The organism is Thermogemmatispora aurantia (genome assembly GCF_008974285.1).
Classification (GTDB): Bacteria; Chloroflexota; Ktedonobacteria; order Ktedonobacterales; family Ktedonobacteraceae; genus Thermogemmatispora; species Thermogemmatispora aurantia.
In genome coordinates, this window is the sequence record NZ_BKZV01000003.1 from 670,546 (window position 1) to 724,177 (window position 53,632).

Sequence of the window (53,632 nt, forward strand, 5' to 3'; positions counted from 1 at the left end):
GCCTGCGGCGCCGGGTTCGTCACCCCCGACGTATCAATCGCATTGCTCGTGCTGGCCGTCGTCCCTCCACTATAGTAGCTGTCCGCGATAAACGGCGCCACCGCCGGCCCGCCTGCGTTGATCTGCACAGGTGCCTCCGCATGGGCATGGGGGACCGAGTTGAGCGTCGGCAGCACGAGAAAGAGCGAGCAAATAGAGAGGAGGATTAGCAGACTCAAAAGACCTTGTTGCGCAATCCTGCGCCGTCGGTTCGCCCTGGGAGCATATGCGTCCATGACATCTCCTTTCTGAATGGTCGCAGCTGGCAGGAAGGATGAGAGACCCAGCCCAGTCCGGCCTTGCCCCGTTCCACCAGTCATGTGCCGGGCAAGCCAGCAGGTCAGTCAAGCCAGCCGTCCTACAAAGGAAGCAGGCGGAGCAGAGGATCGGCTGGTACTCAGGCTAGCTACGTCCAGCGAAGACAATTGGACAAGAGGGGTCTCGCCTCCTTTCTGTGCTGTCCTGGCCGGCTAGCCTGCCGGTTGCGGCGAGGTGGGCCAGCAGAGCAGGCCGGGGACTCTGGCACGCCATTCTTTCGAAAGAAATCGAAATCGTTTTCTACAAGAAACTATACGGATTTGTTCTCTGCTTGTCAAGAGAGCGAGCTGAGGGGTTAGCAGCAATAGCGACAACAGAAGGGAAGGAGACAAGGAGAATACAGATGATTGCGCAGTGGCTGTGCTATAATAGGTCGGAAACTTTCAGAGGGGAGCAAGCACAGCACAAGTCAATGGCAAGACGACACAACATCGACGGGCGACCCACGATCGCCCAAATTGCCAGAATAGCGGGAGTTTCGGTCCCCACGGTCTCCAAAGTCCTGAACGGGCGCGCAGACGTCTCGCTACCGACGCGCGAGAAAGTCGAGCGTATTATCGAAGAGTACGGCTTTGTGCGCAACCGCGCGGCGCGGGCGCTGCGCAAAGGGAAGACTGGTCTGGTCGACCTGCTGCTGCCCCGGCTGGACGACGAATACTATCTGCCCATCCTGGAGGGAGTAGCCCAGGTATTGCGCGAGGCTGGCCTGCGCCTGGTTTTGACGGCCACCGACTATAAGCCGGAGGAAGAGGTGCGCTGGATCACCACGGTCACCGACCACTCGACCGATGGCATCCTGGTGGTCCTTCCATCGGAGCGAGCCATCGAGCAGCTTGAGCGCTCGGGCCTGCCATTTGTTCTGATTCACAACCAGGGAGGTCTGCAGGCAACAGCGCCCTCGGTGCGCATCACGAGCTGGGAGGGAGGATTTGTCGCCACAACCTACCTGCTCCGGCTTGGCCACCAGCGCATTGCCTACATCGGCAAGACCTCCCCGGCCAGGGACGCCATCGAGCGCATCGCCGGCTACCGGGCCGCCTTAGATGCCGCTGGGCTGCCACTCATGCCTGAGCTAGAGTGCGATGGCGACTTTACCGAAGCCAGTGGCTATCAGGCCACCCTGCGCTTGCTAGAGCTGCCCGAGCCGCCCACAGCGATCTTCGCCGGCAACGATCGCCAGGCGGCTGGCGTCTACCGGGCCCTGCATGAGCGCGGGCTGGCCGTCCCCGAGCAAATGAGCGTGGTAGGCTTCGACAACCTGCCCTATACCGAGATCATGAACCCACCGCTGACGACCATTCATGCGCCCCGCCTGGAGCTGGGCCGAACGGCGGCGACAATGCTACTACGCCTCATCAATGGTGAGCAGCTGGAGATGCCACGCGTGGTGCTGCCAACGCATCTGGTGGAACGTCAGTCGTGCTCTCCACCGCGCCAGCAGCAGGAATAAAGCGATCCCGGAGAGTCGAGCCGGGCAATGAGGCCCGCGCTCCCTCTCATCCCCACGGAGAGATGGACGCAGGAGCCGCAACAGTGCCCAACAAGGGCGGGCAATCCCGCCTGTTCCTCAGCAGAGTTGCTGACTGACGGCAGCTCCTAGAGGAGCGGTTTCTCGTAGAGAATAATCTCCAGAGGCTGGATCTCTCCAGAAGGTTGACGCTGCTGATAGAAGGTGCGCCCTACCTCGCAAAAGCCGTTTTTGAGATAAAGGCGCTGGGCTGCAACCTGGAGTACGGAGGTATCGAGGTGCAACAGACGGTAACCAAGGGCGCGGGCCCGCGTTTCGAGCGCTTGCAGAAGACGCTGACCGTAGCCACGACCCTGGTATTGGGGGAGGACGCGCATGCGCTTGATCTCGGCTCGTCCCTCGCCGGTGCGCTTCAAGGCTCCCATCGCGACGATCTTGCCGTCGCATTCCCCTATCAGAAATTCGCCGCCGTTGTTGAGATAGTGCTCTTCAATGGCATAGACATCGTCATCCCAGGGGCCCCGCCCCAGATAGGCCCCCGTCTCTTTGAGAACAGCTACATGTAACTGTTCAACTGCCGCTTGATCAGCAGGGGTATAGCGGCGTAGCTTGAACTCCAAGGGCTTTGCTCCCTTCCTGATCGATCGATTGGTCCCTTCATAGGCGATACGCAGCCAGTTCCTCGGAGCACCCTTGCTCTCACAGGCCAGCCATCAGCCAGCAGACGTGAGGTTGAGGAGTAGGGAGATGATCATGATAGCACCCCACCCGCGCTTATGACAAGACAAAGGCGGCCCTGGCGGCCTCCATGCTCGGACGATCTCTGCCAGGTAAGCAAGAGAATGGAGAGATCGAGGTCGCGGCACCTGCGCTCGCTTTCTTTCGAAAAAAAGCATTGACAGTTTCATCCCCCCTTGACAGAGAGCCGCGAATTCTCTATATTCAAGACAAAGTCTCCGATATTGATTTCGCAAATTATCGAAAACAAGGAGGGAGAACTACACGCTGCCTCCTCCCTCCCTGGAGACAGGCGGGGAGAGAGACCAAGCGCGAGATGAGCTGAGCGGAGCCGGCTTCTCGGCTCTGCCGACCTACCGCGATCTCATGCGATCGACCGACTTGTGCAGCAAAGAAGCAAAGGAGTTGTCATGGACGCACCTACTCCCAACGCAGCCAGGCAGCCTGAGTTACAGAGGTCGCCATCATCGTCGTCTCCACCCTCGCCGCTGCCGCACCTGACTCGCTGGCTGCTGATTCTAACGCTGCTGTGCTCATGGAGTGCTCTAGCAGCGTTGCTGGTCCGGGCGCCTGTAGCGCTGGCCGCTGCCCCCATACAGATCAACGCGGGTGGGCCGGCAGTCTCGCCTTTCATCGCCGATACCGACTTCTCCGGCGGCGGCACCTCTTCCTCCTCTAACCCCATTGACACTTCCGGCACCCCCAATCCCGCCCCGCAGGCCGTCTACCAGACCGCCCGCCTCGGCAACTTCTCCTACGCTATCCCCAATTTGACCCCGGGCGCCAGCTATACCGTCCGCCTCCACTTCGCCGAAACCTACTGGACCGCCGCCGGCAAGCGCGTCTTTAACGTCAGTCTCAACGGGCAAACGGTCCTCGCCAACTTCGACATCTTCGCCGCTGCCGGAGGCGCCAACAAGGCCGTCGTCAAGGAGTTCAGCACCACCGCCTCCTCTAGTGGCACCATCACCCTCCAGTTCAGCTCTGTCGTCGATCAGGCTCAGCTCAACGGTCTGGAGGTTCTGCCGGCTTCCAGCAGCGGCTGGACGCTGGTCTGGAGCGATAATTTCAGCGGGCCTGCGGGCAGCTCGCCCTCGGCAGATAACTGGATCATTGATACCGGCACCAGCTACCCAGGCGGAGCAGCAAATTGGGGGACTGGCGAGGTCGAGACCATGAGTAACTCGACCAGCAATGTCTCTCTCGACGGCAATAACCACCTGAATATTACTGCGCTCAACACTAACGGGAGCTGGACCTCTGGACGCATCGAAACGAAGCGCAGTGACTTCGCCGCGCCGCCGGGCGGCATGTTGCAGATCAGCGCCTCCATCAAGCAGCCCAACCCGGCTAACGGCCTCGGCTACTGGCCAGCTTTCAGCGCCATGGGCGCCCAGTACCGCGGCAACTACCAGAACTGGCCCGCTGTCGGCCAGATCGACATTTTAGAAGATGTCAATGGACGCAACGCAGAGATCGCAACGCTGCACTGCGGTAGCGCCCCCGGCGGCCCTTGCAACGAGTACAACGGCCTGACCAGCGGCCTGGCCACCTGTCCAGGCTGCCAGAGCGGCTATCACACCTATTCAGTGATCATCGACCGCAGTCTCGCGGATGAGCAGATCCGCTGGTACCTGGATAACCAGCAGATCTGGATTGTGCGCGAGAGCCAGGTCGGCGTGAGCGCCTGGCAGGCAGCCGTCGATCACAGCTTCTTTCTGATCTTCGATCTGGCCATCGGCGGCTCCTTCCCAAACACCGTCTGCAGCTGCACGACGCCCACAAGCGCCACTTCCTCGGGCAGCACCTTGAGCATCGCCTCGGTAGCAGTCTACCAGAAAACGGGCACAGCGCCGCCGGCCCTGACAACACCGCCGACGCCGAGCGGAGCCAGCGTCGTCAAGATCACCGGGACGCAGGGGAACTGGCAATTGCTGGTCAACGGCTCGCCCTATCTGATCAAGGGCGTGACCTTCGGCCCTCCGAACGCTGCCGCTCTGGCCTATATGCCCGACCTGCAGGCCCTCGGCGTCAACACGATCCGCACCTGGGGAACCGATAGCAGCACGCAGTCGCTGCTCGACGCCGCTGCAGCCTATGGCATCAAGGTTATTAACGGCTTCTGGCTCTCACAGAGTGCTGACTATGTGAATGACAGCGCTTACAAGGCGAGTCAGCTCAGCGCTATTCAGAACCTGGTTAACACCTACAAAAACAGCCCGGCGGTGCTGATGTGGGACGTTGGCAACGAGGTACTGCTCAATCTGCAAAATAGCTTTTCGGGCACCCAACTGGAGCAGGAGCGCAACGCCTATGCACAGTTCGTCGATCAGGTAGCCCAGGCGATTCACGCCATCGACCCGAACCATCCAGTAACCTCGACCGACGCCTGGACCGGCGCCTGGCAGTACTACAAAGCCAATGCGCCTCACCTCGACCTCTACGCGGTCAACTCCTACGGAGCAGTCTGCAACGTCAAGCAGGACTGGATCAACGGCGGCTATACGGTCCCCTACATCGTGACCGAGTCGGGGCCACCGGGCGAATGGGAGGTGCCCAACGATGCCAATGGCGTTCCCCAGGAAAGCACAGACGTGCAGTCGGCCCAGGGCTACGCCAACGCCTGGAACTGTATCACCAGCCATAGCGGGGTGGCGCTTGGGGCGACGCTCTTCAACTATGGCATCGAGAACGATTTCGGCGGCGTCTGGTTCAATCTGAAAACCGGCGGCTGGAAACGGCTGGCGTACTATACAGTCCAGCAGCTCTATACCGGACAGACGCCGCCCGCCAGCAGTACCCCACCGGTGATCTCCAACCTGACAGTGAGCACAAACACGGTACCAGCCGGCGGCCAGTTCACTTTGAGCGCCAGCGTCAGTAATCCCGGCGGCAATCTGTTGCGCTACAGTATCATGTTCTGCAGCAAGTACATCGATGGCAGCACAGGCTTGAGCTATGCCACCTTTAGCCAGACAGGCACAAGCACCTTCACGGTGACGGCGCCCAAGGTGCTGGGCACCTGGAAGGTCTATCTGTACGCCTACGATGGCCAGGGCAACGTTGGCATCGAGACGCTCTCGTTCAAGGTGGTGCCTCCGCCTGTCAACGGGACCAATGTGGCTATTGGCAAACCAACGACGGCCTCATCCTACCAGACAACCGGCAACGGCGCCCCATACCCACCGTCGAATGCCACCGACGGCAACCTGTCGACACGCTGGGCCAGCGACTGGAGCGATCCGCAATGGATCATGGTTGACCTGGGCCAGGTGACTCAGATCAGCCATATACAGCTGGTCTGGGAGGCGGCCTACGGCTCAGCTTATCAGATCCAGGTGTCGAACGATGGCAGCACCTGGACAACGATTTATTCGACGACCAGCGGGACCGGTGGGGTCGACGATTTCGACGTGAGCGGCTCAGGGCGCTATGTGCGCCTCTATGGAACAGCGCGCGGTACCTCTTACGGCTACTCGCTCTGGGAATTTGGCATCTATACCCCTGCATAATGGCGCTCGTGGGACGGGCGGCGCGCTCGCTCGTCCGTTCGCTCGCTCGCCCGCGAGCGTCAGCGGGCCAGGGTCACTGTTGCTCGCTCGTGTGCTCGCTCCTCCTGGCCCGCCGCGCCCGTTGGGAAGAGACAGCGACCGTTTTGGCCGCCCTCTTCCTGCGGGCGCTCTCTTTTCTCCTTAAGGCTGCAGGAGCCAGTCCGCCCGCCAGCCGGCCAGAGTGTCTCCGGCCCACTCTCAGGCATGTTCCGGCTGCGGCTCGCGCTCGGGCGAGACCTGCCCGACAACGGCGGCCCTGCCTGAGCGCCCGGCAGCCGCTTCTGCCTCGCTCTCCCCGTATGGTAGCACCAGGCAGGCTTCGGGCGGAAAAGCGAGAAGGACGCGCTGCCCGGGAACCAGGGTTCGGGCCTGCAGCCCAGGGAGGTCAACCGTGAAGAGCTGGCCTCCGTCGGCCCGCACGCGGAAGCGTGTCACTGCCCCCAGAAAAGTGCGTAGCTCCACGATGCCTGTGAGCAGATTCTCTTGCTCCTGGCTCTGACTCCTGTCCACAGCCACGCCATCAGCCTCTTCGAGCTGCTGCAGTGTGACCAGCTCGGGGCGCACCACCAGCAGCACAGCAGCGCCATCGCTCAGCTCCGGCTGAGGTGGCACACGGAGGAGGATCTCGCCAAGACGACAGTGACCATCAGCCGCGCGCTCCAGGCGAGCCGGCAGGCGGGTACTGGCCCCGACAAAGCCGGCCACAAAGACCGTGCGCGGTCGGCGATAGATCTCCTCGGGCGCCCCAAGCTGCTCAAGGCGACCGCGGGCCATGACGGCGATGCGGTCGGAGATGGCCAGGGCCTCTTCCTGATCATGGGTCACGTAGATGACGGTCATCCCCAGCTGCTGCTGAATGCGCCGGATCTCCTCACGCAAGGTCACGCGCACCGCCGCATCGAGGGCCGAGAGCGGCTCATCGAGCAACAGTACTTTCGGTTCAACGGCCAGCGCGCGCGCCAGGGCCACGCGCTGCTGCTGTCCGCCCGAGAGCTGATGCGGATAATTGTGCGCCCGATCGGCCAGCCCTACCAGGGCCAGCAGCTCCTCACAGCGCCGGTGGATCAAGGTAGGAGACAAGCGCCTGAGACGCAGGCCAAAGGCAACGTTCTGCTCAGCCGTCATATGCGGGAAGAGGGCGTAGGACTGAAAGACCATGCCCATCGGGCGCCGGTTGGCCGGGCGGGTTGTGATCTCCTCCCCATCAAGGAGAATGCGCCCAGCATCCGCCTGTTCAAAGCCAGCAACCAGGCGCAGAATAGTAGTCTTGCCGCAGCCGCTTGGTCCCAGAAGTGTCAAGAACTCGCCTTGCTCAACCTCCAAAGAGAGGCGCTCAACGGCCCGCGTTCTTCCAAAGGATTTGCTCAGCTCCTGCAATTCTAGAAAAGCCATAGGCATTCATCCTTGTGTCATCCATGCTTGACAGCCAGCAGGGCCAGTCGGTCTAGCGTGGGCCTGCCCCCTCGATCTGTCCCGGGAGCGCGGCCCGTCCCCCGCCCGTGCGCGGGCGCGTGGCCGGTACCATGCCCAGCACACAGAGGAGCGTCAGTAGAAAGCTGAGGACTGCCAGCAGAGCCGCCCGGTGTGGATCATTCTGCCCCGTCATGTTCAGGTAGATCGGGAAGGTATAGGTATTGAAGAGGCTGGCCAGCGTCAGCTCGCCCATCACCGTCGAAAAGGTCAACAGGGCCGCGGTCAAGATTCCCGGCCAGATATTGGGCAGAATCACCAGCAGCAGCGTCCGCCACCAGCCCGCTCCCAGGCTGGCCGCCGCCTCCGTGAGCACCCTGACATCGACCGCGCGCAGGCTGTTGTCAATGGCCCGATAGGCAAACGGCAGCGCCACGATGACATAGGCGCAGATGAGCAAGAGCGGAAGATCCAGCAAGGGGAAGACATTGCTCAGCAACGGCACCAGACCCAGGGAGAGCAGGTCCACCAGGGGGCTGTTGGTGGCCGCCCCGTTGTACTCCTGCAACAAACCGGTTCCGAGCACAATGGGTGGGACGGCAAAGGGCAGCAAGGCCAGTGCTTCAAGCAGAGGCTGCACCTGTGGCAGGCGCAGATGCACCTGGTAAACGGTGGGGGTCAGCAGCAGAATGACCAGCACCGTTGTTCCCGCCGCCAGCCCGAGCGAGGTCAGCAGCGTCTGCCAGAAATCGGGATCGCCAAAGACGGCGCCGAGACTTGAGAGATCTCCCCAGCCGTGGCTGCCACTGAGACCAAAGACCAGGGTGGCCGCCAGCGGGATCAACAGATAGAGCAGGGCCAGAGCGAGTGCCAGCCTGGCCGGCAGGAGTCCGCCCTCGTTCGCCAAGTGCTGGCTGGGCTGCCCCACGTCCTGGCCCGGTTTGCGGTGACGAGGCCGAAATAGCGATCGCATGCTTCTTTCTCCTTGTCCTGGCACATGTCCTGGTTCGCTAGCGACCCTGCCAGCGGCTCGCCCGCCTGAGCATCGTCGTGTAGAGCGCGACCACCGCTAGCAGCAGCCCCATCATGCCGACAGCAAGAGCATCACCCAGGCCAAAATCAACGGTCACGTTACCATTGACCAGAAAATCGATGAGGATGGGGACCAGGTTGATGTTCCCCTGAGCCAGCGCATAGGCCGTAGCGAAGGCTCCGAAGGAGTTGGCAAAGAGCAGCATGGTGCCAGCAACCAGCGACGGGAAGAGGATGGGCAGAGCTACGCGCCACCAGTAACCAGCCGGCGAGGCCCCCAGATTGATGGCCGCCTCGCGCCACTCCGGACGCAGTCCCGTAAAGGCGGGCAGCGTTACCAGGATCATCAGCGGAAGCTGGAAATAGACATAGACCAGCACCAGGCCCCAAAACTGGTAAATGCTGAAGCCGAGCGCGTAGAGATCGAGATGCAGCCAGCTGCGCAGGGCGACCGTCACAAAGCCCGTGACGCCAAGTGTCGCGACGAAGGCGAAGGCCAGCGGGACACCCGCAAAGTTGGCGGCGATACTGCAGAAGCTGATTAGCAAATTGCGCAGCCAGCTCTGGCGCAGGCTGGCCAGCCCATAGGCAGCCACCGCCCCGAGCAAACCTCCAATGAGGGCCGTGACCAGCGAGAGGGCAACGCTATTCTGAAAAGCGCGCAGATTGCTGGCCTGGGCCAGGAGCCGCTGATAGCCAGCCAGACTCAGCCCACCAGTGCCACCGTTGGTCAGGCTCCCCTGAATCGTGATGACCACGGGCAGCAACTCGAAGAGCAGACAAAAGAGCAAGAAAGGCACGAGAATCGACCAGGCCAGCAACCCAGCCAGGCGCCAGGCACTACGCCGCGCCAGCGGCTGCTCGCGTCTCTTCTCTCCGGCCATGCCAGACTGGGCCCGCCCCCCTTCCTCATCGAGCGCCTGCGAAAGCATAGGCCTCCCTCCCTCCTGATCAGATAGCCGCAGCGGGCGCACTCGTTCCGATCCAGCGGCCAGCCAGTGTGGACCACTCAGAGGAGCGAAGAGCGCCGCTGCGCCGAGCGAGAATGTGCTCCTCTTCCTCTCATCTCAGGCTCGCTACGAGCCAAGCACCTGCGGCCCCCAGTTGTTATTGACCAGCGTCGAAGCCGCATTCAGCTGAGCCAGCGACGGAAAACGCACATTGGCATACTGCTCAGCAGGCGGTAATTTGGCAGCAAGATCAGGGGGAACCTTGCCAGCCGCCACCAGCTTTTGATAGCGGGCTGGATGAGCGTAGCCCTTTAGATAGAAGAGCTGTCCCTCGTCGGAGAAAATATATTCAATCCAGAGGCGAGCCGCGAAAGGATGGGGAGCCGTCTTATTGATCACTGAGACATAGGGACCAGCGATCGAGCCATCGGAGGGAATGATCACTTCCAGATGTGGCTTGCCGGCCAGCTGGTCGCGGAAGCCCAGCCCGAGATAGTCCCACATCACGGCAATGGCCACTTCGCCGGTCGAAATATTGGCAATGCTGGAGCGGGCAACCGTGAAATTGCCGCTCTTCTTGAGTTGTGCAAAATAGTCGATGCCGGGCTGAATATTGTCGAGGCTGCCGCCGTGAGCCAGCGCAGCGGCAAAGACCGCCAGAAAGGCATCGTTGGCCTGGCGCGGGTCGCCGTCGATGCCGACCATATTTTTATAGTTGCCGCTCAGCAACTCAGCGAAGGAGGTCGGCGGCTTCTTCACAAGATCGGTATTGATCACAAAAGCCTGCGCGCCATAGTATTCGGTGCACCAGTAGCCGTCGGGGTCCTTGAGACTGGCATCGATGTCATCCCAGTAGGCATGCTTGTAGGGAGCAACCAGCCCCTGCTGAACAGCCAGCGGCCCAAACTTGAAGCCAACGTCACCGATGTCACCGTGAGGGCGCGTCTTCGAGTTCTTGAAGACCTCTAGCTCCTGAGCTGAGGAGTATTCGGCTTCGGCCTTGTAGGAGATAGGCAGGCCATAATGGCTGGTGTAACCGGCCAGGATATCTTTGTAGTCAGCCCATTCTGGTGGGATGCCCACGGCCTGCAGCTGGCCCTCTTTTTTGGCATTGGCAATCAGCGTATCCAGCTTGATGGGACCAGCCATGTTGACGTCGGCAGTGGTGGCACTGCTGCCAGTGCTACTGCTCCCACAGGCTTCGAGCATGGCCGCCAGGGCGCTGGCCGAGAGGCCAGCCACGCCCGCCCGCCGCAGAAAGTGGCGGCGGCTCTGCTGGCCGAAGAGATCATTGAATAGCAGCTGTTCCTGGCTGCGTCCAGGGCGCATCAAAAGGCTACCTCCTGATCGTTGACATGCACGGAGAACACGGTCAAAGGTCACACGGGAAGGACTGCTGGCCCAGCATACTGAGCCGGCGCTTGAGGCAACGATCGCCATTGCTCGGTAGAATGAGCAACCGCAAGCGCATCCAGCAGATGGCCAAACGGCGAGACAGCAGGTCAACGGCAGGCAGGCCCGAGGCGGACCACAGAGCACAGGCCCTGCCTCTCCGTACGCTTGCTCTCTCCACGCTTCTTCATGGTAGGGCGGCCATGCTAAGAGGAAGTTAATAGATAAAGTAGGGGTTGTTAAGGCTCAGTTATATTTCGCCCGACGCCGCAGGAGCAAGCCATCGGGAAGGCGCATCACGTGACCTCGTCAGGGCAGTATCGCACCCAGGAGTAGAGCAATTGATTTATCGCGCATTTTCTGCTACCATAGAAGCAGGCTGGCAGCTCTAGTCAGGAGAGACTCAGGAGCAAAACAGGGAAGACTGCCCAGCGTCTGAGACAACCATGTGGCTGCTCAGCAGCCAGGCGGACCGGCAGAGTGTTACGGGCGCGACCCGCCAGGGCCGCGGGCCGCACTGCTTAGCTCGGCGCCCAAGGAGGACCAGCGATGTTCACGTCAGCGACCTGGCAGTCTCAGTCAGTGCTGCACAGCAATGGGCTGCTGCTCTCCACCTATCCAAACCTTCTTCACGCTCTTTCGTGCTCCTCCCGACTCCCTTCCTTGCGAGCGGCCACCAGGGAAGGCCGTCCGAGGCCGCCCAGCTACGGAAGCCAGGTCTCTCTCAGAGTTGATCAGCCTGTTTGTCCCCCCCCTTAAGGGCGTGTCCCGATCTGACTGTTAGCAAAGGAGGAGCCTTACACATGGAACAGCGCATCTACCACGGCAGCCTTTCCCCGGACGGCCTGGCCGACTTACCGCGTCCAGACCTTTGGCCAGAACTACAGCTATCTCGGCTGGGGAGGTAGCACACTCAGCGCTATCGCCCAGAAGATCGGGCAGGGGGATCACGTTCTGGTCCAGATCGCGCAGGCGCGTCCCGGGAGCGGACGCCTGCGCACCGCCCTCGGCGTCAGCATCTCGCGCCTATCCGATGGTATCAGCGCCAGTGTCGGTCAGAGTCACCGGTTAGAAGGCCCGCTCACAGGGATACTCTGGAGCGCCTTGTTCTTCCCGCCACTCCTGATTTTCCCGCTGATCCGCGGCATTGGGAACTTTAGCTTCTACCAGGACGTCTGGCAAGCCATCGAAACCTATTGCACCCAGGCTCAGGTTACGCGCGCCAGCACCAGCACCCTGCACGGCCTCTGCTGCGCGCGCTGCGGGGTCCTCAACGACGAAGCGGCCCAGCACTGCCATCTCTGCGGCGCCACCTTGACGGCCAGCCCAGCCAGCAGCGCCGGAGCGCCCGAGCAGGTGACCTGCGCCAGTTGCCACGAGCGCGTCGTCGCGGCCCGCTTCTGTGGCAATTGCGGCGCCTCGCTGACGCCAACGCCTAGGGACGTCCAGCACAGCCGGGCGCCCAGCAAAGAGCGATCTCTGTCATTAACAAAAGAGAGACGAGAGCCTGGCGGAGCGATCGCAGGTGACCATCCCATCCGGCAGGCTCTCATCCCTCATCCCTGATCTCAGACAGGAGCGGCCCCCCTCAGTCCCAGGGACGAGAGCGGCGAGGGCAGCCTCCCACCCTCACCGGCTTCTGCCTCCCACATCACGAGTGCACCGTCAGCACAATGTTGCCACTGTAGCTCTGACCGGCGACAATGGGCCTCGCGACCCCATCGACTGTCAGGGTGAGTGTATGGCCCGGCGGCGCCGTCAGGGTCGCGCCCGGAGCAAGCACCAGCTTGCTCAGATAGCTGGTCCCGGTGACCGTCCAGCACGATCCCGCGTTGAGCGTCACGCTCACCCCATTGTTCACAACCGGTGAGGGCGTATTGCTCACCTCGCCCAACTGCTGATAGCTGGCTGAAGCGATGGTACTCACGGCATGGCGCGCCAGCGAAGTCGAAATCACTCCAGTCAGGCGGGCCTGATTGAACGTCAGCACCATATTCATGTTGCCCCGCATGCCATTGAAGAAATTGCCCGTGAGGGCGATCTGTGAGAAGGTCGCCACGGCATCGCTGCTGTGGACCGCTGTCACATCAAAGCTGCTGTCCTTGACCGGCAGGCCACTCGGCTCCGTATAGACGCTGGCATTGACCAGCTTGCCATTGACGAAGACCGGCCCCGGATCATCGTTCTCCATAAGCTGCAGCAGCGTGCCATTGGCCGGCAAGAGACGGGCCCCCTGCGAACCATCGACCGTGATCGCCACCGCCTGCCCCTTGTCCAAAAAGGCATGGTCAACGACCAGCTTCGTGTCCTCGCCCGTGCCCACAATGGCTGCGCCATAGCCCACAAAGGCCGTCAGGCCAGGCTAGCGGTTCTGCCAGCGATATGTGCTATGCTAGCAGTGGCAGGGCGCTGCCAGTCCAACACCAGCCTGTTCTTTCAGGGAGGGACCTCGTCGATGCCAGTACGTCTGCAATCTGTGAAAAAGGTGCTTGGTCTCCTTGGGCCTGGCCTCATCACGGGTGCCGCGGATGATGATCCCTCGGGGATCGCTACCTATTCGCAGGCCGGAGCGCAGTCCGGCTATGCGCTCCTCTGGACGGCCCTGTTCATGCTGCCGCTCCAGATTGTAGTACAAGAGAGCTGCGCGCGCATTGGGGCCGTCACGGGCAAGGGTCTCGCCCGTCTCATGCGCGAGCACTACAGCAAACCCGTGCTTTACATCGCTGTCTTCCTGCTCCTGGTGGCCAACACCATCAACATCGGAGCCGACATCGGAGCATTGGCCGCCGCGGCGCAGCTGCTGCTCCCGCTCCCCCTGGTCCTCTTCTCCGTACTCTTCACCGTACTGATCATCCTGCTGGAGGTATTGCTCCCTTACCGGGTTTACAGCCGCGTTCTCAAATGGCTGGCAGTCTCGCTGCTCGCCTACCCGCTCACCGCCCTGATCATTAGCGAACCCTGGCCGACGATTCTGCGCGCCACCTTTCTGCCCCACATCGAGCTGAGCTTCTCCTTCTTCTTCGTCATCACCGGTGTGCTGGGCACCACCATCTCGCCCTACATGTTTTTCTGGCAGGCAGCGGAGGAAACCGAGGAGGTACGCGCTCAGCATCTCCAACGAGCCAACAGGAAGCCGGCGATCACGAGACGCTTTATACGCAATCTGCGCATCGACAACGTGACCGGCATGGTCTTCTCCGAGATTGGCACCTGGGCCATCATTGTCGTGGCGGCCACGGTGCTTCACAGCCACGGCCTTACCACGATTCGCACCTCTGCCGATGCTGCCCGCGCCCTGGAGCCACTGGTACACAGCTTTCCCCAGGCAGGCTATCTGGCGAAGCTCATCTTTGCCACGGGCATCATTGGTCTGGGACTACTGGCCATCCCCGTACTGGCAGGCTCATCTTCATATGCCCTAACCGAGGCCTTTGGCTGGCCCGAGGGGCTGGACCGCAAGCTGACCAAAGCCTGGGCCTTCTACGGGATCATCGTCGGCGGCACCCTCATCGGCCTGCTCCTGAATTTCATCGGTATCGATCCGGTGAAGGCCCTGGTCTACTCCGCCGTCATCAATGGGATGGTGGCAGCTCCTCTGCTGGCCCTGATCGCCCTCATGGCCAGTAACCGCGCAATCATGGGGCGCTACCGCAGCGGCTGGCTCTCGCGCCTGCTGCTCTGGCTGACATGCCTTGGCATGGGCGCTGCCGCTCTGGGCACGATCGCCACCCTCTGGCATCCCTGAAAAGAGGGCTGGCCACGTTGAGAGGGCTTTCTCAGTCCAGCCAGCTGGAGTGGAAGGCCGGCAGGCAGGAAAGCCTGGCGTGAGAACAGCGCAAAGCTGTTCAGGCTGCTAGAGTCGCTGTTGCCACAGTTGCCGGCGTCCACCAGGGGTCAGGATGGCGTCACTTGTCCAATGATAGGTATAGATGACTTGACAAATGAACCAGTGGTAGCGTAGAACATAGTCATGTAATGCACGTCCACTGGTAGTTTAAGTTTCTCTCGTCAGGAGCATTGAAATGAGTGCCGCCAATAGTTCAGCTTCTCCTGGTGTCGTTTCCCCTGGGCGAGTCAGTGGCTTTGACCGCATCCTGGGAGCCTTACAGAGCATCGGGCGCTCGCTGATGCTGCCGATTGCCGTGCTGCCGGCGGCGGGCCTGCTGCTGCGTTTTGGGCAAGCCGACCTGCTCAACCTGCCCTGGATGGCAGCGGCGGGCAACGCCGTCTTTGCGAATCTCTCGCTGATCTTTGCCGTTGGCATTGCCATCGGACTCACTGGCGGCGAAGGGGCGGCGGCGCTAGCCGGGCTGGTAGGCTATCTGGTCTTTAACGGCGTCTTCAACGTTATCATTCCCCAGGTCAACGGTGCCCCAGATCCCTCGATCTCAATGGGCGTCTTCTCCGGCATCATCATGGGGCTGGTTAGCGCCGGCCTCTATCGGCGCTTCCACGACATCCGCCTGCCGGACTACCTGGCCTTCTTCGGAGGCAAGCGCTTCGTCCCCATCATTACAGCCCTGGTCGCCCTCGTGCTGGGAGCTATCTTCGGCCTGATCTGGCCGCCCATCCAGGGGGTCATCAATGCCGTCGGTCAAGGAATCGTCGCCCTGGGGCCGATCGGCACCGGGATCTATGGCTTCCTCAACCGGCTGCTGATTCCCTTCGGCCTGCACCACGTGCTCAATACCTACGTCTGGTTCCAGCTGGGCACCTATCACACGGCGCACGGCCTGGTCAACGGTGATCTCAACCGCTATTTTGCCGGTGATCCCACGGCGGGCAACTTCATGGCCGGTTTCTTCCCCGTGATGATGTTTGGGCTGCCAGCCGCCTGTCTGGCCATGATCCGCCGCGCTCATTATCCACGTGTGGCCGCCGGCATCCTGCTCTCCGCCGCCCTGACTTCTTTTCTGACAGGCGTGACTGAGCCAATCGAGTTCGCTTTTCTCTTCGCAGCTCCTGTACTCTTCCTGATCCATGCTGTGCTGACTGGCACCGCCCTGGCCATCTGTACTGCCCTGGGCATCCGCATCGGTTTTACCTTCTCCGCCGGCTTGATCGACTACCTGATCAACTTCAGCAAGGCCAATACGAGCCAGCCGCTGCTCTTGCTGCTCATCGGGCTGATCTACGCCGTTATCTACTACTTCATTTTCAGCTTCTGCATTGAGCGCTTCAATCTGGCGACGCCGGGACGTGGCAGCTCGGCTACCGATAGCCGCAGCGACTGGATTCTGCCCGAGAGCCAGCGCGGCCCACGTCCAGCGCGGGCGACCGAGCGAGGGACCACCTCAGAGGCAGGGGGCACAGCAGTTGGGACGAGCGATGCCGATGAGCGCCTGGCGGCGGAGCTGCTGGCAGCACTTGGCGGCAAAGCCAATGTTGAGAGCGTCGAGGGCTGCATCACGCGCCTGCGCCTCTTCATCAATGATCCGACCCACATCGACGAGGCCCGTCTCAAGCAGTTGGGCGCTGCCGGTGTCATTCGGCACGGCAAGATAGTCCAGGTCGTCATGGGGACGCAGTCCGACCGTCTGGCCAGTCGTATGAAGCAGCTCATAAAGAGGGAAGGAGGAGGAGGAGGAGCAGCAGCAGCAGCAGAACAGGCCCCCGTCCCCCAAGTGTCGGAGGGAACAGAGCAGGAATGAGAGAGGCTACCACTGTGCTCGCCGGCACCAGCGAGGTGCTGTCTATGAGCCGCTGGTCCAGGGAAGCGCTGAGGCATTAGCCTTGCTGTTGACCAGCACGGCCCGAACCTGGATAATCGGCTACGAGCACAAATGCAGGCCTCCTTGGCAGAACGGGCAGCTTTTTTCCTGGCTGCCCGTTTTCGGCGCGCTGGCTGTCAGGTGATTGTCGGTCAACAGCCCGAGGTCTGAGCCAGTGGTCTGCAAGCTATGATACGCATAAGACAACAAGTCAACGGCTAAACATTACCCTAGTAGGAAGTGCAGGATTTAAAGAGCATGAGAGGTTCCCAGAATCAGAGCAATCTGGTTGTTCTAGCACCGATCGATGGCCAGATTGTGCCGTTGGAGCAGGTGCCCGACGAGGTCTTTGCGCAGAAGCTGGTCGGCGATGGCCTGGCGATTGATCCGCGGGGCAGCGTGGCGGTTGCTCCCATCAGCGGCAGGCTGGTGCGTCTCTTTCCGGGCGGTCATGCCTTCGTCATCGCTGCCGGCCCCGAGGGTAGCGATGAGGAGACCGCCGTGATCGTTCATTTGGGCCTCGATACAGTAGAGCTGGCTGGCGACGGCTTTACTCTTCTGGCCCAGGAAGGCGAGCGCGTCGAGGCTGGCGCGCCGGTGGTTGGCTTCGATCGCGCACGCATCGAAGCACGGGGCAAGAGAATGCTTAGTCCTGTGGTCTTCAGCGGTAACGGAACCCTAACCCGGCGTGCTAGCGGCACGGTACAGGCGGGACGGGACGTGCTTTTTGTCGTACAGCGCTCGCTTTAGCTCAGACTTGATACATCATTCTCTTGACAAGAGCATGTTGTAGAGCCTATCCTCAAAACAGGAGAAAAACCCTAAGATTCGCAATGAACGCTGATTGACTTGCATCGAGCAGCAGCTTTGGCTCCTGGTCGGCCTTATGCAGCCATGCGGATCACCGGCCAGGGACCAAAGTCCTCGGTCCTTGGATGCTTGGATGCTTGGATGCAGACAGAGACAGAGACAGAGACAGATTGGCACACAAGCAGGCAACGATCTCAAGCGTGGAAGGCGCTTCCACGCCAGCAGAGGGGAGTCTCAGTCATGCGCGAAGCGGTTTCGCGCAAGCGCTGCTCGAACAGCTATCGTCTTTTCCGGGATGGCACCCTGTTAGCTGAGATCGGTCCTGCTCTGTCTTGTCAGGTGGACGGCCTGACGATTGGAGGACGCTCGTACACCGTGCGTCGCGGACGCTTTGGCCTGATCCAGACCTACCTGCTGGAGGTCAATGGCTCCTTGTTCTTCTTGGTCATGATCCAGTGGCAGTGAGAGCAGGCCGCAGCGTCAGGCGGGTAGCATCGTCGTATCATCGTCTCCTTCTTCTCTCCCTGCTGCGCTTTTTCAGGAGAGAAAGGCAGAGGAGGCCACTCGCTTGAGCCGCTCACGCCAGGGAAAGGTTGCGCCAGAGGCTGTAGGTGCTGCTGCTGCTGAGGATGGCCCCGGCCTGCTGAACGCGAGCCACGTCTTCGGCGGTGCGGATGAAGCCGCCAGCGATGAAGGGGCCGGGCAGCAGTCGGCGCAGAGTGGCAGCTACCTCGGGGAACATGATGCCGGGCAGGACCTCGACAAGATCAGGGCCGGCGTGAGCGATTGTGCGCACCCCCTTCTCCAGGCCGGAGTCATCCAGCAGGAGCAGGCGCTGGATGGTGATCAGACCCTCGGCGCGGGCCGCCGTCACCAGCTGCGACTTACTGGTGATGATGGCATCAATGCCAATCTGATGCAAATATTGGATGCCAGCGCGGTCTTTGCCGATGCCACTGACGAGGTCGACGTGTACCACAACGCGCTTGCCCCGGCGTCGCGCTTCCTCGACAAAAGGAGCCAGCTGGAAGGCATCCCCCTTGAGGAGGAAGAGCAGAGGAGCATCAGCCTCCAGGGCCAGACGCATGTCCTCCTCCGATTTGAGCGCCGCCGCTACGGGATAGAGACGCGCCAGGCGCACAATCTCAAGTGCCGCTTGCGTATACCCACCTCGATGAAGCAAAGGAGCCGTCCCTCAAACTGCTCGACCTGTGATCCAGGAACGATCTGCTATAGTTTTATCTTTATTAATTATAGTCAGGGGACCACCTCTTTGTCCAGGCTGAGCCAACAGGCTTCCAGGGCCGGGGGGCCAGGCCAGCCCGGCCCGGTTTTGTGGTCAGCAATTCGGCACTTGACAAAGCAAGGTGGGTTAACTATATTATAAGCAAGGCACAGGCTATTAGCCGGCCTGTACTGCTACCATTGCAGCAAAGCAGAGACAACTAAATATAGAATTTGACAGGACAGTGAACTGAAAAGTCCTGAGCCAGTGTGAATAACACGGCTTGGGACTTTTTTCTTTTGCTCCTGGCCGTCAGGGCTTGTTCAACAGCATTGGAGGCGATTCCACGATTAAAACTCGATTCGCTGGGATGGCGCCCCGGACAACAGGCCAACTCCCCCAGAGGGAGCAAAGGGGTGACTTCCTCTCGCGCACCCGAGCGGAGCGGCGGCGTAGCACGGGGGCCGCTGCAGGTCGAGAGAAGGGAGTATCCAGCTGAGGGGCCTGGCGCGTTATAGAAGGAGCAGACTAGCTAGCAGGTAGGCAGGTAGCAGTACTGGCCAGGCGAGGCCTGGGTCAATGGCAGTGTTGCCAGCGGCCCGACAGCCCAGCAGCCTGCGCGTCCGCCACCTGCGCTTCATGCTTCACAGGCAAGCCGAAGCCGGCGGCAGGTCAAGCAGGCGGGTAGCGTGCCCGGACGCAGCGGTCCGTTCTGCGCCGGGAGCGGCGCGGCGTCCAGGCTGGCCGATCTTTGGACAATGGAAGACGTCACAGCAACAAGAAAGGGCTTGTCTACCTATGGCGAAGTACGTCCTCGCCCTTGACCAGGGCACCACCAGTTCACGCGCCATCCTCTTCAACCATGACGGCGCCGTCGTCAGTCTCGCCCAGAAAGAATTCCCGCAGATCTACCCGGCTCCGGGGCTGGTCGAGCACAATCCCGAGGACATCTGGTCCAGTCAGCTCAGCGTCGCCCAGGAGGCTCTGCACAAGGCCGGAGCCAGTGCCGCCGACATTGCCGCTATCGGCATCACTAACCAGCGCGAGACTACCCTCGTCTGGGAGAAGGCCACTGGCAAGCCGGTCTTCAACGCTATCGTCTGGCAGAGCCGCTTAACGGCCCCCATCTGCGACGAGCTGAAGGCCAAGGGCTTCGATAGCGAGATCCGCCAGCGGACCGGGCTGGTGACCGATGCCTATTTCTCGGGCACGAAGGTCAAGTGGATCTTGGATAACGTGCCCGGCGTACGCGAGAAGGCCGAGCGGGGCGAGGTGCTCTTCGGTAACGTTGACACCTTCCTGATCTGGCGTCTCACCAAAGGCCGCGTCCATGTGACCGATGCCACCAACGCCTCGCGTACTATGCTCTACAACATCTACACGGGCGACTGGGACGATGTGATCCTCAAGGAGCTGGGTGTACCACGCGCCATGCTCCCCCAGGTGATGCCGTCGAGCACGGTCTATGGCGAGACCGACCCGGAGTTTTTCGGCGGACCGATCAAGATCGCCGGAGTGGCCGGCGACCAGCAGGCGGCGACCTTCGGCCAGGCCTGCTTCGAGGTCGGGATGGCCAAGAATACTTACGGCACCGGCAGCTTCATGCTGATGAATACCGGTGACCGTGGGGTGGCTTCGAAGAACGGCCTCCTGACGACCATCGCCTGGCGCATCAATGGTCAGACGATCTACGCCCTCGAAGGGAGCATCTTCATTACGGGCGCGGCGGTTCAGTGGCTGCGCGATGGGCTGCGCGCCATCGCGTCGAGCAGCGATGTGGAGCAGCTGGCGATGTCGGTACCCGACAACGGCGGCGTCTATCTGGTGCCGGCCTTCGTCGGTCTGGGTGCTCCCTATTGGGACCCCTACGCGCGCGGCACCATCGTCGGCTTGACGCGCGGGTCGAGCATCGCCCACATTGCCCGCGCAACGCTGGAGTCGATGTGCTATCAGACGCGCGACGTGTTGGAGGCTATGACGGCGGATAGCGGCGTGCGCGTGAAGGCCCTGCGCGTCGACGGCGGCGCCGTGGTCAATAACCTGCTGATGCAGTTCCAGGCCGACATCCTGGGTGTGCCTGTGCAGCGCCCCAAGGTGGCCGAGACGACAGCCCTGGGCGCGGCCTATCTGGCTGGCCTGGCAACCGGCTTCTGGAACAGCCAGCAGGAGGTGGCCGAGCAGTGGGCGGTCGATCGCACCTTTGAGCCGCAGATGAGCGCCGATCAGCGCGATGCGCTCTACGCCGGCTGGAAGCGAGCGGTGGAGCGCTCGCTACAGTGGGAGCGGCCCGCTTCTGCTTAGCAGCCCTTCTCCGCACGGATGGCAGGCGGTCGCCTGGCCGGCTGATCAGGCCGCCGCTTGCTCACAGTCCGGCCATCCGCTGGATGCGTCGATTGCTTGCGCCCACGCGCTTCCGGCTCCGCAGTGGGTGGCCGGGTCCTGGCTTTGCCCTGGTCTGTCATTCTTTCTATCTATCTCTCTGAGTGACAAAGGAGTTTGGATCAATGGCCCGTCAATTTACGAGCAGGCCCTCAGCGCTTGCGGGCCTGTGGGGAGAATGCATCGCCGAGTTCTTCGGCACCTTGATCCTGCTGCTCTTCGGCGATGGCTGCGTGGCCACGTTCGCCCTCTTTACGAATATCGGGGCGAACAATGCAGCGACGCCTTTCGCGAACGAGTGGATCGTTATCATTCTGGGGTGGGGCCTGGCGGTGATGCTGGGCATCTATGTGGCTGGAGCGATCAGTGGCGCCCATCTGAATCCGGCGGTGACGCTGGCACTGGCTGCACGTGGAAAGCTCCCCTGGAGCAAAGTCGTTCCTTACTGGGTCGCTCAAGTGCTCGGTGGATTTGTCGCTGCTGCTATCCTCTACTTCGTCTATCAGGGGGCACTGGTGCATGCCCTGTCACTCAATCACTTGACCATCGGGCAGATCGCCGATCCCAACGGCTACGGCGGTGTCTTCTATACCGCCCCCAAGCCCTTCGTGGGGACGTTCGGGGCTTTCTGCGATGAGTTCGTGGGCACAGCCCTGCTGGTGGGCCTGATCTTCGCTATCGTCGACGGGCGCAATCAGCCCGTGCAGGCCAATCTGAATCCGCTGATTATCGGCCTGCTGGTGGTGGCCATCGGCGCCTCCTTCGGCCTGAATACCGGCTACGCTATCAACCCCGCCCGCGACTTCGGTCCGCGCCTGTGGATCGCCCTCGTGAGCGGTGGGGCCAGCCTGTCGGCCAATAATTACTACTTCTGGATTCCGATCGTGGCTCCGTTGCTGGGCGGCGTGGTCGGCGCCTTCATCTACGACTTTACGGTCGGTAAGGTGCTGGAGGCTCGTGGCCTGGCCAAGTCGGGGACGGCGGAGACGAAGGGCGAGGCGGTGCGCGTGCCAAGCGAGGCGGAGTAAGTAACCAGTCGCCAGGCCGTTATCCTGGTGCAGCTCTTGCTTGCTCGCTCGCTCGCTCGGACGGTGCTCTCCACTTACGCTTCGACTTCTGCTTCACACGGGCGGCAGGGAGGAAGGCGCTCCGTAGCCTTCTTCTCTGCCGCCGCTCTGCGTCTTGGAAGAAGAGGCCCGAGAAAGCTGCTCCTCCTTCGCAGACAGGGGGATCGCTCGCTGATCGTTAACCGCGTTTGCCCCGACGCCGTTGTTTCCGCTCTGCTTGCCTGGTATTAGCCTCTACCTGCTTTGCCTCTCCTCCAAAGACTCCTTCTTCCAGGAGCAGCGGACGGCGATGCGACCAGATAAAGTACTCCAACCGCGGATTCCTTAAATAGGTGCAATTATAGTGCGGGGATTATATCACTGTGAGTGTTTTTGCGGAGCTTTTCGGTAGAACATTGAAACAGGGCACGCTCTGGTTTCAGTGTAGCACAGCACTTTCCTGTGTAACACACTGCAGCGCTAAAAGCGAAGAATGACTGTTGAGAGGCGCAATCATATGGCAGAGCACAGTTTTCGGCATGCTTTATGCAATAGAGAAGAGTGAGGGCAGAACCCAGGTGCTTGCCTCCGCTGTGACTCATCTTTCCGGTTGGGTTCTGCCGCTGCTCGGGCAACGGGGGATTGCTCGACAGCCACACGGTTCGGTACAACGTCGGCAGGCTGCAGGTATGTGAGCAGCGGGGCCAGCCAGTCTCTTCTGATCTCGCCCCGGAGCGCAGGCTGGCCCCGCCTCTGACGGCCTGTCGCCTGCCACGATCCGGCCTGCCCAGGCGGGCCTGATCGAGGGTGCCAGAGCACGCAATGCTGAGTGTCTCTCTCTGGCTCAGTTCGCCAACGAAGGAGCGTGCTAGATGCGACGCCTTGTACTGTTGCCTGGCGCCAGGATGGCGCTGAGACTGCTGCTAACGCTGCTCTTGCTCTGTCTGTGGAGCCTCTCCCTCTCTATCATAGGAGCGCAGGCCGTGGCCGCCTCCACCTCGGCCCGCCCCTGGATGAACCGCAGCCTATCACCCGACCAGCGCGCTGATCTGCTGCTGGCCCAGATGACGCTCGACGAGAAGATCGCTATGCTGCACGGCTGGTCCGGTGGTAGCTACGTCGGCTACATTCCGGCCAATACGCGCCTGGGCATTCCAGCCCTCGGCCTGGAGGACGGCCCCGCTGGAGTGGCCGACGGCATGACGGGCGTGACGGCTTTCCCGGCCCCAGAGGCACTGGCCGCGAGCTGGGATACGAGCTTGATGCGTCAGTACGGCCAGGATCTCGGCAATGAGGAATGGGGCAAAGGCGCTAATGTGGCCCTGGCACCGACTGTCAATATTTTGCGCAATCCCCAGTGGGGCCGCAGCTTCGAGACGCTGGGCGAGGACCCCTATCTGACGGCCATGCTGGCCAGTGCCGATATCCAGGGCATCCAGAGCCAGCATGTCATCGCCACTGTGAAGCACTATGCGGCCAATAATCAGGAGTATCACCGTACGACGGTGAGCGCCAACGTCGACGAGCGCACCCTGCACGAGATCTACTTGCCGGCCTTCGAGTACGCCGTCAGGCAGGGCGGCGTCGGGGCGGTCATGTGCTCCTATAACAAGGTCAATAACGTCTACGCCTGCGAGAATCCTTATCTGCTCGATACAACGCTTAAGGGGACCTTTGGCTTCGCGGGCTTCGTGATGTCGGACTGGGGCGCGACCCATAGCACGGTGCCGGCTATTACGGCGGGCCTCGATATGGAGATGCCCGACAGCACCTACTTCGGCAACGCCCTCAAGCAGGCGGTGCTCAGCGGGCAGGTCAGCATGGCGACAATCGATGAGGCGGTGCATCGCATTCTGCGCACGATGTTCGCGATTGGCCTCTTCGATTATCCGACGACCGGCAGCCCGAGCGCGACGGTGACCAACGCCCAACATGCTCAGTTCGCCCGCCAGGCCGCCGAGGCCGGCACGGTTCTGCTCAAGAACGATGGTCAGTTGCTGCCGCTCGATTCGAGCAAGATCCATTCGATTGCGGTGATTGGTCCCGATGCCTCAGTCGCTCCCCAGGCGACGGGCGGCGGGAGCGCGCATGTGATTCCGCCCTACGTGGTGACGCCGCTGCAGGGGATTACGCAGCGCGCCGGGAGTGGCGTGACGGTGCGCTACGCGCAGGGGATCACGACGACGGGGACGCTGCCGCCGATCGAGGCCCAGTATCTGACGCCGCCTTCGGGTAGCGGTCAGGGTCTGCTGGGCGAATACTTTACCAATATGACGCTCTCCGGTAGCCCGGTGCTGACGCGCGTCGACAGCCAGATCAATTTCGATTGGAACGGGCAGTCGCCGGGGCCGGGTGTGCCGGCGACTCAGTGGTCGGCACGCTGGACGGGGACCCTGACGCCGCCGGTGAGCGGGACGTATACGTTCTCGCTGACAAGCGACGATGGGAGCCGGCTCTACATTAATAATCAGCTGCTGATCGATAACTGGCGCGATCAGGCGACGACGACTGAGACGGCCTCGATTCAGTTGACGGCAGGCCAGCCTTACGCCATTCGCGTGGAGTACTATCAGAATGGCGGCGCGAGCAATGTGGCCCTGGGCTGGAGCATTCCGGGCCAGGAGAATACGCTGCTCTCGCAGGCCGTGGAGCTGGCGAGAAGCTCCGATGTGGCCATTGTCTTTGTCAACGATGTGGAGTCGGAAGGCTCCGATCGTAGCAGCCTGGAGCTGCCGGGGGCCCAGGATCAACTGATTGAGGCGGTGGCTCAGGCCAATCCGCGGACAATTGTGGTGCTCAATACGGGCGGGCCGGTGCTGATGCCGTGGGTCGATCAGGTGCCAGCTCTCCTGGAGGCCTGGTATCCTGGCCAGGAGGATGGGAACGCCATTGCGGCGGTGCTCTTTGGCGATGTTAATCCGTCAGGGAAGCTGCCGATGACTTTCCCACGCTCGGCCAGCGATCTGCCGGCCAGTACGCCTGCCCAATATCCGGGCATTAACGATCAGGCGGACTATTCGGAGGGGGTCTTTGTTGGCTACCGCTATTACGATGAGCGCGGGATTACGCCACTCTTCCCCTTCGGCTACGGCCTCTCCTATACGACCTTCCGCTATAGCCATCTGCGGGTGACTCCAACGCAGGCGGATTATCGCAGCCGCATTGCCGTTGATCTGGATGTGACGAACACAGGTCGGCGCGCCGGGGCCGAGGTGGTGCAGCTCTATGTTGGTATGCCGTCAACGAATGTGCCGGAGCCGCCGCGCCAGTTGAAGGGCTTCCAGAAAGTCTTTTTGCAGCCCGGCCAGACGAAGCACGTGCATTTTGAGCTGAATCCGCGCGATCTCTCCTACTGGGACGTGCATGCCCATAGCTGGGTCGTACAGGATGGGAGCTACTCGGTACAGGTGGGGTCGTCGTCGCGCGATATTCGTCTGCGGGGCAGCTTCACGGTGCGCGTGACCAACGGTCCGCGCTACGTGAGTGTGCAGGCACCTGCGCTGCTGGCTGGCGGTGGGAGCGCGACGGTGACGACGAGTTTCACCAATGGCGGGGACCTGACGGCGCACGCGCTGCGGCTGGAGCTGCAGGCGCCCCAGGGCTGGCAGGCGCGTCCAGAGGGCACAAGCACTTTTGCAACGGTGGAAGCCGGTCAGACAGTGCAGGTGCGCTGGCAGGTGACGGCCCCACCGGGTGCCTCCCCGGGCAGCTATGCGCTGCAGGCCAGCGCGCGCTTTGTGAGCGCGGACGGGCCAGGACACGTGCAGGCTTCGACCAGCCTGACGGTTCCTTATCCCTCTCTGGCGGCGGCTTACAATAATGTGGGTATCAGCGATGATAGCAATCCGTCGGCGGGCAACTTCGACGGCGGCGGTTACAGCTATTCAGCTCAGGCGCTGGCAGCGGTCGGGCTGACGCCGGGGGCGACGGTGGTGCATGATGGAGTGACCTTTACCTGGCCCAGTGTGCCGCCCGGGCAACCCGATAATGTGAGCGCTCAGGGACAGGTGATCGCCTTCTCAGCCCAGGGCACAAAGCTGGCCTTCCTCGGGGCGGCGGCCTTTGGAACTCAGAGCGGAACATTGACGATCGTCTATAGCGATGGGTCGCAGCAGCAGGCTACGCTGACGCTGGCTGACTGGTACGCCAATCAGCCAGCTCCGGGCGATGAGTTGCTGGCGACGGCGGATCACTGGAACCGTCCCCCAGGTGATACGCTTGGCCCTCATGCGGTGAGCATCTACTATACAGCGCTGCCGCTGCAGGCCGGTAAGCCGGTGGCCTACCTGATCTTGCCGACGAATAGTAACCTGCATCTCTTCGCCGCAGCGGCCAGCTAAGGAGGGGCCGACTCCACGCGGGAGCGCTGGGCTGGGCGCGCGACGGCTCCGCAGCCCGCGTCTGAGATAGGCTGGCGCGGTTCTGCTCCCTTTCCCCCGGGGAGCAGGCCGCGCCAGTTTCTTTGCTTGCTCTCTGCGCTGCAGCCACGGCTCCGGTTCAGCCGCCCGCTGGCGATGGTGACCGGTCCCAGGCGATAGCCTCGCGTCAGCGCTCCCCCCCATCTCATGGCTACGGCGGTCCGCCTTCTACGCTCTCAGCCGCTGTGTGGGCAGCGCGTTCCGCGCAACGACGGCAAGGAGGGGCTACCTAGCCCGCTTCTCTGCTACGGTTCTCTCTTTCAGGGAGGGGGACGAAGGAGGAGCGTCGGGCGGGGAAAAGGGGAGCGGGACGACCCGGGATGATGGAGTTGCGTCGCAGTCGCTTCCCGTTGATGGTGATGGGAACGGCTTGCCATTGGCCGTTGATGGCGCGCTCGGCGTGCAAGTGAATGTGGGGCTCGCTGGTGTTGCCGGAGTTGCCGATACGTCCCAGGTAGTCACCGACACGGACCTCTTGCCCGGGCCGGACAGCGACGCTGCCTTGCTGCAGGTGGGCCACGAGCAGGTGCACCTCGGGCCTGGCAGCGCTGCGAATGAGGACGTAGTTACCGAGGGGACGCTGAGGGTCTGTGCTGCCGATGGGCTGATCGGGTAGACGGTTTTCGCAGTTGAGGACGATGCCGTCGATGGGTGATAGCACCGGCTGCCCAAAGCTGTGGTAGGCCGTCAGCGGGCGGGGAAAGAGGCTGAAGCCGGACGTTCTGCGGCCCAGGGCATCGATCACGGAGAGATCGAGGGCATAGGCCTGGGTGGGAGCTTTTAATCCGTGGTAGTTGACCAGGCGGGAGTGGCCGCCCTGCCCAACGGAGAGCCGTTGTGGACAGGGCGAGGCCAGGTCAAGGCCCGGCTGCCCAACGTTGCGGCGAACCCTCCACTCGAGCAGCAGCCAGGCCCCCACGACGAGCGCGATGGCCAGCCAGTCCTGTTTGAAGAGCAGGAGAGCGAGCAAGGCCAGCAGCCAGGCGTACTGAAGGTAGAGACTGAGCGTATCCCACATCATGATGAAGAGGATCCAGGTGAGGGCCAGGGCCGCGAGAGCTGGCCCCAGAGCCAGAGGGCCGCTGGATAGATAGCCAGTCAGTATCAGCATCCCGAGAGGATAGACTACCCCCATCAGGAGCAGCCAAAGCCTCATCGATATGAGATTGAATTTCACGGGTTCCATTCTACACTTCCTCCTTGCCAGCGAATCCAGTTTTCTGAGCTTCTCGACAGGTGAGATCACACTGACCGACGGGAACGAAGTGACGATTCCTGGCAATGACATCGTAGAGAGGCTGACCCGCCCCAAGCCTGGAGAGAAGCCAGCCAAAGGCTGCCGCTGGCCAGAGAAGTGGCACCCTGCTCATGATCTGCACCAGACTATCACAGCCGTTTACGTAAGCTCCACCGGACAGTCTTCTACTATGTGAATGCGGCGCTGCAGCTCCTCTCTTGCCACGGCTTCATCGTCGAGCGGAAAAGTCCACAGTGACAGAAAATCCAGCAGGGGGAGTATATCAAGGCGGCGCCAGAACAAGACTGATTTATTACATACATTACATGTATCATCGTATAACACAAGAACTTTCTGCTTTTGCACCCAGGGAGCTAACCCGAGACTATCGACATAACTTGCGACCCTCCTCTCACATGCAAGCCACCTCCTTACAGGTATGAGCAGCCAAGAATCTCCTTTCTGGCTAGTCTAGCAATATGATGCCGTAGTCTTTTTGAAGAATACAATATTACAATGGTACTATTTGCAAGTATCAATATAGTCTGAGGGGAAAGCTCTTTCAGAGAGAAACAGGGCAGTGAAGTAGCTAGTGAGGTTTTCCCTGAAAGGGCCGTCTCACTTGATTGGAGGAGCAGCGCCCCATTCGTCATCGGCGCAGGCTATCTCAGCGACATCAGCAAGCATCACCTCTGCCTGCTACGAAGAGGGCGCTGTCGCTCCTCCTTGGTCGGCATAGCCTCATTTCGGGGGAGAAGGTTGCAGCGATGCGCAACGAGGCACGTGAGGTATCCTCGGCCAACGATACCAGGTAAGCTGCCAATCAAGGGCGGCCCCACCTCAGAGGGAGGCAGGGCTTAGCTACTCAGCCACCGCCGACCATCGTGACCAGCTCCAGGCGACAGCCTTCGCGCAGGCGGGTTTCCGCGAAGCGCTCGCGCGGCACAATGACGCCGTCGAGCATGGCCACAACGCGGCCCGGCGTCAGGGCGAGTTGCCCCAGAAAGTCGGCGATGGTGCTCTCGCGCGGGACATGCCAGGGCTGGCCGTTCGCGACGATGGTCATCAGTTCCACCTGGGACGCTGCATCTTCTGCCATTGGTCTATATGTCCCCTCCTTTCTTTCTTGCTTGTTTGTTTGCTTGCTCTTTTCTGTGGCTGGCTTTCAGGTCGCTGGACTGTTATGGGATGCCGCCGGCGGGCCTGGCTGCCAGCGGGCCCGGCTGCCAGCGGCCAGAGCCTGGCGTAGCGCATCCACGGCCTGGGCCACAGAGGCGGCGCCGTAGATGGCCGAGATGACGGCGATGCCGTCGGCTCCAGCGGCAATGGCCTGGGCGGCATTGGCGGCGCTGAGACCGCCGATGGCCAGCAGCGGCAGCCGAGGCCAGCGGTCGCGCAGTTGTCGCAGCAGCGTGGGGCCAGCGCCGGCCTGGCCGGGATGAGAGGGTGAGGGGAAGATGGTGCCAGCCAGCAGATAATCGGCGCCGGAGGCAACCGCCTCTTCCGCTTCGGCCAGCGAGTGGACGGAGGCCCCGAGCAGCAAGGATTGCCCCCAGCGCTGGCACAGGGAGCGGGCGACGGCCAGCGGCAGCGAGCGCCTGCCGAGCTGGACGCCGTCGGCGCCGACAGCCAGGGCCACATCGAGGCGGTCGTTAATGATCAGGCGGGCACCGTGCTGGCGCGCCAGCGGCCCCAGGATGGTTGCCAGCTCGTAGAGCCGGGCCGCCGACAGCCCCGGACCGCGTAGCTGGAGGAGATCGATCCCCGCCTCCAGGGCCTGGCGCGCGACCTCGACCAGGGCCGGATGTCGCTCATCGGTGACCAGGCAGAGCAGCGGCCTCTCACCCAGGGGCAGACCCGCTGTTCGCTCTCCTCCGGCGACTGATGCTCTTTCTTCCGGCATACACCGTTCTCACTCGTTGGCTCGCTCAGGATGGGCTGCCGACCAGGCCAGTCAGGGGGCTGCTGGCCACGGCCTGGGGACGGCGCGGGATGCGTCCGGCCAGGAAGGCAGCCCGCCCGGCTTCGATGGCCAGCTTCATGGCGCGCGCCATCAGCACAGGGTTGCCGGCCTGGGCGACGGCGGTGTTGATCAGGCAGGCGGCGGCCCCCAGTTCCATCGCCAGGGCGGCGTCCGAAGGGGCGCCGATGCCGGCGTCGACAATGACGGGGACGCGCGCCTGCTCGATGATGATCTGGATCTGCGGCAGGTTGAGCAGCCCCTGACCGGAGCCGATGGGTGAGCCGAGGGGCATGACGGTGACGGCGCCGACATCCTGCAGGTGCCGGGCCAGGACGGGGTCGGCGTTGATGTAGGGCAGGACCTCGAAGCCCTCTTTGACGAGCTGGCGCGTGGCTTCCAGGGTGGCGACGGGATCGGGCAGCAGATAGTCGGGATCGGGTATAACCTCCAGCTTGACCCAGCGCGGCAGGCCCATCGCCGCCGCCAGGTGGGCGATCTGAATGGCCTCCTCGGCGGTCTTGCAGCCGGCGGTGTTGGGCAGAATGGTATAGCGCTCGGTGTCGAGATAGTCAAGCAGCGTTGGCTGTCCCGGACGCGAGAGATCCAGGCGGCGCAGGGCCACGGTGACGACCTCGGTGCCACTGGCTTCCAGGCTCTGCTGCATCTCTTCGAAGTTGCGGTACTTGCCCGTGCCCAGCAGCAGCCGGGAGCGGAAGGTGCGTGAGCCAATGGTGAGCAGGTCCTCTGTCATGGTCGTTCTCTCCTCTCTTCTTCTGCGGCGGCTTCGGCTTCGGCAGCAGTGGCAGGCTGGCTGAACAATTCGAGCTGGCGACCGCCGGCCCCGGCGGCGCTGAGGGGAGTCAGGCGGCGGCGCCAGGCCCCGAGACGCTCGGGCGCGAAGGGGCGCAGGTCCAGTTCGTAGGGGACGGGCCGCCCCTGGATCAGCTCGGCAATGATGAAGCCGGTGACGGGTCCGGTGATGGCGCCGACGCGCCCGTGCCCGACGGCCAGCCAGAGGCCGGGGCTGCTGGGCGCTTCTCCGATGAAGGGCAGTCCATCGGCAGAGACGGGGCGCAGACCGGCCCAGGTGCGTTCAACGGCGGCTTCCTCAAGAGCTGGGACCACACGGCGCACGACAGCGAGCAGTTGGGCCAGGCCCGCGGCGGTCGGTGTCTTGTCAAAGCCGCGCCGCTCGGAGGTGGCTCCGACAAAGACGCTGCCGTCAGCCTTGGGGACCAGATAGCCCAGGGGACCAGCGTAGATGGTGTGGCGCAAGGGCTGGCCACTGGGACGCAGGGCCAGGAGCTGGCCTTTGAGCGGGAAGACGATGGCTGTGCGCTCACCCTGCGCATGCCAGGCACTGCTCCAGGCGCCGGTCGCCAGCACCACATGGGCAGCCTCGATGACTCCCTCCTCAGTGAGAACGCCCTGGACGCGGACGCCGTCCCAGAGCAGGGCCAGGGCGCTGCGCGGAATGAGCAGCTCGGCGCCGTGCAATTGTGCGGCGCGCACGAGCAGGCGCGTGAGGTGGCCGATGGCGACGTTCCCTTCGGCGGGCGAAAGGATGGCTCCGCGTACGCTGGGGGCCAGCAGTGGCTCGCGCTGGCGGACCTCGTCGGCTTCCAGCCAGCCGAGTTCGGGACGCAGGGTCTGCAGGGCGGCCAGGTCGCGGCGCAGGGCCTCGGCCTGGCCGTCGTCGAAGGCGGGATAGAGGGTCGGCAGGTGGACAAGGCCGGCCCACATGCCGGTTTCACTCTCTAGCTGCGCTTCGAGGGTCTGGTAGTGGCGCAGGCCAGCCAGGCCAAGACGCAAGAGGGGATCGCTCAGGTCGCCAGCGCCGGCCTCGGCCAGCGGGGTGAGCATGCCAGCCCCGGCGTCTGAGGCTTCGGCAGCTACGCCGCTGCGCTCTACGAGGACAACGCGCTGCCCGGCCCGCGCCAGATGGTAGGCCGTGGCGCTGCCGACGATGCCCGCGCCAACTACCGCGACATCATAGGTTCGCCGTTGCATAGGCTCGTGCCTTCCTCTTCCTTGAACAGAACAGGCGGCCCATAAAAAAAGGCCGCTTCCCCAGACGGGCCGGGAAACGGCTTCTTGTCGACGCTCTCCCGCTGCGCGACGCGGGTGAAGCCACGTTAGGCAGCGGAGCCAGTGGGAGAAAGAAAGCGTTCCCTCCGCTGGTATGATCCAGATCAGGTGTCTGCTGCAGGGTCTGCGACATTGCAGGGTCGCACTCTCAGCCCGGCTCTCCGGACTCCCCTCGCTTCCTTCCTTGCCCGGCCTGCGCTCCCGAGCCTGCCCGACAGGGCCGCGCGGCAAACAGGCCGGCAATCTTCTCTATCAGAGATGATACCATAGACTGACTGTCTTCCACCAGCCAGCCAGTCGGCAAACGCCCGAGCAGCGCGCAGCTGTGCTGGCCTCGAAAGACCAGGTCTGCTATACTGGAGTCCAACAACGAGCGAGCGGCCAGGAGGCCCGTCCCAAACAAGGAGCTGTTGATGATGAGCCGGCCAGATCAAGAATTGGAGGCGGCGCGCGCGGAGATCATTGCGCGCCTCTACCGAATCTTTGCCGCCTATCCGTTCCGACGGCAGATGTGGGTCTGTCCCCATTGCGTGACGCCGGAGGAGATTGCGCGTCTGGGGCGCGTACCGCTGGAGCAGCTGTCAGGCTCCGATCTGCAACGCTACGCCTGGAAGGCCCTGACGACCTGGGGTGAGGTCGTCGATTTCAAGCATTTTCTGCCACGCTGGCTGGAGATCATCTTGCGCGGCCAGGATGACGGCTTTGCGCTGGAGTTCAGCCAGCTCGCTGCCAAGCTGGACTACGGCCAGTGGCGCGCCTGGCCGCGTGCCGAGCAGGAGGCCGTCGAGACGGCCTTGTTGCTCTGCTGGCGCCTGCTGCTGGCGCAGCCTCCCGCGACCCTGGTCTGGGAGACGGCGGCGGACTTCCTGCGCGCGATGGCGCAGTGTTGGGAGTCGCCCGCCCCTTTTTTGCGCCTCTGGGAGGAGGCCGTGGGCTTTCCTCCGCTCTATCACCTGGCGCTCTTCTTTGTTGGGGAAAGTCCGGGCCTGGCGGAGCCTGTGGAGGAGGTGTGGCCCGAAGCATGGCGACGGGGCCAGTGGCCGCTGCTGCGTGCCTGGCTCTTCTCGCCGTCCACTTATGACCGGCTGATGGCGCTCTCGCGGCAGCGGCGTCAGGAGCTGCCGGCGGAGCTGGCCGAGGCCCTGAGCTTCTTCCTCAACCAGCGGCGCCCCCTCTTCTGAGCAGTAAAGACGGCTCGCCACGCCAGCTCTTGACAAAGAGCCAGCAATATGATACATGATTCATATGTCATGTCAGCCCTGGAGAGCAGCGCTCACTCAGGGTCAGTCTGCCGCCCGGCAAGCTGGCCCGATCAGGCGGCCAGAACAAGGGTGAGGGCCAGCGCAGCGAGGCGCTATCTCAGCAAGGAGGACGCCGGCGATGACCAGCCGCCCGTCACCGTCAGAATGGTGTGAAGCTGGAGCCAGAAATTGCCCATCTCTGGCTGGTCCTTTCTCTGCACTGATCAGCCAGGCCAGAGCTGTAGAGGTGGTGCACCTCCTTCTTCTTCCCCTGCCTCACCTACACGGGAGCGCTTTTTACGGGGCTGATACTTCTTCTTTCTCACCCGTTCTCTCTTCCTACGCCCGTTTTTCCAGGGCAAGGATGCCAGCCAGCCTGCCCCTGGCATCACCTCACCGTCAAGGGGGTTCAGCATGCGGAACATCGTTCGCCTGGCGCTCGTTTGCACTTTGCTGCTCGTCAGTGGGGCGCTCTTTCTCCATCAGGCTCGCGCCAGCAGTGGCACCTTCACCCAGTACACCTATAACGGGCCAGCCGGCAGCCGTCCCTACTATGTCTATACGCCGGCCAATTACCAGGTTGGCACGGCGGTCCCCCTGATCGTCATGCTCCACGGTTGCACCCAGACGCCGCAGGACTTCGCTAACGGCACTCAGATGAACGCGCTGGCCGATCAGGATCAGTTCATCGTGGTCTATCCGCAGCAGACGAGTAGCTATAATTCGCTTTCCTGCTGGAATTGGTTCCTGCCCGCCGATCAGTCGCGCGGCAGCGGCGAGCCGGCCATCATTGCTGGTATCGTCCAGACTGTCGAGCAAAATACCTCGCAGTGGACCATCGACCGCAATCGCGTCTACGTTGCTGGTTTCTCGGCAGGGGCGGCGATGGCGGTGATTATGGGAGCGACCTACCCGGATATCTTTGCGGCCATCGCGTCGGCTTCGGGCCTGGAATATCAGGCGGCGACCTCGCAGACGGCAGCCACGACGGCGATGATGCAGGGTGGGCCGAATCCGCAGCAGCAGGGGCAGGCCGCCTACCAGGCGATGGGCAGCGCTGCCCGCGTGGTGCCGACGATCGTCTTCCAGGGCCAGAGCGACTATACGGTCTACCCGGTCAACGGCGATCAGGTGGTCCAACAGTGGATGACGACCGATCATCTGGCCTCGAACGGCAGCTACAATGCGAGCTTCGGCAGCCCGAGCAGTAGTGTGAGCGGCCAGGTCTCGGGTGGGCACAGCTATACGGTGCAGTCCTGGAACGATAACCAGGGGAACGAGATCCAGGAGTACTGGAAGATCAACGGCATGGGTCATGACTGGTCCGGCGGCAGCAGCAGCGGCTCCTATACCGACCCGCAGGGTCCCAGCGCTACCAACGCCATCTACAGCTTTTTCATGAAGCACCCAATGAATGGCGGCAGTGGCTCGGGCGGGACAGCCACGCCCACGAGTACGCCCTCACCCACGCCATCCCCCAGCCCGACGATCACGCCGTCGCCCAGCCCGACGCCAGTGGCCTCCACCTGTCAGATCCACTACGGCATCGTCAGCCAATGGAGCGGCGGCTTCCAGGCCAGCCTGACGATCACCAATACTGGCAGCAGCGCGATCAATGGCTGGACGCTGCGCTTCTCTTTCACCAATGGCCAGATGATCACGGTGAGCTGGAACGGGAATTTCTCGCAGGCGGGCAGCGCCGTGACGGTGACGAATGTGGCCGTCAATGCGGTGATTCCGGCCAATAGTAGCTTGAGTGTGCCGCCGGGCTTCCAGGCCACCTGGAGTGGAAGCAATCCGCCGCCCACGGCTTTCACGCTCAATGGGATGAACTGCGCCGTGGTGTAGCGGGGTCGTGCGCGAGAGGTGGGCGAGCAGCCCAGCCGGCTGAGCGCCGCTTGCTCGCCAGTGCTAGTGCGGACTGCTGTGGCAGGAGCCAGTGACAGCAGTCCGCTTGTGCGTTGGTGAGAAGCTTTCTCAGTAGGAAATTTGCCAGATCTGGACGTGGGCGCCCTTGTCTCCGGTGGCGAGCAGGGTATAGGATGGCCACCAGATGAGTGCCTGGAAAGCTGCGCTTTTGCCAGTTCCCAACAGCTGCCCGCTCCTGCTGCCCCAGACCTGGACGGTGCCGTCGTAGGAGCACGAGGCAATCTCGTCGAGCGAGGGCGACCAGCCCAGGCCGGTGACTGTATCGCTGTGGCCCCTATAGGTCAGCAGCCGTTCGCCGGTGCTGGAGTTCCAGATCTGGACGGTGGTATCAGCCGAGCCGGAGGCGAGCAGACTGCCGTCAGGCGACCAGGCCAGGCTCCAGATCGGGCCGCTATGGCCCCGGTAGAAGCGCAGGATGGACCACCAGAGCGTTTCTCGGATCTCGACCAGGCCAGCGTCTCCGGCTGAGGCCAACTGCCGGCCATCAGGCGACCAGGCCAGGGCGCGGATGCGACCGTTGTAGTTGAGCTGACTCCAGAGAAGCTGCCCGCTGAGGCCATCCCAGATGGAGACGCTGCCATCGTCTCCCGCCGAGGCTAGCTGTGAATTATCCGACTGTGGAGACCAGGCCAGGGCGTTGATGGCACCGTTGTGTCCCCGGTAGCTTCGCTGTAGCTGCCCTGTGTCAGCATCCCAGATGTGGATCAATCCATCAGCGGAACCAGAGGCAAGGTAGACGCCTCCGGGCGACCAGGAGAGCGCCCGAACTTCGCTCTGATGGCCAGTGTAGACCCGCAGCCTTGCCCCAGTGTTGGCATCCCAGAGACAGACCGTCTTATCGCTAGAGGCGGAGGCGAGCACGGTGTGATCAGGCGACCAGGCGAGCGCGGTCACCGGGCCTTGATGTCCCTGGCAGGTTAACAGGAGACTCTCTTTCCCCGATCCCTGCGCTTCCTGAGTGGCCAGGTTGGTAGTGCGAGACTGCGATACGATGAAAAAGGCGCCGCCACAGGTCAGGGCCAGGACCCCACCCCCGAGGCCCAGGGCGAGCAGGGATCGCCGCGGCATCCGAGGCTTTTGAGCTCGCGCCGTCGGCGGGGAGATCAGCGCAGGCTGCTGCAACTGGCGCTGCCCCCCAGCTTGAGCCTGGCTTGCTGATGAGACCAAGGGACCCGCCGGCACCGTCGGCGCCAGTCCCTGTCCCGGCTGCGCAGCGGCTGCACGCTGCCCCCGAGCTTGTCCGCCTCCCACGAGCGCGCTCACGCCGCTTCCTCCTCCCACCCCGGCCCCCGTCTGCCAGGCCTGCCGCTTCAGGCGCTCCAGCACCTCACGCGCCGAGGATGGGCGTTGTTTCGGCTCGAGGGCCACCAGCTCCTCTATGAGCTGGGCCAGCCCCTCGGGGACCCCTGGATTGAGCTGCCGCAACGGTGCGAAGCGAAACGGCTGCTCACTGGGATCATTGCCGCTCAGCAGGCTGTGCAGCACGGCCCCAAGGCTGTAGAGGTCGCTGCGCGGCGTAGTCTGCTCTTTGCCGTATTGCTCCGGGGCGGCAAAGCCGGGGGAGCCGAGGGCGACGGTATCATGGGCTTTGCCTGGTTTGAAGTGCCGCGCAATCCCAAAGTCAATCAGCAGGAGCCGCCCGTCGCTACGGCGCAGCATGACATTGGCCGGCTTGAGGTCGCGGAAAATAATCGGCGGCTGCTGCTCGTGCAGATAGGCCAGCACCTCGCAGAGCTGCTGCCCCCAGCCTAAGACTTGTGCCAGGGGCAGCGGCCTCTGACCGGCTCTCTGTTGGATGACCTCCAGGGTCTCGCCCTCGATATAGTCCATGACCAGATAGCTGGCCTCTGGCTCGCTCCAGTAGTCGTGGATGGCCGGCAGGCTCGGATGGTGCAGGCGCGCCAGTAGTTCGGCCTCCTGTTGAAAGGCGCGCCCGGCTTCGGCTCGCTCTTGCGGGCTGAGGCGATGTTTGTAGAGGCATTTGACGGCGACGGCGCGGGCGCCAAGGCGCTGGTCTTCGGCCAGAAAGACGGTGCCCATGCCGCCTTGACCCAGCTCACGGATCAGATGGTAGCGCCCCAGGAGCAGGGCGCCCACTGTGGCCAGGGGGGCCGGCAGCGGGCGGCATCTACCGGGTTGGCGGCCCCACAGGGTGAGCAAGGTCCCGATGGCGCAGAAGTCGTCAGCCTGCATCTCAGCGATGGTCTGCTGATGCTGGTTGGGATGGCTTTCGCCAGCGCCAGCGGGGCGCTGTGCTGTGCTATAGGCTGGCTGGTAGCCTGGCCCTGCTCTTGCCGTGCGCTGGGGGCTTCGTGTCCGTTGCCGAGGGAGGGCGAGAGTGCGACGAGGTCGTCGTTGGCAGTGGGCAGCTTGACCTCAACGCCGACGGCGGGTCTGGCCGAAGGCGTCGAGGTCTGAATCTCTCCCCCTTGTGTGCCCAGGCCAGACCAGGATCGGGCTTCGTAGGCCGGCGTCCTGGCGTGCGGGCTGGCGCTGGAGGCCGGGACTGGCCAGTCGTTGGGCGCGAGTCGGCGTAGCTCCTCTCCGTTGAAGCTGCTCCTTCGGCTGCTGGCGAGGGCGAACGTGCCTCTTTTGCCGCTCATGCTGTTCGCTTCGAGGATCGCAGTGCCCGGGTTTTCATGCAGCGATGCTCGAATGGCTTGGCAGGCCGCGTCAGGGCCAGAGTGGCTGGCATCATGACCGCGCAACAGCGGTCACTGATGACCGTTTTTTTGGGATGCTCGAAAAGGCTTGACTGAGGCCGCCTGCGATGCTATTCTAGAGAGGGTACCGTCAGAATGCTTATTTAGCCCGCTCTGGGATTGAAACTTGGGGATATCGACGGGCAATCCGATTCTTCCGCGATGTCAGAATGCTTATTTAGCCCGCTCTGGGATTGAAACTCCAGTACAGGAGGAATGGTCCCAGCCTTGGGACCATTCCATCGTCAGAATGCTTATTTAGCCCGCTCTGGGATTGAAACGAGATCTTGAGAGAATCAAAGAGTGACCGCTTTTGCTGTCAGAATGCTTATTTAGCCCGCTCTGGGATTGAAACTGCGCGTAAATAAACGCAACAGTAGCATCAGTCCTATCAACGTCAGAATGCTTATTTAGCCCGCTCTGGGATTGAAACTCGTCCAGTCTTTGGCGGCAGATCGGCCCCCCCAATAGCGTCAGAATGCTTATTTAGCCCGCTCTGGGATTGAAACGTTGATCATGCGCGCGATAGTGGCTGTCCGGTCGATTGTGGTCAGAATGCTTATTTAGCCCGCTCTGGGATTGAAACTTATGGAAGGAGGGAGGGCTGGATGTCTCTCTATACAGTGTCAGAATGCTTATTTAGCCCGCTCTGGGATTGAAACAATTCGGGTATGTTTTCGACTCTGAGTGGAATGCCTGTGTCAGAATGCTTATTTAGCCCGCTCTGGGATTGAAACTCAGAAAGAGCCTTGATGAGTTCTGGCGACATGGACCTCGTCAGAATGCTTATTTAGCCCGCTCTGGGATTGAAACTTCCCCGGACCAATGCCGATGCCGCAGATCTCGAAGTCAGAATGCTTATTTAGCCCGCTTGGGGTTGAAACTCCTCCAGGCTCGTGGCGAGGGCATTCACAATCTCGGTCAGAAGGCACGCTTCTCCCGTCTGGGAGTTGAAATGTCTCAGACCCTACGAGCGAGATGTAAGGGGTGAACACGTTACCCGCCTGCGATGGGACGGGAAGCGCTCGACTACACCTCAGTACCTTAGCCCGTAGTCGAGGTCTGCCCGCCTTCTGTCCCCACCCGGCGACGAAGGACAAAAAAAAGGCCGCAGGAGCGCCATACAGCGTCAGCTAAACGCTCTCTGTGCCTCTTGGGGGATGGAAGAAGAAAAAAAGAAGAGAGAAATCAGCACGGCAGAACAAGGCAGGCCAGACTGAACCTGGCCTGCCCCCTTCGCCTTCCTCCGCACCTGACACCTACTCAACCCGCTGCTCGTTCGCCAGCTTCCCGAAGCGCTCAGCCTTCACTCCACTTACCGGCTCACTGGCCCACCAATAAATAGCTCAGGGAAAAGCTCCCCAAAGAAGGCCAGCCCCGCCCGCTCTGGCACAATCGTCGGTACCAGGAGGCTGCGATCCAGATACTTGTTTCCCCGCTCACACGAGGTCTCGGGCAGAAACAAACAGGCATGACAGGCCGCCTGGTGCAGCGAGCCGTCGCCAAGCGCTCTATGCTCGGCGCAGAGGGGGTCGGAGGTGCAGATCTGCATATGCTCCAGGGCCGCCCGCAAGTGCCGCCCGAGCTGCACCGGCTCCCCCAAACTCACCAGCCCCCCTAATGTGCCCTCGCTGTCGGGCGCCGCCGTGTAGAGCAGAATGCCCGCCATCGGTCCGTCCTCATCCTCCGGCCCCAGGGCATAAATGCGCTCCCGAAGGCTGGCCGCCCCATAGCCACACTCCAGCGTGAGCTGCCGGATCAGCGCATGAGCCAGCGAGTGCAACAGGACATAGCGCAGGCCCGGAAAGGTCCCCGGATCAGCGAGCAGACTGTGACGCCGCCGCCAGTCGCAGTGCGCCTTGATAAAGTCATTCTGGTAGAGGCTGCCCATCAGCCGCTCTTCCCAGGCCCTCAGCGGCTCCTCGCGGAGCTGCAGAAAGATGCCCTCGCCACGCACTTCAATGGCCGGCACCCAGCGCGGCCCCTGACGACTCAGGCGCACACGCTCAGGCTTGCTCTGAGGGCTGCTGGCGCTCAGGTCGAGCAGCTCATCCGGGGCCTCGATGCGCGTGAAACCGATCATGGCCTGGACCTCGCGCAGCCGCTCAACGAGAACCACCCGCTCCAGAATGTCGGCGTAGCCGTCCGGCACCGCTACGGGCTTGAGACGGAAGTCGTCGGCGTCAAGGACGCTCTGCGGCTGGCTCAAGACGCGCCACTCCGGTACCTTGAGCAGGGAGGGCCCGCCATACTTGCTCTCGCCCGCCTCAGCCTCCTCTTCCTGCTCACGCTGGCGCCGGGCCACTACCGCCCAGATCTGCCCGTCTTCATAGGCTTCCAGGGAGCCTGCGAGCTGACCGATGCTCTTGAGCAGGGTCACCCCCTCCTGGCTGGTCACCTTGGAGAGAAGGGCCCAGTGTTGGATGACAAGCTGCTCCAGCGGGTCCCTGACTTCAGGGACCGCCAGGGTCGAGAGCAAGAGGGGAAACCAGCTATTGGAGGCCCCCAGCAGAATGGCCCGCGGCGTTTCGTTGCAGTCTTCTCGCTGGCGCAGGTGCGGGTGTCGCCCCGGGCAGGGCGGCAGATGTTTGGCCGCCTCCGAGCCGAAAGCCTCAGACATGGGCTTCTGAATGCCACATTCGTCGCAACGCACCTGCACATCGGCGGCTTCGCCGCTCACTCCGATCTCTATCAGCCTGAAACGCGCACGGGGACAGGGCTTTCCCTGGTGTACATAGTAGTGCCAGGGGAAGTCGTCCAGGTGGCCGTTGCGACAGGCCATGAGGAAGCGCGCCGGCAAGACCGTCGGCGGCTTGCCACGCTTGGGGCAGTGGGTGTGCACGTAGCGCGAGCGATCGGGATGAAAGGGGTCTGTCCGCAGCTGAAAGAGGCCCGATCTGATGGAGGCCAGTGTGCGACAGGCCGGACAGAGCAGCCAGCGCGGGAATGGCGTGACCGGAATGCCAACCAGCTTGCTGGGGTCAAAGGGATTGGCCGGGCCGTTCTCTTCGGCGGCGCGCGGCAGGGCCTGCAGCCGCTCTACTTGCGGCCCCAGCACGGCCCGCACCGATTGGAGCAGACGCTCCTCGTGAATGTACTCGAGTCCGTCGGGCCGGCCATAGGGCAGGGTGCTTTCCCAGTCTTCTAGCCCCATGACCAGCACCGAGAGATAGGGCAGGTCGACAATGGCCCCGACTCCATAGGTGAAGAGGAATTGGCTGGGGCGCAGCTCGCCCACACTCTGCCGAAGCCCGCGCTTCTTGCCAGCCCCGGCGCCCGCTCGCTTCGATCCGTTTCCACTCATGCCTCAGTTGCTCCTTCCGTCTGCGAAGATGAACGATCAGCGCTGGCCTCGTCGCCCGCGCTCAGGTTCCCTTCTCCCTCGCTCTCGTCGGCCTCGTCGAACAGCTCGCGGTCGTCAAGGATCAGCTTGACCGTCGGCTCAACGTCGCGCAGGGAGTCCAGGCAGCTAAAGAGGTCCCAGGAGCCTTGTCCGGCATGCTTGAGCAGACCGACTCGCTGGTCGCTCGCCTGGTCGGTGTAGCCCAGGAGTGAGCCGGAGCCTTCTTGTTCCCGCGCTTTGCGTTGCCAGGCTTTGATACGCTGCTCCAGCATCTCTTCGACCAGCTCGCCGCAGCGCTCGTCTCCCGTGACGGCCCGCGCTCGCACCGGCAGGTCAAGGCGGGCGGCTCTGGTGTAGCGCTGGAAGGCTAGCCGGTAATCGTCCTGGCTGACATGCTGGGCCCCGCCGTTGTCGTTGAATTCTTCGCCGAGGAGACGCACGTAGCCTACGAGCAGGGCCGTCAGTCCGCGGTCCAGGGCCCGCGCGGCGAAGGGTGTGATGGAGAGGGCTTCAACTTGCCGGTAAAAGGTGGCGTGGTAGTGCTCGAAGGCTTCGTAGTGCGAGAGGTCGCGCGGTCGCGACCAGTTGAAGACGACACAGACCAGCCCCGGGGCGGCACGCCCGACACGGCTGGTGGCCTGGATGTATTCGGCGGTGGTCTTGGGCTGGCCGCTGACAACCATCAGGCCCAGGCGCTTGATGTCGACGCCGACCGACAGCATGTTGGTGGCCAGGAGGACGTCGATGGGCCGCCGCTCACTGCCTTCGTGGCCAGGGCCAAAGGGCTGCTCAAGCTGGTCGAGCACTTTGGGGATGTCGACGGAGCTTTTGCGCGAGGTGAGTTCTTCGAGGAGCAGGGTGTGCCGCCGGGCCAGGCCGCGCCGGTCCATGCGTCCCAAACGGGAGCGGACGTCGTCCTCTACCAGGCGCCGCATGCCGCCCAGTTCGTTCATGGAGTTGAAGTAGCCCACCAGGGTCATCCAGGGGTCGACGCTGGGGCCGTAGCGCTCGTAGAGGTATTGGGCCGCCGCCAGGCAGGCTACGTAGACGCGGATGAGGACGGCTTTGAGGCGGCGCCCGCTGGCGCAGATGCCGAGGTAGCGCCGCCCGGGCCGCTCGGGGCGCTGGCGGGCAAAGAAGTTGTCTTCGGCGTTGAGGCCGGCGGGCGGAAAGATGTGGGCTTTTCTCAGGAAGAGGGCATGGAGCTGTTCGCTGGCCCGCCGCACGGTGGCTGTGGCGGCGATGACTTTGGGCCGCACGCTCTGGCCGTCCAGTTCCCAGGTGCAGAGGCGGTCGATGAGGCTTTCGTAGAGGGCCACCAGGGAGCCGAGCGGACCCGAGATGAGGTGTAGCTCATCCTGGATGATGAGGTCGGGCGGGCGCAGGGGCGGATGCTCGCGGGTGCGCGCCGCTTTGAGGGGCGAGAACGGCCCTTTGTGGTGGGCGGGATGTTCGTAGCGGTCTCGCAGGTCCGGCCCCCAGAAGCCATGTCGCTCGCAGCGCCTCTTGACTTGCCCGAAGAGGATTTGGGTCGCTCCGCGCCAGGGAAGCTGAGCAAATTTGTCAACGGTGGCGATGAGGAGGGCCGGCGGCTGGCGATAGATCTCTTCGTCGACGACGAGGACAGGTAGCCCTTCGTCGGGGCTGTTGCGCCGGCAGAAGGGGCAGCGGCCTAGTTCGTCGCCACAGTAGATGAAGGTGCGTCCGCGGGCGCTGCCGACCGGTTCGGTGCGGATGTGCTTGCCGGGGTCGATGGTGCTGCCACACCAGGGGCAGGCCAGGAGCTGGTGCGGGCTGCCGATGCCTCCCAGGCTGCCCAGGTATTGGTGGGTGCGGTCCCGCTGGATGGCTTCTTCGCTCTGTTCGGTGGTGTTGGGGGTGGTGCGCTGGCCTACCCAGAGGCCGAGGCGAAAGGGGACCTCTCCCCAGATCTCGGGCTGCTCGCGTCGGATGAGTTCGCAGGCGCAGACGAGGGCGGCGGCGCGCTGGAATTGTTGGAGGGTGAGGAGGCGCAGGGTGTAGCGCATGAGGACGGCGACGCCGTGCTGGCTGTCGCGCCCGCCGAGGTTGCCTTGCAGCCGGCGCATGGCGAAGGTGTAGGCGGTGAGGCCGAGGTAGGCTTCGGTTTTGCCGCCTCCGGTGGGGAACCAGAGGAGGTCGGCGATGGCTTCGGGGCTGGTGCTGCGCTCGGGATGGCGCGGGTCGCTGAGGGCCGGCAGGTTGAGGAGGATAAAGGCGAGCTGGAAGGGCCGCCAACTGCGCCCTTCGGGGCGGTCGTAGCTCTCCAGGGGGTCGCTTTTGCCGTGGCGCCTTCCGTCGGCCCACTGGCTATGCAGGCGCTGCTGCCACATGGCGCGGTTCATGAAGGCAAAGGCGCGCTGGGCCTGGGGGTTGCTGGCCAGCAGGTCAAGGCCGGCCTGGATGCGCTCGCAGGCGCGCCGGCATTCGGCCAGGGCGCGTTCGGCGACCTGCCGGTGCGCTCCGAGCCGGCTGGCCGGGTCGTTGAGGCTGGCTTGCTGGCGGTCGATCCAGGCGCTGTAAGCCTCGACCAGCGGCTGCAGGCGCGGGCGGTAGTCCTCCGGCGCCAGTTCGGCCAGGGCTTTCATGTCCAGCAGGAGGCCGCTGAGTTCGGGGATTTCGTCCGCGGTGGGGGCCTCCATCGGCGGGACTTCGTAGATGGGGACGACGCGGGTGCTGAGGCGCGTGGCGCGCGTGGGGTCGCCCGGCAGGACGTCGGCATGGACGCTGACGTTGTGGCCGATGGCAAAGGTGGGATGGTTGCGGTAGAGCATGGCCATTTGTTGCTCTTCGGGGTCACCCTGGCCGCCCGCCAGGGTGAGCTGGCTCTCAAAGAGGCTCTGGCGAAAGATGGGGGCGCCGTCCGGGGCGCTGACGCTCAGTTCGGGTTGAAAGACCCAGGCCTGGTCTCTCAGGCGCTTGGGTTCGTCTTGTTCGTTGACCAGGAAGAGGGAGACTGACCAGCGCTCGCCGATGCGCCGCGCCAGGCCGCGCACGCGGACGTCGGGCTGTTCGTCGCAGGGGGACCAGGGGCCTAGTTCGCCGTTGCGCAGGGGGAGCAGGAGGCTGCCCCGGCGCTGCTGCCGCTTCCAGACCCGGCTGGCCCGGCTCTGGCTCTCAAGCGGGTGCTGGCTTTCGGTGCGCTGGTAATGCCCCCAGGCGGCTTCGACCAGGAGGGCGCTGACCACTCCTTCCACGGTGAAGCTGAGGCCAATGGAGGAGGGGCAGAGGCTGGGACTGTAGAGGGTGCTCTCTTCGCTGCTGCCTTCTTCGCTGCTGCTTTCGAGCGGGGGCCGGTCGTCAAGCTGCTCGGGCTGGAGGCGGGCGCTGCGCGGGGCCAGGATGCCGAGCAGGTAGCGCTCTCGGACGTGGTCGTCTTCGACTTCTTCTTCCGGGCCTCCTACTGGCCCGAGCAGGTCTTTGATGATGAGTTGCTGCAGTTCGTCGCGCAGCCGCTCGGGCGTGGGCGCCGGCTCGGGCGCCGACGGCGGCTGGTTCGCTGCCGAGGACGGGGTGAGGCCCTCGACGCCCGCCGCTGGCCCGCTGTCATTGGCTGGCCGCGCGCCGCCGCCAGGCTCGGCGCTGGCCGGCTGCTGTGGCTGCTCTTCCGCTTGCGGTTGGCTCTGTGACATGCCTTGCTTTCCTCCCTGGGACGGTCAGGTTCGTCGGATCAGGTCGGTCGGGTCGGGTCGGCCCCGCTGCAGGCCGACTGCGCGCCGCTTCTCTGGTGTGCGCCGGAGGGGCGTCAGGCCGGAGGTCGCTACGGCGTCTACGCTTCCCTTCTGTTATTTCTAACGAAAGGAAATATATCGAGTAACATGAAAGGTTGTTCAAGTAAAAGCGGCTGCTTGCTGACCGGCCTGGGGTCGACGCGGGGTAGCCGCCCCGCCGGCGCGACGCGCTGCCGCGCTAGCCGTGGGCCAGGCCCCAGGCGGCGCTGTCGCCGGAGTCGTCGGGCTGCTCTTGCTGGTCGGCGTCGGCTGGCTCGGTCAGGGGGATGAGCGGTTCAAGCTGGTAGGGGCCGGCCCGCTCGCGCAGGCGCCCGGGCTGGTGCTCGTTCTGGTCCGGCGGGGCTGGCGGCTGTGGCCGCTGGCTGCCGCTCGGGCGCTTCTTGGCCGGCTTTTTGCGGCTGGCTTTGAGGCCCAGGGCGACCTCTTCGGCGTGGCGCTGGTGGTTGAGGGCCAGCAGGCGCCGCAGGACTTCGCGCCGCGCGCTGTCGCTGAGGGTGTAGCGCAGGCCCTGGGCGGTCTCGTGGAAGTCGTGGCCGAGGTCGAGGTCGTGCCAGCCGTAGGCGCGGGCGACGGCTTCGTCCATCTGGCGGTGCAGGGCGCGCAGCTCTTGCAGCTCGGGCCGCCTGTCGCCGGGATCGTGAAAGCGGTTGTAGAGTGCGGTCAGGCCGATCTGCCAGGCGCGCAGGAGCCCCTGCCGATAGTCGTAGTAGCGCTGGCCGATGGCCTCCAGGCCGCTGAGGTCCGCCGGGAAGGGAAAGGTTTCAAAGCAGTCGGAGGGGGTATATTGCATATCTGCTTTCAGCGTAGAGCTGTAGGCACGCGCCCAGACTTCATGAATGCTAGACTGGAGCAAGGCAAAGGGACAGTCGACAAAGACAACAACTTTTTCATTATAGACCCAGCCAGCGGGGACCCAGGTGATGGCATGCATATCGGCAATTCGCGCCCGTACCAGCACCCGCTCCAGCCCCTTAATCGTAGCGTAGAGCGCAGAGGCTCTACGTCCATAGAGCCACCAGCGCTTGGCCCGATCTTTGGCTGTCTGATTGTCGCGCTGGCCCAGCAGGTCACGCTGCGGCTTGACCTTCTCGCGCACGATCTTCAGACACTCGGGATACTGCTCGGCGCGCTCCAGCGGCCAATCATGGAAGTTGATGACCCAGCGGCTCGGCGCCTGGTCCGGGCGCGAGTTCAGGTCTTCGCCGCTGAGATAGGGGAAGAGCACGTCGCGGTAGCGCGGGTCTTTGGCCAGCAGCCCGGCGGCCTCCTCGGGCGTGAGCACAAAGCCCATTCCGAGCACAATCGAGCCTTGAAACGATTTGCCCGCGTTGGCCGCCAGAGGATAGGGCTTCCCCTGGCCCTCCTCGCTGGCCCGCAGGAACGAGGAAATGGCCCTCACCGGGCGCTCATCCAGCAGCCTTGGCCCGCGCCAGTCCCCATGATAGAGCCAGACCTGGGCAACATAGAGGTTGGCCTCGCCCGGCCAGCGCCGGCTGCTGACGGCGCGCGCGATCGACCAGCCGCGGGCGACGATCTGCTCCAGGCCCACCTCGCGCGTATCGCCCTGAGCGATCGTATTGGTCGCCAGCAGCCCGCCCAGCCCACCCTGGCGCACCAGCCCCGTGGCCCGCAGATAGAAATAGGCGCACAGATCGGCGCTGCCCCGCTTCTCCCCCGCCAGCCAGCGAATCAGATACTCGCGATAGAGCGTCCCCAGCGCCCCCGTAATGCGCTGGCCTCCCATAAAAGGCGGATTGCTCACCAGCGCATCAAAGCCGGCCTCCGGCGTCGCGCCCTCAGCGCCCGCCTCGTTCACAAAGACCTCGGGAAACTCCAAAACCCAATGGAAGGGGCGCCGCCTCTCCAGCAGCGCATCGACGCGCGCCCGCAGGCGCTGATAGGCCGCCTCCTGCAGCACCTGCGTCAGGGCCGCCAGCGGCTCGCGCAGCCGCTCCTGCAGGCCGGCCACCAGGACGGCATACTCCTGCACCAGCTCCCCGTCCACCTGGCGGCGCCGCTCGGGCGGCTGCAACTCCAGCGCCACCAGCAAATCGGCCCCCAGGCGCACCACATCCATCGCCCGCTCGGCCTCCTCCTGCCACAACTGCTTCATAAACACCGCGTAAAGATCCGTCTCTGCCAGAGCATGGATGCGCCGCCGCCGCTCCAGCGCCAGCACCAGCACCTGGCGCACCAGCTCGGCCAGCCACGGGCGCTCGACGGTCTCCTCCTCTTTCAGCGAAAAGCGCAGCAACTGCTCCAGGCCCACCCCTACCAACGAATCGCCGCAGCGCAGGGCATGGCCCAAGAAGAGCAGCGGGCGCCCGCGGCGCATCGTCACCAACCACAGCGACACCTGCGCCATCTGCACCGCCAACGGATTGCGATCGACCCCATAGAGACAATGCTCCGCCACCAGGCGCAGCGCCAGCGCCTCACGCTCCTCAGCCTCCTCCGGCAGCGGCTCATCCAGCTCCTGACGGCGCGGGCGCCCATCAGGAGTCAGCGCCGCCAGCGACGGCAACTCCGCCGCCTCCGGCGGCAGCGCCTCCGGCTCCTCGGCCTCCTCCGGCAGCGGCACCCCCAGCAACGACAGACGGCGCGGAGCGCGACCCTCCCGCAGCGCCGCCGCCTCCTCAGCCGCCTCGCAGGCCCGCCAGGCCTCCTGCAAGCGCTCCGCCAGATAGCGACAAGCCTGCACCAGAATCGCCCCCGACCCCATCGCAAAATCGCAGACCCGCAGCCCCAGAATCTCGCGCGGCGAACGCAAGCGCCACTCCTCCGGCGGGCGGCCCTCGGCCACCCCCGCATAGACCAGCGGCTCCAACGTAAAGCGCACCAGCTCCTCCGTCAACCAGCGCGGCGTATAATGCGTCCCCGTCACACGGCGCTCCGGCCCCTCCGTCACATAGAACGACCCCGGCAAAATCACCAGCGGCCTCCCGAACGTATCCGTCCGCAACAGCCCCCCGAAGCGACGCACCCGCACAAAGAGCGTCTCATCATTATCGCAAGCCGTCCGCAAATGATCGAGACGGAACGGCCACTGCTCCGGCGGGCGATCCAGGGCGCGAGCCAGCGCCGACACCTCAGCCCCCGTACACTCAGCCAGAAAGCTCAGCAGCGCCTCACGGCCCTTCGCCAGCTCCTCCTCCAGGCGACGCAGCGGCACCTCACACTCACGGCGGCGCGGCCAGGCCAGACCCAGAATCGGCTCCTGCGCGCGACGCACCTGATGATCCAGCAAGCCCTCATAGACATGGCCGATCTGCTCCACATCCAGAGCGCGGAACGAGACGCGGCGCCGCTCCAGCGACCCATCCAGCCCGCGCGCCTCCAAAAACTGCAGCGCCTCCAACAAATGCAGCACCGTCCGATTATGCACCCGCGGAGGGCGGGCCGGCGTCCGATACCACTGCGACCCCTCGGGGCGGCCCTCCAGGAACGGGAAGCGATCAGGATCAAAGAGCGGGCTACCATAAGCGGGCAATTCCAGCTCTGGGAGAGGCGAGCCGGCATAGACCAGACGGAAGGTCGCCAGCAAGCGCGACCAGGCATCAAAGCGGCGCTCCAGCACCTCCTCACTCACCTGATCGGCCAACTCACGCAACTGCGCCTGCAGCGTCGACACCGCATAATTCTGATCATAAATCGCATTCCCCAGCAACAACAGCCCGCGCTCCTCAGCCGACAGCAAGACCACCAGGCGCATCATCACCGTCAGCGCCGCCTCAAACAAACGCTCCTCCGACACCGAGCGCAACAGCTCACGATCCATATCGCGGTCCACCTCATCCAGCGAATGGATCAGCACCTCCAGCGCGCGGCGCACCTGATAGCCGAGCTGCGTCGTCACCTCCTGCTGATACGCCGCACTCTGCTGCAGCAAGCCCTCCAGCGTCTCCTCAGCGGGGACACCAAACAAGCGCTCCGGCGACAACAACGCGCGGAAAGCGCGCAGCGTCAGCGGCTCCTCCAACCAGAGAGGGGCCGACCAGGTCACATAGCCGGTCGTCTCGCCGCGCGGCGCATGCACCAACATCCAGCGCTCCCCATTCGTCACCAGGCCCAGGCGCACATCGCAGGCATGCAACAGCTCCATCATGCGCGTCGCCGGCGAAGCATGCCACTGAGCCTTGGGCGGCGCCTTCTCCAGCGACTGCGTCGGCGGCCAGAACTGCACCAGCACCCGCGGGCGACCCGTATCCGGTTCCAACAGAGCCAGATTGGGGCGCAGCACCTCCGTACAGGTCGGATCAGGATCGGGGACCGGCGCCTGAAGATCGGGCGGCAAGCGCTCCCCCTCAGCCAGCCACTCCGGGCGCCAGTCCAGCACCTCGGTCAGCACAAAGCGCAGCCACAGCTCATGCAAGCGAGGCTCCGCGCGCCAGCCGGACTCAGACGCCGCCCACTCCTGATACGCCGCCTTCAGAGCGCGGCGCACCTCCCCCTCATCCCGCGCCATATCCAGGCCCTGGGGAAAGACCCGCTGCACCACATCCAGACTCAAAAAGGGGCCGGAAATCTCCAACAACGACAGCCACTCAGCATGCTGACGAGCAACGGACATACGACAGCCACCTTTCCTAACCTAGACAACAAATGCCGGCTGATCGAGAGGGCAAACAGCCCCACCGGGGAGCGAGCAGCCCCAGCGGTGGCCAGCCCCAGCATCAGCATCCGCCAGCCAACCGGCCAGGCCTGGCAGATGACCGCTCAACCAGTCCGAGAGCAGAGAGAGCAGAGCCTCCCCAGCAGCCAGCCCGCGCGGCGGAGCAAGAACCAGCCAGAAGAGCAGGTCCCGATCCGTTCCCTGCCGACCCGCCACAGCGCACCTCAAGAAGCCAGATGCTCCGGGATCAAGAACGTCAGCGCCACCGGGAAGAGGCGCGGCTGCGGATTCTCAAAGCGATGGCGGATCAACTCAAGCTCCTGCTCAAGCTCCAGATCGATCTGCTGCAAGCGGCGGCGCAGGGCCGCATAATTGTGCTCACGCTCCTGACGCTCAACATCCGAGAACAGCTCAAGCTGAGCCACCGAAGGCTGCTCCAGCTCCGCCTCAATCGAGCGGCGCAGCTCATCGAGAATGGCGCGCATATCACGCATTTCCTTTTTCTCGCGCTCTTTGAGCGAGCGGAGCAAACTTTTCAAGCGCTCCGCCATCCGAACCTGCAGGGCCTGAAGGAGCGGCTCGCGGCAGGCGGGCCAGACCTTCTGCAAGCGAGCGCGATCCTTCTCAGAAGCCAGCACAGGCGTAGCCCGCGAGAGCCAATACTCCAACTCCCGTTCAGCAAGAGGGACCAGCCTCCCCGGACGCAGCTCCCCGCCGGCGACCAGCAGCTCCTCATGCAGGCGCTGACTATCGCCACCGAGCAGCACCAGGCGCGCATGCGCCACCACCACAGGCTGAGCCGAAGAAGGGGCCTGAGCCAGGCGGGCCGTCACGCGGAACAACTTACGGTGTTCGCCGGACGACCAGATCTCAGCGCGCAGCAAGCGCAGCGACATCGCCACCAGGCGATGATTCAAATGCGCCAGCACCACATCATCGCGCTGACGAGCCTGAACGTGATTAAAGACCAGCGGGCGCTCCTCGCCCGTAAACGGATGGGCCAGGCCCTCCTTACAAGCGGCCCAACTGCCAGAGAGAGACGGGACCGCAAAAGCCTGCAATGGCGGGCGCGCGCCGTGGGGATCGCGCACCTCCACCGGACGCAGAGGAGGCTGCTTCGCCAGCTCCAGCGCCACCGACACCGCCGCCCGCACATTCTCAGGAGTAATCTGCAGCTCGCGCTCACTCTGCTGCAAGCGCTCATGGAGCAGACGGACGCGCTCCTCAAGGCGCTCCTGCTGACGTAGCAGCGCCCGCAGAGGAGCCGCCTCCTGCTCAGCGCGGCGCGTATCCAGCGTGCGGCGGCGGCCTAACATCGCCTCCTCCACCTGCTCAGCGATCACCGGCCCCACCTTGCCCAGATCGGTCCGGATAGCCTCCACGCGGCGCAGCGTATGGGCCAGAAACTCCAGATCATCCTCCAACTCCCCGACCATAAAGCTCTCCAGCGCCCCCGGCGGCACATCGCGATACTTACTACTAACAAAATGATAGATATTCACCTCAGCGGCGCGCTGGCCGTGGCGATCGACGCGCCCATTGCGCTGCTCCAGGCGCATCGGGTTCCAGGGAATCTCATAATGGACCAGGCGATGACAATAATTCTGCAGATCGATACCCTCGGACGCGGCATCGGTCGCCAGCAAGATACGGACCGGCGACTGCTGGGGATCGGCCTGGAAAGCCGCCTTGACGCGCTCGCGCTCGGCCAGGGGCATCCCGCCGTAGAGCAAGAGCAGACGCTCACCCTGGGCCAGGCGGTTGCGGTTCAGCAGCTCGTAGAGCCACTTCTGCGTAGCGCGATATTCAGTAAAGATAATCACGCGCTCAGCGCACCAGGAGCTGGGGCCGTCGGGACAGAGCGTCTGGCGCAGCCAATCCATCAAGACGCGGGCCTTACTATCGGGCTGAGCGCAGGCCTTCTCAGCCAGGGTCACCAACTCATCGAGCAAGTGCAGCTCCTCAGGAGTAGGCTGAGAGAGCACACGGCTGGCCTCCTCCAGCGCGGCCTGCTGGACCTCCTCCAGAACGGCATCATCGTCGCTCTCCTCCTCCAGCTCCTCAAGCTGCCGGCGCAGCACACCGGGGCGCTGGCGTCCGCGCCCGGGCGAGCCGGCAGAAGAGAGGCCCGTCAGCGTCTCCCGATGCTGGCTCAGCGTCAGATAAAAGGCCTGGGGAGAAGAGAAGAGGCGCTTCTTGAGCAACTTCAGCACGAACTCGGCGGCCAGGCGCTCCTCGCTGTTCTCCTGAGTGCGGGCCAGGCGCAGATGCCCATATTTCTGCAGCAAGCGATGGAGGTGGCGCTCCTCCTCGGTATAGGAGACGACCAGCGGCTCCAGGCGGCGCTGAGGGAAGCGCGGCGCCCCATCCCAGGCCTGCAGATCGGATTTCAAGCGGCGCACCATCACCTGATGCAACTGTTTTGGATTCACGGGCACGCCGCGCGCGAAGCGCTGGGGATCGAGCAGCTCCAGGAGGGCCGTAAAGCTCTCGGGGTAGCCATTATGAGGCGTAGCCGAAATGAAAATCTTATGTTCAAAGTAGGGAGCGATGCGGCGCAGAGCGCGCGTGCGCTGAGAATCGGTGGCATAGAGGCCGCGCCCGGCGGGGGCCACATTGTGGGCCTCATCGACGATCAACAGATCGAAAGGCCGCATATAGGAGGGCTTCTTACGCTTCTGCTCCTTGGGCCTGGACTTTTTCCCGGGCGGAGCGGGCCGCAGGACTGGCGGCTCCTCCGCCTGTTCCGCATCTTCCGCTGCCTCGGCCCGTTGGGCCTCGACCGCCTCGCTAAAGAGATTGAGCATACGCTCGCGCTTGAGAAAATCGATCGAAGTAATCAGGCGAGGGAAGTGGGTCCAGGGATTGACATAGAGGCCGCGCTCACGGCGGAGGCGGCGCATGCGCTCGCTATCGAGAATGCGGAACTCGAGGCCGAACTTATCGCGCATCTGGTCGCGCCACTGCATTTGCAAGGAGGCGGGGCAGACGATCAGCACCTGGCGGGCGCGGTGGCGCAGGAGCAGCTCCAGCGTGACGAGGCCGGCCTCGATAGTTTTGCCGAGGCCGACATCGTCAGCGATCAAGAGATTGACGCGGGGCATCTCGATCGCGCGGACCACGGGATCAAGCTGGTATTCTTCCAGTTCGATGCCGCTGCGAAAGGGGGCCTGCAGAGCCTGGGTATCGACGCTGGCGATGGCGCCCCAGCGCACGGCGTTGAGGAAGGTATCGAGGCGTTCGGGGGCATCGAAGCCATCAGGCTCGGGCAGGGCGCGTTCCTCGACGATGCGGGCCCCTGGCTCCAGCTCCCAGATGATTTCCAGCTCTTCGCCAAGGGCGTCGTCCTCGATCGAGGTCAAGGTGACAATGTGATAGGGCTGATGCTCATTAACAACGTGGGAACGGAGAAAGAAGAAACCTTGCTCATAGATGATCAGAGGGCGCGTCGGGCCGCTGCGCACATTGGCCACGGCGTAGCGTCGCTGGCGCACCTCGACGAGCTGGCCGGGGGCGGGCGGCTGCTGGGCAAGAGCCGTCATAGTAGAACGATCCTCCTCGCTGGGACCGAGACCGGACGCAGGCCGACCCGCGCTGGCGCGCTGCTGGTGAGCCGGGCTGCGCGCGGCCAGGTTTGCTGCCGTATTCTGCTGCGGCGCGGCTGCGGGCGGGCCAGGCCCCTGATCAGCTGGCCGGCTGGCTAGCCGGTGAGTTGCTTTGTCGGTTAGTTGGTTAGTTCGTTCGCTCGCTCGCTCACGAACGAGCGAGTTGGCCAGGTGGCCGGTCATCGATCCCTGGACTTGCAGTCATATTGATATGCAGCCAGGAACGCAGTTTCACAGTATAACATGGTCGTTCTCTGTCTACAATGGGTGATTTTGAGGAAGTGGTCATTGCAGAGGCAGTGCACTGCTCCTGAAGGGGAAGGCGAGTAGCTGGTGAGCCGCTGCAGCGGCAGTCGAGCGCTGTCGGGGCAGGTGACGAGTGGGCGTGCTGGTTTTGTGATGCGCATTTTCTGGACTACTTATATATTTCTCATCATTTCTATCATTTATACAAATGATCATTTTTTACAGCTCATGCTGTTCGCTTCGAGGATCGCAGTGCCCGGGTTTTCATGCAGCGATGCTCGAATGGCTTGGCAGGCCGCGTCAGGGCCAGAGTGGCTGGCATCATGACCGCGCAACAGCGGTCACTGATGACCGTTTTTTTGGGATGCTCGAAAAGGCTTGACTGAGGCCGCCTGCGATGCTATTCTAGAGAGGGTACCGTCAGAATGCC

30 protein-coding genes, 1 pseudogene and 1 CRISPR repeat array are annotated in these 53,632 nt (G+C 63.3%); of the genes and pseudogenes, 12 read left to right on the forward strand and 19 right to left on the reverse strand.

The features are described from left to right. A pseudogene (locus KTAU_RS21580) lies at positions 1–275 on the reverse strand (hypothetical protein); the annotation flags it as partial. A gap of 494 nt (positions 276–769) precedes the next feature. Here KTAU_RS21580 and KTAU_RS12400 point away from each other — a divergent pair. Next, positions 770–1,807 carry a LacI family DNA-binding transcriptional regulator gene (locus KTAU_RS12400; RefSeq protein ID WP_151728665.1) on the forward strand — a complete coding sequence of 346 codons (1,038 nt, stop codon included), beginning with the start codon at positions 770–772 and terminating at the stop codon, positions 1,805–1,807. Positions 1,808–1,953: 146 nt separating this feature from the next. Here KTAU_RS12400 and KTAU_RS12405 read toward each other — a convergent pair whose 3' ends face one another. Continuing rightward, positions 1,954–2,445 (reverse strand): GNAT family N-acetyltransferase, encoded by a 492-nt coding sequence (locus KTAU_RS12405; protein WP_170293255.1) that lies wholly within the window; start codon positions 2,443–2,445, stop codon positions 1,954–1,956. 528 nt (positions 2,446–2,973) lie between these two features. Here KTAU_RS12405 and KTAU_RS12410 point away from each other — a divergent pair. Continuing rightward, complete coding sequence (locus tag KTAU_RS12410) at positions 2,974–6,075, forward strand: discoidin domain-containing protein (protein WP_151728667.1); 3,102 nt, start codon at positions 2,974–2,976, stop codon at positions 6,073–6,075. A 237-nt stretch (positions 6,076–6,312) separates the two neighbouring features. On the opposite strand, the gene KTAU_RS12415 is transcribed toward KTAU_RS12410, so the two are convergent. The 4 genes from KTAU_RS12415 to KTAU_RS12430 all read right to left on the reverse strand — a co-directional run bounded on the left by KTAU_RS12415 (position 6,313) and on the right by KTAU_RS12430 (position 10,835). Then, complete coding sequence (locus tag KTAU_RS12415) at positions 6,313–7,506, reverse strand: ABC transporter ATP-binding protein (protein WP_151728668.1); 1,194 nt, start codon at positions 7,504–7,506, stop codon at positions 6,313–6,315. 52 nt (positions 7,507–7,558) lie between these two features. Continuing rightward, entirely contained in the window at positions 7,559–8,497 is a 939-nt protein-coding gene (locus KTAU_RS12420; RefSeq protein WP_151728669.1) for an ABC transporter permease, read from the reverse strand. 37 nt (positions 8,498–8,534) lie between these two features. Then, on the reverse strand, positions 8,535–9,488 hold the full coding sequence (locus tag KTAU_RS12425; RefSeq protein ID WP_151728670.1) for an ABC transporter permease: 954 nt from the start codon (positions 9,486–9,488) through the stop codon (positions 8,535–8,537). A gap of 144 nt (positions 9,489–9,632) precedes the next feature. Beyond that, a complete protein-coding gene (locus KTAU_RS12430) occupies positions 9,633–10,835 on the reverse strand; it encodes an extracellular solute-binding protein (RefSeq protein WP_170293256.1) in 1,203 nt (400 codons plus the stop codon). A gap of 1,167 nt (positions 10,836–12,002) precedes the next feature. Here KTAU_RS12430 and KTAU_RS21585 point away from each other — a divergent pair. Further along, a complete protein-coding gene (locus KTAU_RS21585) occupies positions 12,003–12,464 on the forward strand; it encodes a zinc ribbon domain-containing protein (RefSeq protein WP_170293257.1) in 462 nt (153 codons plus the stop codon). An 85-nt stretch (positions 12,465–12,549) separates the two neighbouring features. Here KTAU_RS21585 and KTAU_RS12440 read toward each other — a convergent pair whose 3' ends face one another. Then, positions 12,550–13,221, reverse strand: coding sequence for a hypothetical protein (locus tag KTAU_RS12440; protein WP_151728673.1), 672 nt, complete (start codon positions 13,219–13,221; stop codon positions 12,550–12,552). 132 nt (positions 13,222–13,353) lie between these two features. Between KTAU_RS12440 and KTAU_RS12445 the strand changes: the two genes are divergently transcribed. The 4 genes from KTAU_RS12445 (at position 13,354) to KTAU_RS12460 (ending at position 17,884) form a co-directional block, all read left to right on the forward strand. Continuing rightward, positions 13,354–14,643: an Nramp family divalent metal transporter gene (locus KTAU_RS12445; protein WP_151728674.1), complete on the forward strand. Its 1,290-nt coding sequence runs from the start codon at positions 13,354–13,356 to the stop codon at positions 14,641–14,643. Between the two features lie 382 nt (positions 14,644–15,025). Then, the gene (locus KTAU_RS12450) at positions 15,026–16,549 is read left to right on the forward strand and encodes a PTS transporter subunit EIIC (protein WP_443098649.1); all 1,524 of its coding nucleotides are present in this window, start codon (positions 15,026–15,028) and stop codon (positions 16,547–16,549) included. Between the two features lie 318 nt (positions 16,550–16,867). Beyond that, entirely contained in the window at positions 16,868–17,359 is a 492-nt protein-coding gene (locus tag KTAU_RS12455) for a PTS sugar transporter subunit IIA (RefSeq protein WP_151728676.1), read from the forward strand. A 300-nt stretch (positions 17,360–17,659) separates the two neighbouring features. Beyond that, positions 17,660–17,884 (forward strand): hypothetical protein, encoded by a 225-nt coding sequence (locus KTAU_RS12460; protein WP_151728677.1) that lies wholly within the window; start codon positions 17,660–17,662, stop codon positions 17,882–17,884. A gap of 112 nt (positions 17,885–17,996) precedes the next feature. Here the strand turns inward: KTAU_RS12460 and KTAU_RS12465 are convergent, their stop codons facing one another. Next, positions 17,997–18,602 (reverse strand): glycerol-3-phosphate responsive antiterminator, encoded by a 606-nt coding sequence (locus tag KTAU_RS12465; RefSeq protein ID WP_151728678.1) that lies wholly within the window; start codon positions 18,600–18,602, stop codon positions 17,997–17,999. Positions 18,603–19,442: 840 nt separating this feature from the next. Between KTAU_RS12465 and glpK the strand changes: the two genes are divergently transcribed. The 3 genes from glpK (at position 19,443) to KTAU_RS12480 (ending at position 26,409) form a co-directional block, all read left to right on the forward strand. Next, entirely contained in the window at positions 19,443–20,945 is a 1,503-nt protein-coding gene (glpK, locus tag KTAU_RS12470) for a glycerol kinase GlpK (RefSeq protein WP_151728679.1), read from the forward strand. A 203-nt stretch (positions 20,946–21,148) separates the two neighbouring features. Then, positions 21,149–22,051 (forward strand): MIP/aquaporin family protein, encoded by a 903-nt coding sequence (locus KTAU_RS12475; RefSeq protein ID WP_151728680.1) that lies wholly within the window; start codon positions 21,149–21,151, stop codon positions 22,049–22,051. Between the two features lie 890 nt (positions 22,052–22,941). Further along, positions 22,942–26,409 carry a glycoside hydrolase family 3 C-terminal domain-containing protein gene (locus tag KTAU_RS12480; RefSeq protein WP_151728681.1) on the forward strand — a complete coding sequence of 1,156 codons (3,468 nt, stop codon included), beginning with the start codon at positions 22,942–22,944 and terminating at the stop codon, positions 26,407–26,409. A 307-nt stretch (positions 26,410–26,716) separates the two neighbouring features. Here the strand turns inward: KTAU_RS12480 and KTAU_RS12485 are convergent, their stop codons facing one another. From KTAU_RS12485 to thiO, 5 genes are all read right to left on the reverse strand, one after another. Continuing rightward, positions 26,717–27,673, reverse strand: coding sequence for a M23 family metallopeptidase (locus KTAU_RS12485; protein WP_170293258.1), 957 nt, complete (start codon positions 27,671–27,673; stop codon positions 26,717–26,719). A gap of 916 nt (positions 27,674–28,589) precedes the next feature. Next, on the reverse strand, positions 28,590–28,823 hold the full coding sequence (thiS, locus tag KTAU_RS12495; RefSeq protein ID WP_151728683.1) for a sulfur carrier protein ThiS: 234 nt from the start codon (positions 28,821–28,823) through the stop codon (positions 28,590–28,592). 66 nt (positions 28,824–28,889) lie between these two features. After that, the gene (gene thiE / locus KTAU_RS12500; RefSeq protein WP_151728684.1) at positions 28,890–29,627 is read right to left on the reverse strand and encodes a thiamine phosphate synthase; all 738 of its coding nucleotides are present in this window, start codon (positions 29,625–29,627) and stop codon (positions 28,890–28,892) included. A 25-nt stretch (positions 29,628–29,652) separates the two neighbouring features. Further along, positions 29,653–30,438: a thiazole synthase gene (locus KTAU_RS12505; RefSeq protein WP_170293260.1), complete on the reverse strand. Its 786-nt coding sequence runs from the start codon at positions 30,436–30,438 to the stop codon at positions 29,653–29,655. Beyond that, a complete protein-coding gene (gene thiO / locus KTAU_RS12510) occupies positions 30,435–31,697 on the reverse strand; it encodes a glycine oxidase ThiO (protein ID WP_151728685.1) in 1,263 nt (420 codons plus the stop codon). Before thiO ends, KTAU_RS12505 begins: the two co-directional genes overlap by 4 nt. A 491-nt stretch (positions 31,698–32,188) precedes the next feature. On the opposite strand from thiO, the gene KTAU_RS12515 reads away from it, so the two are divergent. Both KTAU_RS12515 and KTAU_RS12520 read left to right on the forward strand, forming a co-directional pair. After that, positions 32,189–32,956 (forward strand): hypothetical protein, encoded by a 768-nt coding sequence (locus KTAU_RS12515; protein WP_151728686.1) that lies wholly within the window; start codon positions 32,189–32,191, stop codon positions 32,954–32,956. A gap of 474 nt (positions 32,957–33,430) precedes the next feature. Next, on the forward strand, positions 33,431–34,864 hold the full coding sequence (locus KTAU_RS12520; protein WP_170293261.1) for an extracellular catalytic domain type 1 short-chain-length polyhydroxyalkanoate depolymerase: 1,434 nt from the start codon (positions 33,431–33,433) through the stop codon (positions 34,862–34,864). 129 nt (positions 34,865–34,993) lie between these two features. On the opposite strand, the gene KTAU_RS12525 is transcribed toward KTAU_RS12520, so the two are convergent. From KTAU_RS12525 to drmD, 6 genes are all read right to left on the reverse strand, one after another. Next, positions 34,994–37,138: a serine/threonine-protein kinase gene (locus tag KTAU_RS12525; RefSeq protein ID WP_151728687.1), complete on the reverse strand. Its 2,145-nt coding sequence runs from the start codon at positions 37,136–37,138 to the stop codon at positions 34,994–34,996. A 599-nt stretch (positions 37,139–37,737) separates the two neighbouring features. After that, positions 37,738–38,532: a CRISPR direct-repeat array (repeat unit 37 nt; unit sequence GTCAGAATGCTTATTTAGCCCGCTCTGGGATTGAAAC). 430 nt (positions 38,533–38,962) lie between these two features. Further along, positions 38,963–40,951 (reverse strand): MrfA Zn-binding domain-containing protein, encoded by a 1,989-nt coding sequence (gene drmB / locus KTAU_RS12530; RefSeq protein WP_151728688.1) that lies wholly within the window; start codon positions 40,949–40,951, stop codon positions 38,963–38,965. Further along, positions 40,948–44,640, reverse strand: a complete 3,693-nt coding sequence (gene drmA, locus KTAU_RS12535) for a DISARM system helicase DrmA (protein ID WP_151728689.1) — start codon at positions 44,638–44,640, stop codon at positions 40,948–40,950. Before drmA ends, drmB begins: the two co-directional genes overlap by 4 nt. 277 nt (positions 44,641–44,917) lie before the next feature. Next, positions 44,918–49,309 carry an Eco57I restriction-modification methylase domain-containing protein gene (locus KTAU_RS21595; protein WP_170293262.1) on the reverse strand — a complete coding sequence of 1,464 codons (4,392 nt, stop codon included), beginning with the start codon at positions 49,307–49,309 and terminating at the stop codon, positions 44,918–44,920. 21 nt (positions 49,310–49,330) lie between these two features. Beyond that, entirely contained in the window at positions 49,331–49,567 is a 237-nt protein-coding gene (locus tag KTAU_RS12540; protein WP_151728690.1) for a hypothetical protein, read from the reverse strand. An 8-nt stretch (positions 49,568–49,575) separates the two neighbouring features. Next, positions 49,576–52,893: a DISARM system SNF2-like helicase DrmD gene (gene drmD, locus KTAU_RS12545; RefSeq protein WP_228026434.1), complete on the reverse strand. Its 3,318-nt coding sequence runs from the start codon at positions 52,891–52,893 to the stop codon at positions 49,576–49,578. Positions 52,894–53,632: the final 739 nt, after the last annotated feature.

Excerpts from the sequence above, each read along its gene's own strand:
- drmA (WP_151728689.1), bottom strand. The coding sequence starts at position 44,640 with ATGTCACAGAGCCAACCGCAAGCGGAAGAGCAGCCACAGCAGCCGGCC.
- KTAU_RS12430 (WP_170293256.1), bottom strand. The coding sequence starts at position 10,835 with ATGCGCCCTGGACGCAGCCAGGAACAGCTGCTATTCAATGATCTCTTC.
- glpK (WP_151728679.1), top strand. The coding sequence starts at position 19,443 with ATGGCGAAGTACGTCCTCGCCCTTGACCAGGGCACCACCAGTTCACGC.
- KTAU_RS12460 (WP_151728677.1), top strand. The coding sequence starts at position 17,660 with ATGCGCGAAGCGGTTTCGCGCAAGCGCTGCTCGAACAGCTATCGTCTT.
- thiS (WP_151728683.1), bottom strand. The coding sequence starts at position 28,823 with ATGGCAGAAGATGCAGCGTCCCAGGTGGAACTGATGACCATCGTCGCG.
- KTAU_RS12455 (WP_151728676.1), top strand. The coding sequence starts at position 16,868 with ATGAGAGGTTCCCAGAATCAGAGCAATCTGGTTGTTCTAGCACCGATC.
- KTAU_RS12485 (WP_170293258.1), bottom strand. The coding sequence starts at position 27,673 with ATGGAACCCGTGAAATTCAATCTCATATCGATGAGGCTTTGGCTGCTC.
- KTAU_RS12425 (WP_151728670.1), bottom strand. The coding sequence starts at position 9,488 with ATGCTTTCGCAGGCGCTCGATGAGGAAGGGGGGCGGGCCCAGTCTGGC.
- KTAU_RS21595 (WP_170293262.1), bottom strand. The coding sequence starts at position 49,309 with ATGTCCGTTGCTCGTCAGCATGCTGAGTGGCTGTCGTTGTTGGAGATT.
- KTAU_RS12505 (WP_170293260.1), bottom strand. The coding sequence starts at position 30,438 with ATGACAGAGGACCTGCTCACCATTGGCTCACGCACCTTCCGCTCCCGG.
- drmD (WP_228026434.1), bottom strand. The coding sequence starts at position 52,893 with ATGACGGCTCTTGCCCAGCAGCCGCCCGCCCCCGGCCAGCTCGTCGAG.
- KTAU_RS12475 (WP_151728680.1), top strand. The coding sequence starts at position 21,149 with ATGGCCCGTCAATTTACGAGCAGGCCCTCAGCGCTTGCGGGCCTGTGG.
- KTAU_RS12420 (WP_151728669.1), bottom strand. The coding sequence starts at position 8,497 with ATGCGATCGCTATTTCGGCCTCGTCACCGCAAACCGGGCCAGGACGTG.
- drmB (WP_151728688.1), bottom strand. The coding sequence starts at position 40,951 with ATGAGTGGAAACGGATCGAAGCGAGCGGGCGCCGGGGCTGGCAAGAAG.
- KTAU_RS12515 (WP_151728686.1), top strand. The coding sequence starts at position 32,189 with ATGATGAGCCGGCCAGATCAAGAATTGGAGGCGGCGCGCGCGGAGATC.
- KTAU_RS12445 (WP_151728674.1), top strand. The coding sequence starts at position 13,354 with ATGCCAGTACGTCTGCAATCTGTGAAAAAGGTGCTTGGTCTCCTTGGG.
- KTAU_RS12525 (WP_151728687.1), bottom strand. The coding sequence starts at position 37,138 with ATGCAGGCTGACGACTTCTGCGCCATCGGGACCTTGCTCACCCTGTGG.
- KTAU_RS12415 (WP_151728668.1), bottom strand. The coding sequence starts at position 7,506 with ATGGCTTTTCTAGAATTGCAGGAGCTGAGCAAATCCTTTGGAAGAACG.
- KTAU_RS12410 (WP_151728667.1), top strand. The coding sequence starts at position 2,974 with ATGGACGCACCTACTCCCAACGCAGCCAGGCAGCCTGAGTTACAGAGG.
- KTAU_RS12450 (WP_443098649.1), top strand. The coding sequence starts at position 15,026 with ATGCTGCCGATTGCCGTGCTGCCGGCGGCGGGCCTGCTGCTGCGTTTT.
- KTAU_RS12480 (WP_151728681.1), top strand. The coding sequence starts at position 22,942 with ATGCGACGCCTTGTACTGTTGCCTGGCGCCAGGATGGCGCTGAGACTG.
- KTAU_RS12520 (WP_170293261.1), top strand. The coding sequence starts at position 33,431 with ATGCGGAACATCGTTCGCCTGGCGCTCGTTTGCACTTTGCTGCTCGTC.
- thiE (WP_151728684.1), bottom strand. The coding sequence starts at position 29,627 with ATGCCGGAAGAAAGAGCATCAGTCGCCGGAGGAGAGCGAACAGCGGGT.
- thiO (WP_151728685.1), bottom strand. The coding sequence starts at position 31,697 with ATGCAACGGCGAACCTATGATGTCGCGGTAGTTGGCGCGGGCATCGTC.
- KTAU_RS12400 (WP_151728665.1), top strand. The coding sequence starts at position 770 with ATGGCAAGACGACACAACATCGACGGGCGACCCACGATCGCCCAAATT.